The organism is Enterobacter sp. UPMP2060, assembly GCF_053709655.1.
In genome coordinates this window covers 55343-111847 of record NZ_JBSKJQ010000009.1, presented here as the reverse complement: position 1 = coordinate 111847, position 56505 = coordinate 55343, and the positions used below count along the sequence as shown (strand labels likewise).

General features: G+C 57.2%; 53 protein-coding genes, 1 tRNA gene and 1 pseudogene (2 of these 55 only partly in view). 25 read left to right on the top strand and 30 right to left on the bottom strand.

All coding sequences use genetic code 11. The features are described from left to right. Positions 1 to 437: the end of a radical SAM family heme chaperone HemW gene (hemW, locus tag ACWKXN_RS17125; protein ID WP_454544063.1), read on the top strand. It extends 700 nt beyond the left edge of the window; 437 of the gene's 1137 nt are visible here — the last part of the coding sequence; its start codon lies off the left edge, out of view; it ends in the stop codon at positions 435 to 437. 69 nt (positions 438 to 506) lie between these two features. Further along, positions 507 to 869 (top strand): endonuclease domain-containing protein, encoded by a 363-nt coding sequence (locus ACWKXN_RS17120; RefSeq protein WP_075204767.1) that lies wholly within the window; start codon positions 507 to 509, stop codon positions 867 to 869. A 61-nt stretch (positions 870 to 930) separates the two neighbouring features. Here ACWKXN_RS17120 and ACWKXN_RS17115 read toward each other — a convergent pair whose 3' ends face one another. From ACWKXN_RS17115 to trmB, 3 genes are read right to left on the bottom strand one after another with little or no spacing between them, the layout of a single operon-like run. Beyond that, complete coding sequence (locus ACWKXN_RS17115; protein WP_331395012.1) at positions 931 to 1647, bottom strand: YggN family protein; 717 nt, start codon at positions 1645 to 1647, stop codon at positions 931 to 933. A gap of 56 nt (positions 1648 to 1703) precedes the next feature. Beyond that, on the bottom strand, positions 1704 to 2030 hold the full coding sequence (locus ACWKXN_RS17110) for a YggL family protein (RefSeq protein ID WP_014885198.1): 327 nt from the start codon (positions 2028 to 2030) through the stop codon (positions 1704 to 1706). Continuing rightward, positions 2030 to 2749, bottom strand: a complete 720-nt coding sequence (gene trmB, locus ACWKXN_RS17105; RefSeq protein ID WP_033146613.1) for a tRNA (guanosine(46)-N7)-methyltransferase TrmB — start codon at positions 2747 to 2749, stop codon at positions 2030 to 2032. Before trmB ends, ACWKXN_RS17110 begins: the two co-directional genes overlap by 1 nt. A 144-nt stretch (positions 2750 to 2893) precedes the next feature. On the opposite strand from trmB, the gene mutY reads away from it, so the two are divergent. From mutY to ACWKXN_RS17085, 4 genes are all read left to right on the top strand, one after another. After that, complete coding sequence (gene mutY, locus ACWKXN_RS17100) at positions 2894 to 3946, top strand: A/G-specific adenine glycosylase (RefSeq protein ID WP_454544062.1); 1053 nt, start codon at positions 2894 to 2896, stop codon at positions 3944 to 3946. 26 nt (positions 3947 to 3972) lie between these two features. After that, positions 3973 to 4245 (top strand): oxidative damage protection protein, encoded by a 273-nt coding sequence (locus ACWKXN_RS17095; RefSeq protein ID WP_003862425.1) that lies wholly within the window; start codon positions 3973 to 3975, stop codon positions 4243 to 4245. 56 nt (positions 4246 to 4301) lie between these two features. Next, positions 4302 to 5378, top strand: coding sequence for a membrane-bound lytic murein transglycosylase MltC (gene mltC, locus ACWKXN_RS17090; RefSeq protein ID WP_045355622.1), 1077 nt, complete (start codon positions 4302 to 4304; stop codon positions 5376 to 5378). 272 nt (positions 5379 to 5650) lie between these two features. Next, complete coding sequence (locus ACWKXN_RS17085; RefSeq protein WP_029740744.1) at positions 5651 to 6907, top strand: nucleoside permease; 1257 nt, start codon at positions 5651 to 5653, stop codon at positions 6905 to 6907. A 79-nt stretch (positions 6908 to 6986) separates the two neighbouring features. On the opposite strand, the gene citG is transcribed toward ACWKXN_RS17085, so the two are convergent. Genes citG through ACWKXN_RS17045 form a run of 8 tightly spaced genes read right to left on the bottom strand, consistent with a single transcriptional unit; the run spans position 6987 to position 14298 of the window. Continuing rightward, positions 6987 to 7790 carry a triphosphoribosyl-dephospho-CoA synthase CitG gene (gene citG / locus ACWKXN_RS17080; RefSeq protein ID WP_048979378.1) on the bottom strand — a complete coding sequence of 268 codons (804 nt, stop codon included), beginning with the start codon at positions 7788 to 7790 and terminating at the stop codon, positions 6987 to 6989. After that, a complete protein-coding gene (gene citX, locus ACWKXN_RS17075; protein WP_047060414.1) occupies positions 7768 to 8307 on the bottom strand; it encodes a citrate lyase holo-[acyl-carrier protein] synthase in 540 nt (179 codons plus the stop codon). The genes citG and citX overlap by 23 nt, the downstream gene beginning before the upstream one ends. A 2-nt stretch (positions 8308 to 8309) precedes the next feature. Beyond that, positions 8310 to 9827, bottom strand: coding sequence for a citrate lyase subunit alpha (gene citF / locus ACWKXN_RS17070; protein WP_454544061.1), 1518 nt, complete (start codon positions 9825 to 9827; stop codon positions 8310 to 8312). 10 nt (positions 9828 to 9837) lie between these two features. Continuing rightward, a complete protein-coding gene (citE, locus tag ACWKXN_RS17065; protein WP_069303293.1) occupies positions 9838 to 10713 on the bottom strand; it encodes a citrate (pro-3S)-lyase subunit beta in 876 nt (291 codons plus the stop codon). Then, positions 10710 to 11003: a citrate lyase acyl carrier protein gene (gene citD / locus ACWKXN_RS17060; RefSeq protein WP_008499773.1), complete on the bottom strand. Its 294-nt coding sequence runs from the start codon at positions 11001 to 11003 to the stop codon at positions 10710 to 10712. The genes citE and citD overlap by 4 nt, the downstream gene beginning before the upstream one ends. 16 nt (positions 11004 to 11019) lie before the next feature. Then, positions 11020 to 12042, bottom strand: a complete 1023-nt coding sequence (gene citC / locus ACWKXN_RS17055) for a [citrate (pro-3S)-lyase] ligase (RefSeq protein WP_454544060.1) — start codon at positions 12040 to 12042, stop codon at positions 11020 to 11022. A 13-nt stretch (positions 12043 to 12055) separates the two neighbouring features. Beyond that, positions 12056 to 12919, bottom strand: coding sequence for a fumarylacetoacetate hydrolase family protein (locus ACWKXN_RS17050; RefSeq protein ID WP_021242089.1), 864 nt, complete (start codon positions 12917 to 12919; stop codon positions 12056 to 12058). Between the two features lie 17 nt (positions 12920 to 12936). Next, positions 12937 to 14298 (bottom strand): 2-hydroxycarboxylate transporter family protein, encoded by a 1362-nt coding sequence (locus tag ACWKXN_RS17045; protein ID WP_029740738.1) that lies wholly within the window; start codon positions 14296 to 14298, stop codon positions 12937 to 12939. Positions 14299 to 14643: 345 nt separating this feature from the next. On the opposite strand from ACWKXN_RS17045, the gene ACWKXN_RS17040 reads away from it, so the two are divergent. Next, the gene (locus ACWKXN_RS17040; RefSeq protein ID WP_454544059.1) at positions 14644 to 16269 is read left to right on the top strand and encodes an ATP-binding protein; all 1626 of its coding nucleotides are present in this window, start codon (positions 14644 to 14646) and stop codon (positions 16267 to 16269) included. Beyond that, positions 16259 to 16951, top strand: coding sequence for a response regulator (locus tag ACWKXN_RS17035; RefSeq protein ID WP_023309148.1), 693 nt, complete (start codon positions 16259 to 16261; stop codon positions 16949 to 16951). Before ACWKXN_RS17040 ends, ACWKXN_RS17035 begins: the two co-directional genes overlap by 11 nt. Before the next feature lie 108 nt (positions 16952 to 17059). Here the strand turns inward: ACWKXN_RS17035 and ACWKXN_RS17030 are convergent, their stop codons facing one another. Then, a complete protein-coding gene (locus ACWKXN_RS17030; protein WP_048979386.1) occupies positions 17060 to 19195 on the bottom strand; it encodes an ornithine decarboxylase in 2136 nt (711 codons plus the stop codon). Between the two features lie 181 nt (positions 19196 to 19376). On the opposite strand from ACWKXN_RS17030, the gene ACWKXN_RS17025 reads away from it, so the two are divergent. Together ACWKXN_RS17025 and ACWKXN_RS17020 are read left to right on the top strand one after the other, a co-directional pair. Next, entirely contained in the window at positions 19377 to 20093 is a 717-nt protein-coding gene (locus ACWKXN_RS17025) for a DUF554 domain-containing protein (RefSeq protein WP_023309150.1), read from the top strand. 95 nt (positions 20094 to 20188) lie between these two features. Then, positions 20189 to 20264 (top strand) — tRNA-Phe (locus ACWKXN_RS17020). Here ACWKXN_RS17020 and ACWKXN_RS17015 read toward each other — a convergent pair. Next, positions 20265 to 20846, bottom strand: coding sequence for a helix-turn-helix transcriptional regulator (locus tag ACWKXN_RS17015; protein WP_049015725.1), 582 nt, complete (start codon positions 20844 to 20846; stop codon positions 20265 to 20267). A 672-nt stretch (positions 20847 to 21518) separates the two neighbouring features. On the opposite strand from ACWKXN_RS17015, the gene pgaA reads away from it, so the two are divergent. The 4 genes from pgaA to pgaD are packed head-to-tail and all read left to right on the top strand — an operon-like array spanning position 21519 to position 27658. After that, positions 21519 to 23957 carry a poly-beta-1,6 N-acetyl-D-glucosamine export porin PgaA gene (pgaA, locus tag ACWKXN_RS17010; RefSeq protein WP_454544058.1) on the top strand — a complete coding sequence of 813 codons (2439 nt, stop codon included), beginning with the start codon at positions 21519 to 21521 and terminating at the stop codon, positions 23955 to 23957. 8 nt (positions 23958 to 23965) lie between these two features. Continuing rightward, on the top strand, positions 23966 to 25903 hold the full coding sequence (pgaB, locus tag ACWKXN_RS17005) for a poly-beta-1,6-N-acetyl-D-glucosamine N-deacetylase PgaB (protein ID WP_454544057.1): 1938 nt from the start codon (positions 23966 to 23968) through the stop codon (positions 25901 to 25903). Further along, positions 25896 to 27224 (top strand): poly-beta-1,6-N-acetyl-D-glucosamine synthase, encoded by a 1329-nt coding sequence (gene pgaC, locus ACWKXN_RS17000; RefSeq protein ID WP_059347680.1) that lies wholly within the window; start codon positions 25896 to 25898, stop codon positions 27222 to 27224. The genes pgaB and pgaC overlap by 8 nt, the downstream gene beginning before the upstream one ends. Then, positions 27224 to 27658, top strand: a complete 435-nt coding sequence (gene pgaD / locus ACWKXN_RS16995; protein ID WP_454544056.1) for a poly-beta-1,6-N-acetyl-D-glucosamine biosynthesis protein PgaD — start codon at positions 27224 to 27226, stop codon at positions 27656 to 27658. The genes pgaC and pgaD overlap by 1 nt, the downstream gene beginning before the upstream one ends. Positions 27659 to 27835: 177 nt before the next feature. Here the strand turns inward: pgaD and gss are convergent, their stop codons facing one another. From gss to ACWKXN_RS16965, 6 genes are all read right to left on the bottom strand, one after another. Continuing rightward, a complete protein-coding gene (gss, locus tag ACWKXN_RS16990; protein WP_454544055.1) occupies positions 27836 to 29701 on the bottom strand; it encodes a bifunctional glutathionylspermidine amidase/synthase in 1866 nt (621 codons plus the stop codon). Between the two features lie 111 nt (positions 29702 to 29812). Next, positions 29813 to 30790, bottom strand: coding sequence for an ABC transporter ATP-binding protein (locus ACWKXN_RS16985; protein ID WP_224979615.1), 978 nt, complete (start codon positions 30788 to 30790; stop codon positions 29813 to 29815). After that, positions 30787 to 31764 (bottom strand): ABC transporter ATP-binding protein, encoded by a 978-nt coding sequence (locus ACWKXN_RS16980; RefSeq protein WP_039262944.1) that lies wholly within the window; start codon positions 31762 to 31764, stop codon positions 30787 to 30789. Before ACWKXN_RS16980 ends, ACWKXN_RS16985 begins: the two co-directional genes overlap by 4 nt. Further along, positions 31757 to 32602, bottom strand: coding sequence for an ABC transporter permease (locus ACWKXN_RS16975; protein ID WP_033146638.1), 846 nt, complete (start codon positions 32600 to 32602; stop codon positions 31757 to 31759). The genes ACWKXN_RS16980 and ACWKXN_RS16975 overlap by 8 nt, the downstream gene beginning before the upstream one ends. 5 nt (positions 32603 to 32607) lie before the next feature. After that, the gene (locus tag ACWKXN_RS16970) at positions 32608 to 33561 is read right to left on the bottom strand and encodes an ABC transporter permease (RefSeq protein WP_080973628.1); all 954 of its coding nucleotides are present in this window, start codon (positions 33559 to 33561) and stop codon (positions 32608 to 32610) included. Between the two features lie 45 nt (positions 33562 to 33606). Next, a complete protein-coding gene (locus ACWKXN_RS16965; protein WP_182071642.1) occupies positions 33607 to 35196 on the bottom strand; it encodes an ABC transporter substrate-binding protein in 1590 nt (529 codons plus the stop codon). 245 nt (positions 35197 to 35441) lie between these two features. Here ACWKXN_RS16965 and yghU point away from each other — a divergent pair, with 245 nt between their 5' ends. The 4 genes from yghU (at position 35442) to ACWKXN_RS16945 (ending at position 37682) form a co-directional block, all read left to right on the top strand. Then, entirely contained in the window at positions 35442 to 36308 is an 867-nt protein-coding gene (gene yghU, locus ACWKXN_RS16960; RefSeq protein ID WP_023309162.1) for a glutathione-dependent disulfide-bond oxidoreductase, read from the top strand. Between the two features lie 152 nt (positions 36309 to 36460). Continuing rightward, positions 36461 to 36793 carry a hypothetical protein gene (locus tag ACWKXN_RS16955; RefSeq protein WP_029740720.1) on the top strand — a complete coding sequence of 111 codons (333 nt, stop codon included), beginning with the start codon at positions 36461 to 36463 and terminating at the stop codon, positions 36791 to 36793. 193 nt (positions 36794 to 36986) lie between these two features. Beyond that, positions 36987 to 37319: a type II toxin-antitoxin system RelE/ParE family toxin gene (locus ACWKXN_RS16950; RefSeq protein ID WP_302224356.1), complete on the top strand. Its 333-nt coding sequence runs from the start codon at positions 36987 to 36989 to the stop codon at positions 37317 to 37319. A 12-nt stretch (positions 37320 to 37331) separates the two neighbouring features. Continuing rightward, positions 37332 to 37682, top strand: a complete 351-nt coding sequence (locus ACWKXN_RS16945; protein WP_045356040.1) for a helix-turn-helix domain-containing transcriptional regulator — start codon at positions 37332 to 37334, stop codon at positions 37680 to 37682. Positions 37683 to 37779: 97 nt separating this feature from the next. Here the strand turns inward: ACWKXN_RS16945 and ACWKXN_RS16940 are convergent, their stop codons facing one another. The 4 genes from ACWKXN_RS16940 to ACWKXN_RS16925 form a co-directional block, all read right to left on the bottom strand. Further along, on the bottom strand, positions 37780 to 38034 hold the full coding sequence (locus ACWKXN_RS16940) for a hypothetical protein (RefSeq protein WP_196367045.1): 255 nt from the start codon (positions 38032 to 38034) through the stop codon (positions 37780 to 37782). A 127-nt stretch (positions 38035 to 38161) separates the two neighbouring features. Beyond that, positions 38162 to 39709, bottom strand: coding sequence for a methyl-accepting chemotaxis protein (locus ACWKXN_RS16935; protein WP_454544054.1), 1548 nt, complete (start codon positions 39707 to 39709; stop codon positions 38162 to 38164). Between the two features lie 345 nt (positions 39710 to 40054). Next, positions 40055 to 40543 (bottom strand): TIGR00645 family protein, encoded by a 489-nt coding sequence (locus ACWKXN_RS16930; protein WP_023309169.1) that lies wholly within the window; start codon positions 40541 to 40543, stop codon positions 40055 to 40057. Between the two features lie 81 nt (positions 40544 to 40624). Then, positions 40625 to 41128: an ESA_00282 family adhesion-associated protein gene (locus tag ACWKXN_RS16925; RefSeq protein ID WP_023309170.1), complete on the bottom strand. Its 504-nt coding sequence runs from the start codon at positions 41126 to 41128 to the stop codon at positions 40625 to 40627. A 103-nt stretch (positions 41129 to 41231) separates the two neighbouring features. Between ACWKXN_RS16925 and ACWKXN_RS16920 the strand changes: the two are divergent. Both ACWKXN_RS16920 and ACWKXN_RS16915 read left to right on the top strand, forming a co-directional pair. Continuing rightward, positions 41232 to 41635: pseudogene (locus ACWKXN_RS16920) on the top strand (hypothetical protein). Position 41636: 1 nt separating this feature from the next. After that, positions 41637 to 42086: a hypothetical protein gene (locus tag ACWKXN_RS16915; RefSeq protein WP_032659963.1), complete on the top strand. Its 450-nt coding sequence runs from the start codon at positions 41637 to 41639 to the stop codon at positions 42084 to 42086. A 42-nt stretch (positions 42087 to 42128) separates the two neighbouring features. Here the strand turns inward: ACWKXN_RS16915 and exbD are convergent, their stop codons facing one another. Then, positions 42129 to 42554 carry a TonB system transport protein ExbD gene (exbD, locus tag ACWKXN_RS16910; protein ID WP_023309173.1) on the bottom strand — a complete coding sequence of 142 codons (426 nt, stop codon included), beginning with the start codon at positions 42552 to 42554 and terminating at the stop codon, positions 42129 to 42131. Positions 42555 to 42558: 4 nt separating this feature from the next. Continuing rightward, positions 42559 to 43290 carry a tol-pal system-associated acyl-CoA thioesterase gene (exbB, locus tag ACWKXN_RS16905; RefSeq protein ID WP_047060385.1) on the bottom strand — a complete coding sequence of 244 codons (732 nt, stop codon included), beginning with the start codon at positions 43288 to 43290 and terminating at the stop codon, positions 42559 to 42561. A gap of 251 nt (positions 43291 to 43541) precedes the next feature. On the opposite strand from exbB, the gene metC reads away from it, so the two are divergent. Together metC and yghB are read left to right on the top strand one after the other, a co-directional pair. Beyond that, on the top strand, positions 43542 to 44729 hold the full coding sequence (gene metC, locus ACWKXN_RS16900; protein ID WP_447782656.1) for a cystathionine beta-lyase: 1188 nt from the start codon (positions 43542 to 43544) through the stop codon (positions 44727 to 44729). 143 nt (positions 44730 to 44872) lie between these two features. Beyond that, positions 44873 to 45532 carry a DedA family general envelope maintenance protein YghB gene (yghB, locus tag ACWKXN_RS16895; protein ID WP_023309176.1) on the top strand — a complete coding sequence of 220 codons (660 nt, stop codon included), beginning with the start codon at positions 44873 to 44875 and terminating at the stop codon, positions 45530 to 45532. Between the two features lie 44 nt (positions 45533 to 45576). On the opposite strand, the gene ACWKXN_RS16890 is transcribed toward yghB, so the two are convergent. Next, positions 45577 to 46476, bottom strand: a complete 900-nt coding sequence (locus ACWKXN_RS16890; RefSeq protein WP_454544053.1) for an AraC family transcriptional regulator — start codon at positions 46474 to 46476, stop codon at positions 45577 to 45579. A 195-nt stretch (positions 46477 to 46671) separates the two neighbouring features. On the opposite strand from ACWKXN_RS16890, the gene yqhD reads away from it, so the two are divergent. Both yqhD and dkgA read left to right on the top strand, forming a co-directional pair. Further along, complete coding sequence (gene yqhD / locus ACWKXN_RS16885) at positions 46672 to 47835, top strand: alcohol dehydrogenase (protein WP_033146646.1); 1164 nt, start codon at positions 46672 to 46674, stop codon at positions 47833 to 47835. 105 nt (positions 47836 to 47940) lie between these two features. Continuing rightward, on the top strand, positions 47941 to 48768 hold the full coding sequence (gene dkgA / locus ACWKXN_RS16880) for a 2,5-didehydrogluconate reductase DkgA (RefSeq protein ID WP_033146647.1): 828 nt from the start codon (positions 47941 to 47943) through the stop codon (positions 48766 to 48768). Positions 48769 to 48850: 82 nt separating this feature from the next. Here the strand turns inward: dkgA and ACWKXN_RS16875 are convergent, their stop codons facing one another. Further along, positions 48851 to 51022 (bottom strand): YgiQ family radical SAM protein, encoded by a 2172-nt coding sequence (locus ACWKXN_RS16875; protein ID WP_045356051.1) that lies wholly within the window; start codon positions 51020 to 51022, stop codon positions 48851 to 48853. 199 nt (positions 51023 to 51221) lie between these two features. Here ACWKXN_RS16875 and ACWKXN_RS16870 point away from each other — a divergent pair, with 199 nt between their 5' ends. After that, a complete protein-coding gene (locus ACWKXN_RS16870; protein WP_454544052.1) occupies positions 51222 to 52697 on the top strand; it encodes a TrkH family potassium uptake protein in 1476 nt (491 codons plus the stop codon). A 30-nt stretch (positions 52698 to 52727) separates the two neighbouring features. Here the strand turns inward: ACWKXN_RS16870 and ftsP are convergent, their stop codons facing one another. The 3 genes from ftsP to parC form a co-directional block, all read right to left on the bottom strand. After that, on the bottom strand, positions 52728 to 54140 hold the full coding sequence (gene ftsP, locus ACWKXN_RS16865) for a cell division protein FtsP (protein ID WP_023309186.1): 1413 nt from the start codon (positions 54138 to 54140) through the stop codon (positions 52728 to 52730). Between the two features lie 58 nt (positions 54141 to 54198). After that, positions 54199 to 54936 (bottom strand): 1-acylglycerol-3-phosphate O-acyltransferase, encoded by a 738-nt coding sequence (gene plsC / locus ACWKXN_RS16860; RefSeq protein WP_023333413.1) that lies wholly within the window; start codon positions 54934 to 54936, stop codon positions 54199 to 54201. 163 nt (positions 54937 to 55099) lie between these two features. After that, positions 55100 to 56505, bottom strand: partial view of a DNA topoisomerase IV subunit A gene (gene parC, locus ACWKXN_RS16855; RefSeq protein WP_029740706.1) — the 3' portion only. The gene runs 853 nt beyond the window's last position; the window shows 1406 of its 2259 coding nt (coding positions 854-2259); its start codon lies off the right edge, out of view; its stop codon occupies positions 55100 to 55102.

Genomic DNA, 56505 nt, shown 5'->3' with positions numbered 1-56505 from the left:
TGCAGTATGAAACGTCCGCGTATGCGAAGCCGGGCTACCAGTGCCAGCACAACCTGAACTACTGGCGCTTTGGCGACTATCTGGGAATTGGCTGCGGCGCGCACGGCAAGGTGACCTTCCCGGACGGGCGCATCCTGCGCACCGCTAAAACCCGCCACCCGCGCGGATACATGGAAGGCCGCTACCTGGAGCGTCAGCACGACGTCGAGGCGGCGGATAAACCGTTTGAGTTCTTCATGAACCGCTTCCGTCTGCTGGAAGCCGCGCCGCGCGCGGAATTTGCGCGTTACACCGGGCTGGCGGAGTCGGTGATCCGCCCGCAGATTGACGAGGCGCTGGCGCAGGGGTATCTCACGGAATGTGAGGAATACTGGCAGATCACCGAGCACGGCAAGCTGTTCTTAAATTCCCTTCTTGAGCTGTTCCTCGCCGAATAATCCTGAAGGCTGATTCAGGATTTTGCATCCCGTTCTGCTGGCTGAGGGAAAGGCTGGCAGAGTGTGGGGATGAAAATTACTCGTTCTTATGCAAAACAGCTCAGACGTGAGCTGACAAAAGAAGAAAGACGGCTTTGGTATCTACTGCGCAGCCGCCGTTTCGAAAATTATAAATTTCGTCGACAACATCCTGTAGATCACTACATTCTGGATTTCGCCTGCTGCGCGGCTCATCTGGCTGTTGAGCTGGATGGTGGGCAACATGATGAAAAGCAGGAATACGATCGTCAAAGAACGTGCTGGCTTAACGAGAAAGGCTGGCATGTCATTCGATTCTGGAACAACGAACTCTGGAATAACGAAGAGGCGGTGTTAGAAAAGATCCTTGAAATACTGCAAATGCTGCAACCCTCACCCCGGCCCTCTCCCTGAAAGGGAGAGGGAGCAAACCATCCCCTCGCCCCTTTGGGGAGAGGGTTAGGGTGAGGGGAAATTACTTAAGCGTCCCCACCAGCGCCTTCCGGCTATCTTCCAGCGACACCACGCGTTTACACACGTCTTTGCCGAACTGCTGGAAATCATCTTCCTGGTTCTTCCACTCGTTCTGAATGGAGGTCTGCAAGCCGCCCAGGCTGCCCAGCACGCCCTGCAGCGGATTACCGCCGCCCTTCAGCACGGCTTTCGCACCCATCTCGTTGATGCTGTCCTGCAGGATGCCACCCATCGCCTGATTCACCAGCTGCTGCCCGTCAGCACGGACCTGGTCAATCGCCTTGTAGTGGAACGTCAGGCCGTCGGAGCGCGTCTCGATAATGCGGTTCATCTGCTCTTTAAGCTGCTTATCGAGCTTCGTCAGACGGGTGCGCATATTGCTGCTCTCACCCACCTCTTTGGTGATGATCTTATCCAGTGCGACGCGGCTTTTCTCAACGCGGGTCAGCGCGCCGTCGTTAATCCATGGCAGCGCGGTACGCAAATCGGCCTGATAGTCTTTCGCCTGCTCACGCTGTGCGGCAGTCAGGTTGTACTGCTTGCCGTTAAAGGTGACGTTCCCCTGCGGCGTAATCACCAGATTGCCGTTCTCGCCTTTGACCTGCACGGTTTGCGGGCTTAACACCACGTCATCACGCGGGGTGACGCTACATTGATAATCCGCATGGGCGGTGAATCCGGTTGCCATCAAAGCAACAGCCAGCAACGTTTTGCGCATCTTAAACACTCCCTCAGACAAAATGGGCCAGCTAATGCTGGCCCCTTACTGCTTTATTAGTCCCACCAAACGTCGAAAAGTTCGCTGACGCGGACATCTTCGAGCTTGTGGTCTTCAAGCCATTTACGTACCAGGGCCTGATGTTCTTCGGTGCATTTACCCACTTCCTGGGTGCAGATCAGACCTTCCCAGGCCAGGTAGCCGCTACCGTCGAAGGCCAGCTTGTTTGGCTCAATCACGTCATTGATGAACGCATCCACGTCCTGATCGATCTGTTCTACACTGGTGCCTTCCGGGAAACGCCACGCAACGGAGAAGCCCACTTCCTGGAATTCTTCGATGTGCATCTTTTTACGCAGACGACGGCTACGATTCTTTGCCATTATTTCACCCTCTCGAACATTAAGTCCCATACACCGTGACCAAGACGATGGCCACGCTGTTCAAATTTCGTTACCGGACGCGATTCCGGACGCGGTACATAGTCGTTGCTCTCAGACTGGTTTTTATACCCGTCCAGCGACGACATCACTTCCAGCATATGTTCCGCATACGGTTCCCAGTCGGTCGCCATATGGAAGACACCGCCCAGCTTCAGCTTACTTTTCACCAGCTCGGCAAACGGCGCCTGAACGATACGGCGTTTATTATGACGTGCTTTGTGCCACGGGTCAGGGAAAAAGAGCTGAACCATGGTTAAAGAATTGTCAGGAATCATTTTATGCAGCACTTCCACCGCGTCGTGACACATCACGCGCAGGTTCTCAACGCCCTCTTCATGGGCCGTTGCCAGGCATGCACCCACGCCCGGGGAGTGGACTTCGATACCGAGGAAGTTCTGCTCCGGTCGCGCTTTCGCCATGGCCACCAGCGAGGTGCCCATACCAAACCCGATCTCCAGCGTGACGGGTGCTTCGCGGCCGAACAGTTCGGTAAAGTCCAGAGGCTGCTCGCTGAACTCAACGCCCATCACCGGCCAGTAGTTGTCCAGCGCATGTTGCTGCCCTTTTGTCAGGCGGCCCTGACGGCGGACAAAGCTGCGAATACGGCGCAGCGGGCGACCGTTTTCATCAAATTCCGGTGAAATGACGTCGTTTTTCATAAAAGAGTTGTCTGCTTGTGAGAATGTTCGGGAAACGGGCATTATCCAAAGTTAAGGCTTCTATGCAAGCATGGGAAAGATCCGGTTTACAGCAGATTGACGCTGTGCTGCAATCTGCGTCCCTGATTATGCGAATCGATGACCATGCAAGCCTCTCAATTTTCAGCCCAGGTGCTGGACTGGTACGACAAATACGGGCGTAAAACCCTGCCCTGGCAAATTGAAAAAACGCCTTATAAAGTATGGCTCTCCGAGGTGATGTTGCAACAAACGCAGGTCGCCACGGTGATCCCTTACTTCGAGCGTTTTATGGCGCGCTTCCCGACGGTGACAGATCTGGCCAACGCGCCGCTGGACGAGGTCCTGCACCTGTGGACCGGTCTTGGCTATTATGCCCGCGCGCGTAACCTTCACAAGGCCGCACAGCAGGTCGCCACGCGCCATAACGGGACATTCCCGGAAACCTTCGACGAGGTAGCCGATCTTCCAGGCGTCGGACGTTCAACCGCAGGCGCCATTCTCTCCCTGTCTTTAGGCAAGCATTTCCCGATCCTCGACGGCAACGTGAAGCGCGTGCTGGCACGCTGCTATGCCGTCGACGGCTGGCCGGGGAAGAAGGACGTCGAAAAACGCCTTTGGGAAATAAGTGAAGCGGTCACCCCGGCCAACGGCGTCGAGCGTTTCAACCAGGCGATGATGGATCTCGGAGCGTTGGTCTGCACGCGCTCAAAACCGAAATGCGAACTCTGCCCGGTGAATAATCTCTGCGTGGCGTATGCCAACCATTCATGGGCGCAATATCCGGGTAAGAAACCCAAACAGACGCTGCCGGAGCGCACCGGCTATATGCTGCTGATGCAGCACGGCGACGAGGTCTTCCTCGCCCAGCGTCCACCGAGCGGTCTGTGGGGTGGTCTATACTGCTTCCCACAGTTTGAAGATGAAGATTTTCTGCGTGAATGGCTTGAACAGCGCGGGATTGCTGCCGATAACCTGACGCAGCTGACCGCGTTTCGCCATACGTTCAGCCATTTCCACCTGGATATTGTACCCATGTGGCTTCCCGTGTCGTCATTTGCCTCGCGCATGGATGAAGGCACCGCTCTCTGGTATAACTTAGCGCAACCGCCATCAGTCGGACTGGCGGCTCCCGTGGAGCGCCTGTTACAGCAATTACGTGCCGGTGCAATGGTTTAGCATCGACAAGAAAAAGAGGAATGAGTATGGCCAGAACGATTTTTTGTACTTTCCTGCAGCGTGACGCTGAAGGCCAGGATTTCCAGCTTTATCCGGGCGACCTGGGTAAACGCATCTACAATGAAATCTCCAAAGAAGCCTGGGGACAGTGGCAGAAAAAGCAGACCATGCTGATCAACGAGAAAAAACTCAGCATGATGAACCCGGAGCACCGCAAGCTGCTGGAGCAGGAGATGGTGAACTTCCTGTTCGAAGGTAAAGACGTGCACATCGAAGGCTATACGCCACCGGAAAAATAACAGCGTGCGGGGGAACCCCCGCCGTTAAAGCAAACACAACACGCACTCCCGGAATGATGAAAAAACTTTTAGCGCTAGCCCTTGTTGCGCCGTTGCTTGTCTCGTGTTCGTCAAAAAAAGGCGAAGATTACAACGAAGCCTGGATCAAGGACACCAACGGTTTTGACATTTTGATGGGGCAGTTTGCCCACAACATCGAGAACATATGGGGATTTAACGAAGTTCTTATTGCCGGACCTAAGGACTACGTTAAGTACACCGACGCCTATCAGACCCGTAGCCACATCAACTTTGATGAGGGGACGATCACGGTTGAAACCATCGCAGGCACCGACCCTGCGGCACGACTGCGTCAGGCGATCGTCAAAACCCTGCTGATGGGTGACGATCCGGGATCTATCGATCTCTACTCCGATGCCGACGATATTACTATCTCGAAAGAGCCGTTCCTGTACGGTCAGGTTGTCGATCAAACCGGTCAGCCGATCCGCTGGGAAGGTCGCGCCACGAAATTTGCCGACTACCTGCTGCAGACGCGCCTGAAAAGCCGCTCTAACGGTCTGAAGATTATCTACAGCGTCACCATCAACCTCGTCCCGAACCACCTCGACAAGCGTGCGCATAAATACATTGGGATGGTGCGTCAGGCCTCGCGCAAGTACGGCGTGGATGAGTCGCTGATCCTGGCGATTATGCAGACCGAATCCTCGTTCAACCCATACGCGGTGAGCCGTTCCGACGCCCTGGGGCTGATGCAGGTAGTGCAGCACAGCGCCGGTAAAGACGTCTTCCGCGCGCAGGGGAAATCCGGCACGCCGAGCCGCAGCTATCTGTTCGATCCGCAGAGCAACATTGATACCGGCACGGCCTATCTGGCGATGCTGAACAATGTGTACCTGGGCGGAATTGATAACCCTACGTCGCGCCGCTATGCGGTGATCACCGCCTATAACGGCGGCGCGGGCAGCGTGCTGCGCGTCTTCTCGAATGACAAAGTGCAGGCCGCGAACATCATCAACAGCATGGCGCCGGGGGATGTCTACTCTACCCTCACCACCCGCCACCCGTCTGCGGAATCCCGTCGCTATCTTTATAAGGTGAATACGGCGCAGAAGAACTACCGTCGCCGGTGATCGGCACACCTTCTCCCCTGTGGGAGAAGGTGTTCTGTTTCCCCTCTTCCTGTGGGAGAGGGTCAGGGTGAGGGCATCAGGCCGCACCTATCCAACCCCACCCATACGAAAATGTTATTTGCATCACAATCCAAACTGCAAATTAATGTGGATTGCATTTTTTTGCGGGAGGTAACAAAACATATTGTTGCCAACTGATAGAATTGCATCAAATAACAACCCTGAATGTTCCCAAAACAACATATCTCCCGCTCACTTGTGAGGAAAGTAACATGAACCTTAAGCTGCAGCTTAAAATATTGTCGTTTCTGCAGTTCTGCCTGTGGGGTAGCTGGCTGACCACACTCGGCTCCTATATGTTTGTGACGCTCAAGTTCGACGGTGCGTCAATCGGTGCCGTATACAGCTCGCTCGGTATTGCGGCTGTCTTCATGCCAACGCTGCTGGGCATCGTGGCGGATAAATGGTTGAGTGCGAAATGGCTGTACATGCTTTGCCATCTGGTGGGCGCGGGGACGCTGTTTATGGCAGCCCAGGTGACCACGCCGGGGGCGATGTTCATGGTGATCCTGCTTAACTCGCTGGCCTATATGCCAACGCTTGGTTTGATCAACACCATCTCCTACTACCGCCTGAAATCCGCGGATTTGGATATCGTGACCGATTTCCCGCCAATCCGTATCTGGGGTACCATCGGCTTTATCATGGCGATGTGGGGGGTGAGCTTCGCAGGCTTCGAACTGAGCCATATGCAGCTCTATATCGGTGCGGCGCTCTCCGTAGTGCTGGCGATCTTCACCCTGACGCTGCCAACCATTCCGGTTTCTAACCAGCAGAAAAACCAGAGCTGGAGCACCATGCTCGGCCTGGACGCGTTCGCGCTGTTTAAAAACAAACGCATGGCGATCTTCTTTATCTTCTCCATGCTGCTGGGCGCAGAGCTGCAGATCACCAACATGTTCGGCAACACCTTCCTGCACAGCTTCGATAACAACCCGCTGTTCTCCGGCAGCTTTATCGTTGAACATGCGTCGGTGATGATGTCCATCTCTCAGATCTCTGAGACGCTGTTCATCCTGACCATCCCGTTCTTCCTGAGCCGCTACGGCATCAAAAACGTCATGCTGATCAGTATCGCAGCATGGATGTTGCGCTTCGGCCTGTTCGCCTACGGTGACCCGAGCGCGTTTGGTACCGTGCTGCTGGTGCTGTCGATGATTGTTTACGGCTGCGCCTTCGACTTCTTCAACATCTCTGGTTCGGTGTTTGTGGAAAAAGAGGTGAAGCCTGAAATCCGCGCCAGCGCGCAGGGTATGTTCCTGATGATGACCAACGGCTTCGGCTGTATTCTGGGCGGCGTGGTAAGCGGTAAAGTCGTTGAGATGTACACCACCAACGGCATCACCAACTGGCAGCCTGTGTGGCTGATCTTCGCGGCGTACTCGCTGGTGCTGTTCTTCGCGTTCATCGCGCTGTTCAAGTACAAGCACGTGCGCGAGCCGCACGGTGCGCAGCCGATAGCGCATTGATTGTTGTGCCCGGTGGCGCTGCGCTTACCGGGCCTACAAAACCAGACCGTAGGCCGGGTAAGGCGAAGCCGCCACCCGGCTATTTTATTGCAGAGAGCACCCACCCCACTGACAGTAAATCCGCGCTGCCGCCCGGGCTCAGATTGCGTTCAATCAATGCCTTATCCATCTTAAGCAGCGCCTCGCGATCCCAGCCACTCGCCAGTAATTCCCGCGCGTATCCCTGAACGTAGCGTAGCCCTTCAATGCCGCCGCGTGAGACGAGATTACTGTCCTGATTAACCGCCATCAGGCGCAACAGCAGACCGTGAAGCGACAGTCCGCTCCACTGCGCCAGCGCCTTACGCGCCGTCGCAAAGCCGCTTTCCGCCTCTCCGCGCGCGCCGGTTAAGCCGTACAGCTGAAACTGCCGCTCGCCCGCCGTCGCCTGTCCGCTGCGCGCGGCCAGTTCCCGCGACACCAGCCCGCTGCAGATGTTACTCACCTCACAACAGAGGCTATCTGCGGAGATATTTTTCACACGTCCGGCAGCGAAGCACAGTAAACCCAGGGCAAAAATCCCGCCCTTGTGGGTGTTCACTCCGTTCGTCGCGGCGTACATCGCCTGCTCGCAGGCCATCCCCATCGGGCGGATAATGCGAAGCTGTGCGTCAGCGGATTTATCCGCATGTGCGTTACCGAGTTCGGCAAAGCGCGAAAACCACGGCGTTATCGCCGCAATGCTGCGGACGAACAGCGCGTGGTCCATATCGCGATGGGAACCGTTATTGAGCTTGTCCACCAGCCCCGGCTTGGGCGTCAGCTCCAGCTCCTGCCATAGCGCCGCCTCCGCAAGCGCGGGCACGTCAACCGGGCGCGGTTTAGTCGCGAGCAAACCAGTCATCGATCGTCTTCTCCACGCGGGAAACCACCTGCTCAACGGGGTGATTGCGCGAACGGGAACAAGCATGAGCGGGTTCGTCGCAGATCAGGCAGCGTCTGAGATTCGCCCCCAGCGACTGGCGCCCGACGTGGCCGTGCTGAGGACAGATCACGTCCAGATCCCACAGCCTGCCGAGCGGGTGCGTCTGCTCCAGCTCCGCGCAGTGCGCTTTGATTTCCACCGCGGGATGGGCCACGCACCACAGGGCTTCTGGCCCGGTCGGGAGCCACAGCACCTGACGGTCCAGCACCTGCCAGCGGTTTTCCCACAGCAGCTGGTCGCACATTTGCAGCGCCACGCCCATGGTATTGCGATAGCGCAGGCTGTCTTTGATTTCCCCTGGCGTGACCAGCGTGAGGGAAATGACCGGTTGTTGATAGTGCTCAAGCATGTCAGCCTGGCGCGCTGCGCGGCGCTCTTTCGCCGCCAGCAGTTCGTCCAGGCTGACACCCGCCCGCACGGGTGTCGCTATAGTCATAACTACTCCTTTACCTGTCGCACGGTGTCGATCACGCTGCCGTCGCGGTAGCGGATCACCCCGACGATTTTGTCGGTAAATTCAATCGGTTTCGGTACGCCCGTCAGGGAAATCGCCCGCTCGTAAAGCGCGCTGATATCCACAACCTTGAGCCCGGCTTCCAGCAGGCGCTCGCGGATCTCCGGGCGCGCCGGGTTGACCGCAATGCCGTGATCGGTGACCAGCACGTCGATGCTTTCGCCCGGCGTGAGGCGCGTGGTGACGCGCTTCACTACCGTTGGAATGCGGCTGCGCAGCAGCGGCGCGACGACGATGGTCAGGTTTGCCGCGGCGGCCACGTCGCAGTGTCCGCCGGACGCCCCGCGCATCACCCCGTCGGAGCCGGTGATAACGTTGACGTTGAAATCAACGTCGATTTCCAGCGCGCTGAGGATCACCACGTCGAGCTGGTCGCAGCTTGCCGCCTTGCTGCCGGGGTTGGCGTAGACGTTGGTGGAGATTTCCACGTGGTTCGGGTTGCGTGCCAGCGAGGCCGCCGCCTGGCCGTCAAAGCACTGGGTATCGAGCAGCTTTTCGATGAGCCCCTTCTCGTGCAGATCCACCAGGCTGCCGGTGATGCCGCCGAGCGCAAAGCGCGCCTTTACGCCGCTGCGCTCCATCTTCTCTTCCATAAAGCGCGTGCAGGCGGTCGCCGCCGCGCCGGAGCCGGTCTGCATCGAGAAGCCCGGTTTGAAGTAGCCGGAGTGTTCAATCACGTCCGCCGCATAGCGGGCGATCATCAGCTCGCGCGGGTTGCTGGTGACGCGCGCCGCGCCGACGCTGATTTTCGCCGGGTCGCCCACGCTTTCAACCTGCACGATGTAGTCCACCTGGTCCTGAACCAGGCTGGCGGGCATATTCGGAAACGGCACCAGCTCTTCGGTCAGCAGCACCACCTTGCGGGCGAAGTGCGCGTCCACCATTGCATAGCCCAGCGAGCCGCAGCACGATTTGCCGTGCGTGCCGTTGGCGTTGCCAAACTCATCGCTGCACGGCACGCCGAGAAACGCTACGTCGATATTCAGCTCGCCGTCCTGAAGCAGCTTCACGCGCCCGCCGTGGGAATGAATTTGCACCGGCTCGTCCATCAGCCCGTGGGAGATGGCATCCGCCAGCCTGCCGCGCATGCCCGAGGTGTAAATCCGGGTGATGACGCCGCTTTCAATATGCTCGATCAGCGCGTCGTTACAGGTCATCAGCGAGCTGGAGGCCAGCGTCAGGTTTTTGAAGCCCATTCGCGCCAGCAGCGCCACGACGGTGTTGATCACCCGGTCGCCTTCGCGAAACGCGTGGTGGAAGGAGATGGTCATCCCGTCCTGCAGGCCGCAACGCTTAACCGCCTCTTCAACAGAGGCGCAGAGCTTGCGGCTGTGCTTCGCCTCGCTGTCCGACAGCCACGGCGTGGCGCTGTGGTCGTTATCAAACGGTTTTAAGTCCCGCAGATGGGGAAAGTTCACGTGAAGAAGTTCTGTCTGATTCATTATTTTATCCTTACCGACGCACGCCGGAGGCCGCCGCGCGCTCCAGCACCACCTGCGCGTGGTTAATAATCGGTGCATCCACCATTTTGCCGTTGAGCGACACCACGCCCAGGCCGTTACGCTCGCCCTCTTCTGCCGCCTCAATCACCCTTTTGGCGTGATCCACCTCTTCCTGAGTCGGGGCGTAGGCGTTGTGCAGCAGGTCAATCTGGCGCGGGTTAATCAGCGATTTGCCGTTAAAGCCCATCTTGCGGATCAGATCGACCTCGCGCAGGAACCCGGCCTCGTCGTTAACGTCTGACCACACCACGTCGAAGGCGTCGATGCCCGCCGCGCGGGCGGCGTGCAGCACGGCACAGCGGGCGTAGAACAGCTCGGTGCCGTCGCCGCGCTCGGTCTGCATGTCCATCACGTAGTCAAAGGCGGCCAGCGCAATCCCGATGAGGCGCGGAGAGCTGCGGGCAATCGCCACGGCGTTGATGACGCCAATGGCCGATTCAATCGCCGCCATCACGCGGGTGGAGCCAACCTCGCGGCCGCACTCCTGCTCGATACGCTCGAGATGGCTTTCCAGCTCGTAGATATCGTCCGGCGTGTCGGTTTTCGGCAGGCGGATCACGTCCACGCCGGCCCGCACGGCGGCTTCCAGATCCAGCAGGCCAAACGGCGTGCTGAGCGGGTTAATACGCACCACGGTTTCGATATCCTGATACATCGGGTGCTGCAGGGCGTGGAACACCAACATGCGCGCGGTATCCTTCTCGCGCAGGGCGACGGCGTCCTCAAGATCAAACATGATGGAGTCGGGACGGTAGATAAAGGCGGTTGAGAGCATGGCGGCGTTGGCGCCCGGCAGGAACAGCATACTGCGGCGGAGTTTGCTCATTTCAGCGCTCCCCAGTTGATGGCCTGTTCATCGGCGGCACGCATCAGCGCGCTTTGCAGGCGGGCGCGGATCACACAGTCCAGCGCCCCTTTGTCTTCAATAATAATTAATCCCTGGTGCACGTTCATGGCGCGCAATGTGTCGTTGACCACCTGGCGAATTTGCTCGCCAAACTGCTTAATCACTTCACTGTGGATGACTATCTCCAGCTCGCCGTGAGCGGGAGCGATTTTCACCATCAGGTCGCTGGACTCCTGCGTTCCGGCCAGCGCCTCCCTTACAATTTTCATGATAAATTCCTGGTAGTTAAGCGACTTCCGCACTCGCACGGTAATGCGTTTCGAGATGCGCGAAGGTGGAGTCCGGGACAATCTCCCGGATCCGGGAAAACTGCTGTGTCTTCAGTAAGCGGCGCACTTCAGACGCTGATATGGCGTTGCCGGTGGACTTGATGCGCGGCATTTCCACCACCTCGATATGCGAGGCCAGCAGGTCGTGCAGCGTCTGGTTGTACTGGCGGGTGATATCGCAGAACGGCTCCGAGCCGATGAAGCGATGCGTAATGCCCAGCGCCGGGGCGATGAAGTCCCGAAAGATCAGCACGTCGATCTCGCTCCACGCCTGCTGCACTTTGCCGGTCTCCTTCAGGAAGTAGGCCGGGAAGGTGACGCGGGAGATGATGTACTGCGAGCCTTCATGCACTACCACGTTCGGCAGATGCGCTACGCCCGCGCGCACCATCTCGAGGCGCGCGCTGAACGGGAAGAACGAGGCGTCTTCACGCACCACGAACAGGTGCAGGGCATCGCACCGCTGCGCCGCCTGCTCCACCAGATGGCGGTGGCCGAGGGTGAACGGATTGGCGTTCATCACTATCGCGCCAACGTTCTCCCCGCACTTGCGCTTCGCGCGCAGGGAACGGCAGTAGCGTTCGATCCCCTGCGGGGTGTTCTCCATCAGCACCGCGTTGTTTCCGCTCTGGGCAATCGGCCAGAAGCCGCTGCGGGCAAAGCGCTCCCGGTTGCACGGACGGGTGCAGAGGAAGAGGTGAAAATGGCCGCACTCCAGCGCCGCATTTTCCACCTCTGCCAGCAGCCGCGCGCTGAGGTTCTCGCCGCGAAGCTGCTCGTTGACCGCCACGCATTTGATAACGTTGGCAGCAAGCCCTGCGCAACCCACCAGCTGCGAGCCGGACCAGGCTTCGACAAACAGCGTGATGTCATTGTCTAGGCCAAGGCCGCTGTCTGCCAGCAGGTAGCGGATCTGGCTTAAGCGTTCCGGGTTTTTCGCCACGACGGTGTGGCGAAAATCGATGGGTTGCGAGTGCATGCTGCCGCCTTACTTAATGTGCTGCCGCAAGCCCGACGGCTGGCGCTTCCACGATCACGTTGCTCAGATGACCGATATGCTCGATCTCCACCTCAATGCGATCCCCTTCCTTCATAAACAGCGGCGGATTGCGCTTTTTACCCACTCCGCCCGGGGATCCGGTGATGATCACATCGCCCGGGCTGAGGCGGGTGAAGGTGCTGATGTACTCGATCAGCTCCGCCACCTTGTGGATCATGCTGCTGGTGTTGTCTTCCTGCACCATGCGGCCGTTCAGCCAGGTGCGGATCGCAAGCTGGTGCGGATCAGGGATCTCGTCCGCCGTCGCCATCCACGGCCCAAACGCGCCGGTTTTGCGCCAGTTTTTACCGGCGGTGAACCAGGTGTGCTGCCAGTCGCGGGCGGAGCCGTCCATGTAGCAGCTGTAGCCCGCCACGTGGCGCAGGGCGTCATCGCGGCTGATGTTCTCCCCGCCTTTGCCGATGATCACCGCCAGCTCGCCTTCATAGTCGAATTCACTTGAATGGCGCGGCTTCAGCACCGGCTCGTTGTGGCCGGTCTGTGAATCCGGGAAGCGGACAAACAGCGTCGGGGCCGGGTTATGCTGGTCAAACTCCTTGCGCTTGTCGGCATAGTTCATGCCCACGCAGAGGATCTTTTCCGGCTGCTCGATCACCGGTAAGAAGGTGATGGCGCTCATCGGCACGTCCACGGCATCGTTCAGGTAGCGGGTGGCCTGCGCCAGCCCGTTGCCCTGCAGCAGCGCCTTTAGGTCGCTGTAGCGGTCGCCGAGACGGCGGCCTAAATCAATCACGCCGTCGGCCTGGACGATGCCGTAGCTGCGTTTTCCCTGGTATAAAAAGCTTGCGAGTTTCATTGTTCTTTCCTGAAAACTTAAACGAGGAAGTTGCCCAGAATCAGCAGTGAGACAGAGACGTTAATCGCCCCGCCGATACGGGTAGCAATCTGGGCGAACGGCATCAGGCTCATGCGGTTGCCTGCGGTCAGGATCGCCACGTCGCCGGTACCGCCCTGGCCGCTCTGGCAGCAGGAGACGATGGCGACATCAATCGGGTGCATACCAATCTTTTTGCCGACGAAGAAGCCGGTTGCCACCAGTGCGGAAACGGTGCTGACAATCACCAGCAGGTTGCTGACGGTGAACGCCGCCACCAGTTCATGCCACGGGGTGATGGCCACGCCGACGGCGAAGAGGATTGGGTAGGTCACGGAGGTCTGGAAGAATTTGTACACCACCTGAGAGCCTTCCAGCAGGCGCGGAGAGGCGCCGTTGCAGAGCTTCACCAGGACCGCCATAAACAGCATGCCAACTGGTGCAGGCAGGCCAATCAGCTTGTGGCCGAGCATGCCCAGCATGTAGAGCAGCACCGCCAGCAGCGCGCCGGAGGCGATAGTGGTCACGTCCGCTTTGCCGGAAAACGCAGGCTGAGAGACCGTGGCATCGGCATTCGCGCGGTTAGGCATCAGCTGACCTTCACCGGTCAGGTGCGGGAAGCGTTTACCGAGCTGGTTCAGGCAGCCGGAGATGATGATTGCCGTCAGACCGCCGAGCATTACCATTGGCAGCACGCGGCCGAGCGCCACGCCCTGGTCCATGTGCAGCAGGGTGGCATAGCCGATGGAAAGCGGGATCGCCCCTTCCCCGACGCCGCCCGCCATAATCGGCAGAATGATAAAGAAGAAGATCTGGAATGGCTCAAGACCCAGCGCCAGACCCACGCCCATCCCCACCAGCATGCCGACGATTTCACCGCACAGCATCGGGAAGAAGATGCGCAGGAAGCCCTGAATCAGCACCGTGCGGTTCATGCTCATGATGCTGCCGACGATAATGCAGCAGATGTAGAGATAGAGAATGTTGGTGGATTTGTAGAACTTGGTGGTGGACTCGACCACCACGTCCGGCAGCAGGCCATAGTAGACCAGCGCGGAAGGGATAAAGGTGGCGCAAATCGCCGCCGCGCCGAGCTTGCCGACAATCGGCAGGCGTTTGCCAAACTCGCCGCAGGCAAAGCCGAAGAAGGCCAGCGTTGCCACCATGACCACGATATCGCTCGGCAGTTTTCCGCCCAGGCAATCAATCGCAATCAGCGCGCCCGCCAGAACGAACAGCGGCAGAGGAATAATCCCAACTTTCCAGGTATCCATAATATGCCACCAGCGCTCTTTGAGCGAAGGCCGCTGAATTTCAATCGGGTCGTGGGTAACAGAGAAAGAATCGTCAGTTGTGCTCATAATAAGCCCCTTGGTTATTTTGTGCGTTCAGCTTAGAGTCACAAAGGCTTACTTTATGTGAGGAATGGCATATTAAAAGCGAAGTTTTAATGGCAGCTATGGTTTTAATGGTTTCTTTTATTTAATGTGATTTACACCTTATTTATTGCCGTGGTTTTTATGGTTTCTTTTCCGAATTGAACAAACAAATAACATTTGTTCGCGCAGCCCGAAGTACGTTCGCCTTCAGGATAACTCTTTTACAGCGCCCGCTGTGCAAGGGATCACAAGTTTTCGGCAAAGCGGGCGTCAGCGCGAAAAAAGATGATATATTGGCGATCTTTGCTGCTACCTCGCGTGATAGTTATGAAAGTTTCTTTCCAGATTAAGCTGTTTATTTCGCTGGTTGCCTTTTTCTCGGTGCTTTTCGCGCTGCTGGGCGGATATTATTATGCCGACGTCGGAAAACAGCTTTATCAGGAAATGAGTACGCGTGCCAAAATACAGGCTGAAGAGATTGCGCTTATTCCGACATTGCGTAATGAAGTTGAACAAAAGAATATCAATGCCATCCATGATTTTATGCAGAAGATTTCTGCGCACAGTGACGCCAGCTTTATTGTGATTGGTGATAATAAGGGGCAGCATCTTTTTCACTCCGTCTTTGCCGACAGAGTGGGCACAACCCTGGTTGGCGGAGACAATGAAGCCGTATTGCAGGGTAAAAGCACCACCACCATTCGCAAAGGCGGGCTGGGCATTTCGCTGCGCAGTAAAGCCCCCATCTTCAACGCCGCCGGACAGGTGGTCGGCATTGTTTCGGTAGGCTATCTGACCAGCTACCTTGATACCATTACCGTCAGCAAAGTGGTCAATATCCTGATTGCCGCCGTGCTGCTGCTGATCGCTCTCTTTATCTTCTCCTGGTTCTTTACCCGCAGCATCAAGAAGCAGATCTTCTCCCTTGAGCCGCGCGAGATCGGCCTGCTGGTGCGCCAGCAGAAGGCGATGATGGAGTCTATTTATGAAGGCGTGATTGCCATTGACGATCGGCGGCGGATTGAAGTCATCAACCAGGCGGCGCGCAAGCTGCTGGGCCTGAGCCAGCCGGCCCGCGAGCTGCGCGGACAGCTGATAAGCCAGGTGATCGATCCGGTCCCGTTCTTCGACACGCAGACGATGCTGGCGAAAGATACCCATGACGAGATTTGCCGTTTTAACGATCTCACGGTGATTGCCAGCCGGGTGCACATCATGCTTGAGGGGTCGCTGCAGGGCTGGGTGATCACCTTCCGCGATCGCAACGAGATCGACTCGCTAAGCGCCCAGCTCAGCCAGGTAAAACGCTATGTCGATAACCTGCGCATCATGCGCCACGAGCAGTTAAACAGGATGACCACCCTCTCCGGCCTGCTGCATATGGGCCGCTATGAGGAAGCCATTGGCTATATTCAGGCGCAGTCGGAACATGCCCAGGAGCTGCTGGACTTTATCTCTTCGCGCTTCAGTTCCCCGACCCTGTGCGGCCTGCTGCTGGGGAAAGCCGCCCGCGCGCGGGAGAAAGGCGTCGAGCTGTGTTTCGACCCGGGCTGTCGGCTGGACAGACCGTTCCTGCCCCTTGGTGAGCAAGAGCTGATTTCGATTATTGGCAACCTGCTGGATAACGCCATCGAAGCGACACAGCGGTCGCCGCTTCCCCACGCGCCGGTAGAAGTGCTGATAAAGCTCAGCGAAAAGGAGCTGATTATTGAAGTCGCCGACCAGGGCGTTGGCATTACACCGGAGATGCGTGACCGGATCTTTGAACGCGGCATCACCACCAAAACGCGCGGCGATCATGGGATTGGCCTGTATCTGATCGAAAGCTACGTCACACAGGCTGGCGGCGCGATAGAAGTTGCCGATAATACGCCACGCGGCGCCATTTTCTCCTTGTTTATCCCGGCCACGGGAATCGCCCGGCAACTGGAAGACACCGACTATGCAACATGAACTTATCGACGTACTGATTGTTGAAGACGAGAACGAACTGGCGCAACTGCACGCGGAGCTGATAGGCAAACACCCGCGTCTGAGGCTGGTAGGCATTGCCTCGTCGCTGGCTGCGGCCCAGGCAGAGCTTGAAAGCAAACAGCCGCAGCTCATGCTGCTGGATAACTATCTGCCGGACGGCAAAGGCATCTCGCTTATCAATAACCCCATGCTGGCCCGCGCCAACTGCTCGGTGATTTTTATTACCGCCGCCAGCGATATGGACACCTGCAGCCAGGCGATTCGCAACGGCGCGTTCGACTACATCCTCAAACCCGTCTCCTGGAAGCGGCTCAGCCAGTCGCTGGAGCGGTTCGTGCAGTTTGCGGAACAGCAGCGCGTGTGGAAGATTGTCGACCAGCAGAACGTGGATTCGCTGTATCAGCTCCAGGCGAAAAACTACCGCCTGGACAACGGCAGTAAAGGCATTGAGGAAAATACGCTGGCGCGGGTGCAGACGCTGTTCAACGACAAGGCAACGCACTGCTTTACCGTGGATGAGGTGGTGAGCGAAACCGGATTAAGCAAAACCACCACCCGGCGCTATCTGGAGCACTGCGTGGAGGCGGGTTTTCTGACGGTGGAGATGCTGTACGGCAAGATTGGGCATCCGAGGAGGATGTACAAGCGTAGTGCGGTTTGATGAAACGTTCCCCCTCACCCCGGCCCTCTCCCCAAAGGGGCGAGGGTGAAAAGACGGCCCCGTACAATCCCCTCTCCCCTTTGGGGAGAGGGTTAGGGTGAGGGGGGGCTACCTTAATACATACCCATACAGCCGCTTAATCCCGTCGGCATCCTTCTCGCTGTAAACCCCCTGCAGCTCCGGCGAGAAGCCCGGCAGCAGGTTGATGCCCTCCTCCAGCGCGAGGAAGTAACGCTGTACCGCCCCGCCCCAGACCTCACCCGGCACCACGCACAGCACGCCCGGCGGATAGGGCAGCGCCCCTTCGGCAGCAATGCGCCCTGCGGCATCACGTATGCGAACCAGCTCCACGTCACCGCGAATATAGGCCCGGTTCGCATCCTGCGGGTTCATCACTACCTCAGGCAGGCTCTCCTTGCGGAACATCGCCTTCTGCAGATCCTTCACGTCAAAGCTGACGTAGAGATCGTGCATCTCCTGGCACAGCTGGCGAAGGGTGTAATCCCGGTAGCGCACCGGGTATTTCTGGAAGATCGTCGGCAGCACGTCCGCCAGCGGCGTGTCGTCTTCAATATGCTGTTCGAACTGGCCCAGCATCGCCACCAGCTGCGCCAGCTTCTCGCTGCTTTCGGCAGGCGTCAGCAGGAACAGGATCGAATTGAGGTCGCATTTCTCCGGCACGATGCCGTTTTCGCGCAGGTAGTGCGCCAGAATCGTCGCCGGGATCCCGAAATCGGTGTACTCCCCGGTTTCAGCATCGATACCCGGCGTGGTCAGCAGGAGCTTGCACGGGTCGACAAAGTACTGCTCGCGGGCATAGCCCTCAAAGCCGTGCCATTTGGCCCCCGGCTCAAAGCTGAAGAAGCGCAGCTCGCTGGCGATGGCGTGCGTCGGATGATCCTGCCACGGCCGGCCCGCCACCACCGGCGGGATAAACGGTTTGATCATATGGCAATTCGCAATGATCGCCTTGCGCGCTTCAATCCCCAGCTCGACGCACTCCGCCCACAGCCTGCGTCCGCTTTCACCTTCGTGGATCTTGGCATTCACATCCAGCGCTGCGAACAGCGGATAAAACGGGCTAGTGGAGGCATGCAGCATAAACGCGTTGTTCAACCGCTTGTGCGGGCAGAAACGCGCCTGACCGCGAATGTGGTTATCCTTTTTATGGATCTGCGACGTTTGCGAGAACCCGGCCTGTTGTTTATGCACCGACTGGGTCACGAAAATTCCCGGATCGTTCTCGTTCAATTCCAGCAAGAGCGGGGACGTTTCCGCCATCATCGGAATAAACTGCTCGTAACCCACCCAGGCGGAGTCAAAGAGAATGTAGTCGCAGAGATGACCGATCTTGTCGATCACCTGGCGGGCGTTGTAGATCGTCCCGTCGTAAGTACCAAGCTGAATGATCGCCAGGCGGAACGGGCGCGCCTCGTCGGCCTTTTCCGGCGCCGCTTCACGGATAAGATCCCGCAGATAGGCATCGTCAAAGCAGTGGTCGTCAATCCCGCCAATAAAGCCAAACGGATTGCGCGCGGCCTCAAGATAAACCGGCGTGGCGCCCGCCTGGATCAGCGCTCCGTGGTGGTTAGATTTGTGGTTATTGCGGTCAAACAGCACCAGGTCGCCGCGGGTCAGCAGCGCGTTGGTCACCACCTTATTAGCCGCTGAGGTGCCGTTCAGCACGAAGTAGGTTTTGTCCGCGTTGAACACTTTCGCCGCGAACTTTTGCGCGTGCTTGGCGGACCCTTCGTGGATCAGCAGATCGCCCAGCTTCACGTCGGCGTTGCACATGTCGGCGCGAAACACGTTTTCACCGAAGAAATCATAGAACTGTCGCCCTGCCGGGTGTTTTTTGAAAAATGCCCCGTGCTGGTGGCCCGGACAGGCGAAAGTGCTGTTGCCCATCTCCACATACTGGCTCAGGGTGTCGAAAAAAGGCGGCAGCAGGTTCTCTTCGTAGCGGCTGGCAGCGCTCTCCAGTTCCAGAAACTCCTGAGCTTTACCCGAGATGACCGCGGTGGCGCCGTCGGGTACGTCCGTTGGCTCCTGCGAGAAAATAAACACCGGTAAATGAAAGCCCGTGCGTTTCAGCAGAGCAAGAATGCCGCTGCGACTTTCAGCTGTTGTGATGACGACGGCCGCCACATCGGTAAAATCAGTGCTGTCCAGCGTCACCTTTTCGCGGTGCGTAGACACAGTGGAGAGCAGCTCGCGGCTGACGGCAATTTTCATGGTTTTCATAGGCGCAGTTACCCTCACCGGGCGGTGAGACAGGGAGGAGAAAATTCGCGCAATAATGTCACCTTTTATTTTGAGGTGCAAGAAGGAATCAGTATGCACGAAACCAACCAAAGCTAAGGCTCGCGCAGCCCTGCCGTGCCATAATAATGCAATATCAATGATTAAATAACAGGAGTTAACTTTGGTTATCGGGCCATTTATTAACGCAGGCGCCGTATTGCTGGGCGGCGTACTCGGCGCCGTGCTGAGCCAGCGGTTGCCGGAGCGTATTCGCACCTCCATGCCCTCAATATTCGGCCTGGCATCGTTAGGGATCGGTATTCTTCTCGTGATCAAATGCGCCAACCTGCCGGTGATGGTGCTGGCCACCCTGCTCGGCGCGCTGATTGGCGAGTTCTGCTATCTGGAAAAAGGCATTAACAGCGCGGTGAGTAAAGCCAAAAACCTGATTGCCCGACCGGGCGGCAAGGCGAAACACGGTACGCACGAGTCGTTTATTCAAAACTATGTCGCCATCATCATTCTGTTTTGCGCCAGCGGCACCGGGATTTTCGGTTCGATGCAGGAAGGGATGACGGGCGACCCAAGCATATTGATTGCGAAAGCGTTTCTTGATTTCTTTACGGCCACTATTTTTGCCACCACGCTCGGTGTTGCCGTTGCAGCGATTTCCGTGCCGATGCTGCTTATTCAGCTGGCGCTCGCCACCTGCGCCACGTTGATTCTCCCGCTCACCACGCCGGCGATGATGGCAGACTTTACCGCCGTCGGCGGCCTGCTGCTGTTGGCTACCGGGCTGCGCATCTGTGGGATTAAGATGTTTGCCGTGGTGAACATGCTGCCCGCACTGCTGCTCGCCATGCCGCTCTCCGCGCTCTGGACGCACTTTTTTGCTTAAGGATACGGCGAAATGGTGAGAGATTGCGCAGTCTGTAACGAAAACAACATTTTTCGTTGACGCCACGGGGCAGATCGGGTTTAATGCGCCCCGTTGCCCGGATAGCTCAGTCGGTAGAGCAGGGGATTGAAAATCCCCGTGTCCTTGGTTCGATTCCGAGTCCGGGCACCACTATTTAAAGAACCCGCCCTCGTGGCGGGTTTTTGCTTTTGGTTTTTCCCCACCCCAGGGATCGTTCCCACCTGCGTCCAGCAGTTTGTTTTTAAAGATAAACAAACACGCCTCGTTGAAGTTCTCCGCCCCCAGGCGTTCCGAGAGCGCCGTGCGTTTGCGATAGAGGCTTTTCACCGACGTATTCAGCTCATCGGCAATGGCTTCCATCGGCATCCCTGCCCTCAGCAACCGCAGCATGATCGCTTCGTGTGTGCTAAGCCGTAAGTTAAGCAGCCACTTCGTGGTCAGGCGCCTGCCCTTCATATTGAGCACCAGGTTAAATAACGACGCCATATCCGGCGCAGTCAGCGACGTGTTCATAAATAACTTCATACTGAGCAGATTCTCCTCGCGGTGTCGCATATCGAGCATAACGCAGCAGATTGTTTTTTTCGTTCTAGCCGGATGGCGTATCAGGTAATCATATAAACGGAGCGGAGAACGACTATCAATCAATACAGAATATTCATCTGCACCGTTATCAAATATGTTTCTGTCAATCGAGTCGAGCAGGATAATATCCGGGAAAAATATCCGCATCCCCCTGACAAGGTAGCGATCCTGAGTCACTAAAACAATTGAAGTTGCCACTAACCATCCCTTTTAGATTAAAGCAAGCACGATCCCTCGCAAAGAAGGCCGCCTTCGTTTTATAGCGCTGTTATATTAACGATAAATGTATTCTGGCTTTGGACATCACTCAATACAGACATTGATGAGTAAGACTTCCTGTAGACTATCATTCAATGGCTGCCATTAATTATAAATAAAAAACAATCGCAGAAAAGTCACTTCTCTAAACATTAAGAGTTTTTGTCATGAAACTTCCCAAACATGCACCAGAAAGTACTTTAATTGAGGCAGGTAAACCACATTAAAAATATATACAAAGCTGTCACAATATAAATAAAATACAAATATATCAATCATTTACAAATAAACAATCATTTCAATAAAACCGCCAAAAACCACTCGATACAGAATTATCTCAAAACAACACAGCCCCATTTCAACATATTTATCCGGCAACATATCAGGTGTACATTAGCTTTCACCCAGTCCACTGAGATAAGGATCCATAATTACCTTTAGGTAAGTACCCCGTAACATCACTGCATTCAGATTTAATGTTCTCATTTATGGCCTTTAACCCTGAGTTTAAAGGCGGCCGTGTTATGCAATGGATTCATGATAAACAAATGGCAAATAGATATGGAAAGATCGCTTCGCTTCAATACGTTATTCTTTTATCGCGCCCCAACATTATTGTTTCTGTTATTCCTCTTTCCTGTTCTGGCTCAGGCGACTGAATCCGTTTATGAGCAACAGATTCAACAGGCGCGTAACGGTAATTACTCGCCGTTTCTCGATTATCTTCAGCGTTATCAGCAGCAGCATGCCCTGACGCCTGATCAAGTTGCGGACTGGTTACAGGTTGCGTCCTGGGCAGGTCATGATGACGAGGTTATTCAGGTCTGGCAGCGTTACGGTATTTATATGCCGCTGCCCGCCCACGGCGTTGCTGCCGTCGCGCAATCCTGGCGGAATAAAAAAGCCTGGCAGCCAGCCCTGGCGCGCTGGAAAGAGGCGCGTAGCCTTGCGCCGGATAACGACGAGTATCGTATCGGCTACATAAAAACTCTCGCCGATGCCCGCATGGACGCGCTTGCCCTGCAGGAAGCCCAACGGCTGGTAGCGGAAAATCCTTCTCAGGCACATCTTGAGACGCTCTCGTATGTCTGGTTACGCCAGGGAAAAAGCTGGGATCGGCTTCTGGCAGACACGCGCGCGCTGAATATCGCGCCTGAGAATAAAGCGCTCCTCAGCGAGCTAATCGACGCGCTAACGGATAGCCGGGTGAACACCCCCGCGCTGCAGCTTTCACAAAGCGTCACGCTGTCTCCCGCGGAGCGTCGCCGTCTTGAGCGTAATGCCGCCGCCGAACGGGTTCGCCTCGCCGATGTGCCCGGCAGAACAGAAAAGGAGCGCCTGCAGCTTGCGCAATCCACGCTGAATCGTTACGACGATCTGCTTTCCCGCTGGCAAAAAGATCCGCAGGCGGCGGAAGACGTCGTTCTGGCGCGTATAGACAGGCTTGGCGCGCTATACGCCCATGCTGATTACCCACGGGTGATTAGCGAATATCAGGATCTTACGGCAGACCAGCATCCGGTGCCGGGCTGGGCAATCGGCTGGGTCATCTCCGCATATCTTCAGGAGAAAAACGCGGCCGCCGCCTTCGCGCTTCTGCAACGCTATCCGCAATACGCTTCCGACCCGCAGGACGAGGAGCACGCGCTTTTCTACGCCTGGCTGGATACGGGAGATTATCAATCCGCCCGCCGATATGCTGAGCGCCAGACCCGCAACGTCCCGTGGACCCGCTACGATTTCGGCTCCCCAACCCCTCAGCCGAACGATCGATGGCTTACCGGACAGTCGCTCCGCTTTAACTATTTGCTGGCGACGAATGCCCTGCCGGAAGCCGAAACGCTGGCGCACCGTCTGGCGACAACGGCGCCGGGTAATCAGGGATTACAGATTGACTACGCCACCCTGCTTCAGGCGCGGGGCCTGCCGCGTGCGGCCGAGCAAACGCTGAAAAAGGCGGAGGCGCTGGAGCCGTCCAATACAGAGCTAGAGCAACAGCAGGCTTACGTCGCAATGGATCTACAGGAGTGGCGACAGATGGATTTACTGGCCGACGACGTGCTTGCCCGCGCGCCTGCCGACCGCAGCGCCAGGCGTCTCGACAGGCTCAGGACGGTCCACCACATGTCCGAGCTGCGCCTCAACGCGAGCAAGGGTTTGCACTCCGATAGCCCCGTCAGCGGGACGCACGACCTGAGCTGGGACGCCACGCTCTATGGCCCACCCGTAGCGGACAGCTGGCGGCTGTTTGCGGGTACCCGCTACGCGCAGAGTAATTTCGATGAAGGCAAAGGCACCAGCCGTCACCTTTTGGGCGGCGTCGAGTGGCGACCACGCGACCTCCAGCTCGAAGCCGAGCTTTCCAGCAACCGCTATCACGGCGAAAACAAGCCGGGCGCTCGCCTCGCAACAACGTACTTTGTGAACGATAGCTGGCAGGTCAGCGGCAGCCTGGAACGCCTGTCGCGCACTACGCCCCTTCGGGCGTTACGCAACGGCATTAGCGCCAACCGGGGTGAAGGTGGGGTGCGCTGGTATCAAAACGAGCGGCGTGAGTACCAGTTCAGCGCCGCCCTCAGCCGCTTCTCCGACCATAACCGTCGCCAGGAATATACCCTCACGGGCAAGGAGCGTCTCTGGCAGACCCCGTCCCTGACGCTGGATCTCGAGCCGGGGATCGCCGCCAGTAAAAACAGCCTGCGCGACACGCTCTACTACAACCCGGCGCGGGATCTGTCCGTGACGGCGGCCCTGGCCGTTGACCATGAAATGGTCCGCCATTACGACACCCTCTGGAGCCAGCAGTTCGTGGTCGGAGGCGGCAGCTACTGGCAGAAAAATCAGTCCGCTGGCGCCATCGCCCTGCTGGGTTACGGACAGCGCGTTCAGTGGAACAACGTTATTGATACCGGCGTGATGCTGAACTGGGATAAACGCCCTTACGACGGCAAACGCGAGAGCAATCTCTCCGTCACGTTTGACGCGACTTTACGCTTTTAAGGATGAATATGCTGAACACACGTTTTTCCGTGAGCCTGATACTCCTCGGCTGGCTCTGCCTCAGCGCAAATGTCTGCGCGCAGGCGATCTCGTTCATTGCGCCCAAAGAGAGGCCGCAACTGGAGGCGAGTAAACCCTGGCCGAAGAACCAGTTTCTGGTCCTGGCCTACCACGACGTCGAAGACGATGCCGCCGATCAGCGCTACCTCTCCGTTCGCACCAGCGCGTTAAACGAGCAGATAAGCTGGCTGCTGCACAATGGCTACCACGCCATCAGCGTGCAGGACATTCTTGACGCGCATGACGGGAAAAAAACGCTGCCGCCAAAAGCCGTTCTGCTCAGCTTTGACGACGGCTACAGCAGCTTTTACACCCGCGTCTGGCCGCTGCTTCAGGCCTGGAACGTCCCCGCGCTGTGGGCGCCGGTGGGCAGCTGGGTGGATACGCCGGCAAATCAAAAAGTTAACTTCGGCGGCCTGATGACGCCCCGCGATCGCTTCGCGACGTGGGACATGGTGCGCGAGCTCAGCCACTCCCCGCTGATTGAGATCGGATCGCATACCTGGGCCTCGCATTACGGCATTCCGGCCAACCCGCAGGGCAGCCGCGAGCCGGCCATCGCCAACCGCTTTTATGACAAAGCCACGGGTCGCTATGAAACCGACCAGCAGTTCAACCAGCGGATCGGCGATGACGTTCGCAAAGTGACTGAAAAAATTACTCAGGTGACGGGCAAGGCGCCGCGCGCCTGGGTCTGGCCCTACGGCGCCGCCAGCGGTACGTCGCTCGCTATCGCCAGACAGCAGGGTTACCAGCTGGCCTTTACCCTTGAGGACGGGCTGGGGAACGTGCAGGATCTGGGCAACATCCCCCGCCTGCTGATCGCCGGGAATCCCTCGCTCAAGGCGTTTGCCAGCACGGTCAGCCAGGTTCAGGAGCGCGATCCCGTGCGCGTCATGCACGTCGATCTCGATTACGTTTACGATCCCGATCCGGCCCAGCAGACCCAAAACATCAACAGGCTGATCCAGCGGGTTTACGACATGAAGATCAGCCATGTTTTCCTGCAGGCGTTTGCCGACCCGCAGGGCGACGGCAGGATCAAGGCGCTCTATTTCCCCAACCGTCGGCTGCCGGTTCGGGCCGATCTCTTTAATTTTGTCGCCTGGCAGCTGCAAACCCGCGCCGGGGTAAAAGTCTTCGCGTGGATGCCGGTGCTCTCGTTCGATCTCGATCCTTCCCTGCCGCGCGTGCAGCGCCGGGATCGTCAAACCGGCCAGCGGCGCGAAGCCACCGAGCCCTATATCCGGCTCTCCCCGTGGGACCCGCGGGTGCGCCAGCAGGTGACGGATATCTATGAAGACCTGGCTCGCTATGCCAGCTTCAACGGGGTTTTGTTCCATGACGATGCGGCGCTGACGGACGTGGACGATGCCGGTCAGAACACCACGCGTCAGAAAAGCCAGACGCTTATCGGGTTTACCCACGCCCTGAGCCTGGCGGTGAAGCATATCCGTGGCCCGCAGATAAAAACCGCCCGCAATATGTTCGCCTTACCCATTCTGCAGCCCGAAAGCGAAGCGTGGTTCGCGCAGAATCTTGATGATTTTCTGGCGGAGTACGACTGGACGGTGCCGATGGCCATGCCGCTGATGGAGTCCGTTCCGGCAGACGAGAGCGATGCCTGGCTGACGCGTCTGGTTAACGCGGTCGCCGCACGCCCCGGCGCGCTTGATAAAACCATTTTCGAGCTGCAGGCCAGGGACTGGGACCAGAAACCGCAGCGCGCCGTGTCCGACAGCCAGCTTGCGCAGTGGATGCGCGTGCTCCAGCTGAACGGCGTCAAAAACTACGGTTACTACCCCGATGACTTCCTCAACAATCAACCTGATATCTCACGCATCAGGCCTGAATTTTCTTCGTACTGGTACCCTGACAATGACTGATCGCATTATCGCCTTCTCTATTTTATGTCTGGTATTCGGGTTGCCGTTAGGCGTGGCCGCCCTCTTTACCGGCGAACTGATTCTGGATTTCGTGTTCTTCTGGCCGCTGTTCATGTCGGTGCTCTGGATAACCGGCGGCCTCTATTTCTGGTTTCAGCTTGAACGCCACTGGTCGTGGGATAAAGACACGCCCGCCCCGACGCTCGCCGGTGAGCCGCTCATCTCCATTCTTATCCCCTGCTTCAACGAGGGAAGGAATGCCCGGGAGACCATCAGCGCCGCGCTGGATCAGCGGTATGAAAATATAGAAGTTATCGCCATCAACGACGGATCTTCTGACAACACCGCGCAGGTGCTGCAGGAGCTGGCGCAGGAACAGCCGCGCCTGCGGGTGATTAACCTCGCGGAAAACCAGGGAAAAGCGCTGGCGCTCAAGGCCGGGGCGGCGGCGGCGCGGGGCGATCTGCTGGTCTGCATTGACGGCGACGCCCTGCTTGACCGCGATACCGCCGCTTATCTGGTGGCCCCGCTGATTCAGTACCCCCACGTCGGGGCGGTTACCGGCAATCCGCGTATTCGCACGCGCTCCACGCTGATTGGCCGCATTCAGGTGGGCGAGTTCTCTTCCATTATTGGGCTCATCAAGCGGACGCAGCGGATCTATGGCCGGGTCTTTACCGTCTCCGGCGTCATCGCCGCGTTTCGCCGACAGGCGCTGGCGGACGTCGGGTACTGGAGTCCGGACATGATCACCGAAGACATCGACATCAGCTGGAAGCTTCAGCTGCGCCACTGGGATATCTTTTTTGAGCCGCGGGCGCTGTGCTGGATCCTGATGCCGGAGACGCTGAGAGGCCTGTGGAAACAGCGTCTGCGCTGGGCCCAGGGGGGCGCGGAGGTGTTTCTGGTTAACCTTCGCAGGATCGTGCGCTGGGAGCATCACCGCATGTGGCCGCTGTTTCTGGAGTACGCGCTGTCAACGCTGTGGGCCTTCGCGTACGCGATGACGGTGCTGCTGTTCCTCCTCAGCCAGGTTGCGCCTGTTCCCGCCAGGCTGACCGTGGAGAGCCTTTTTCCACCGGAGTTTACCGGGCTGCTGCTGGGCGTGATGTGCCTGCTGCAGTTCCTCGTCAGCTTGTACATCGAGCGGCGCTATGAACGTAAAGTGGCCAGCTCGCTTTTCTGGGTGATCTGGTTCCCGATGGTGTACTGGATGATCGGCCTGTTCACCACCCTCGTCGCATTTCCAAAAGTCATGCTTAAACGCCAGCGCGCCCGCGCGCGCTGGATCAGTCCGGACCGGGGAAAAGGGAGCATTTAATGAACGAAAACACCTTAATTTTGACCGAGCATCGGCTCTTGCCGCGTCTTTTTGATGCCGCGCTAACGCTGGTGGCGTGGGGAGGATTTCTGTTTTTCCTGTATGCCCGTCTGTGGATGCAGCTAACCGATGAGAGCGACCACCGCTGGAGCGTGATTATCGCGTCCTTTAATACGGTGTTGATCTACCTGCTGTTTGCCGCGCTCAACGGCTGGCTGCTGATTTTGTGGTATCAGTACAACCGCCGTCGCGCCCACGTGAGACGGCGCCAGCCGGGCTATTTTCACCAGGAGGAGCTGGCCCGCAGCTTTAACGTCTCACCGCAGATCATCTACGAGATGAGCCAGTACAACCTGCTGACGGTGTACCACGATCAGATTGGCCGCATCATCGATCTGAAGATCAACGAGCAGCAGGAAGAGGAAGAACTGTAGCGAAAAGCCCCCGCAGGAGACGCTGCGGGTTGAGGGATCCACAGTATTTTGTAGCAAGGAACATAACCTGACCTGAGCCGTATGTTCCCCCTCACCCCAGCCCTCTCCCTCAAGGGAGAGGGGGCCGTCCGTGTAGGCATTATTTTGTAGGCAATCCTCAGCCCTGCGGGGGGATTTTTATAGCGAGTCCTTCACCACAATCAGCGGCTCGATATCGCTCTCTTTCTTCACCACCAGCGAGTCATCGCCGCGCAGACAGGTTCCGCCGTAGTTCCCGCCCACGGTGAAGGTGCAGACCTGTATGTACTTGCCGTCGACCTTCGGCAGGCACCACAGCTGCTGGTAGATGTTTTTGCGGTCAACAAACTTGCCGCTGGATTTATCCAGCAGTTCGTCCTGGGCGCTGATGAGATCGATATTGCTGCCGCAGCGTCCGGCAATCGGCTTGACGGCATAGCCGGTCTGCTTCAGCAGATCGTTAACCTCAAAATCGGTGTCGAGCAGATAACGGTGATTCGGGAACAGCTGCCACAGGACCGGGAGAATCGCCTTGTTGCCGGGAATAACGGTCCACAGCGGTTCGAAGACCAGCACCTCCGGGCGCAGCAGGACGTCAATCAGGCGCACCTCGCCCTCGGGATGTCCGGTCCGAATAGGCACGGCGGCGTATTCGGTTTCGCTGACCTCGCGGATCTGCTCTATCGCCGTTTCCCACGCCCAGGTTTTCCACACGCAGTTGACGTGGCGACCTTCGTCGTCAATCAGCTGTCCGGCGGCATCCCAGCTGAGCGCCTCCAGCCCGTGCAGGATTTTGGTCTCGAACCCGGCCTGCATCAGCGAACGCTGAATAAAGAGCGCGTGATAGTCCTCTTCGACATCGTTGTCCTGCATGATGTGGACGAACGGCCGCGCGTGGCTGTGCTTCCACGCCCCGGTCAGCTCTTCCAGCAGCCCTTCCGCCGGGTTATGCCCGTTGCCGCGATAGCCGTTTTTCACCCACTCTTCGAGAATCAGCCCGCCCTCGGTATGGCAGGACGCGGAGTCGGCGTTGTACTCGTAGACCTTAATGCCGCGCTCATCCATGCAGAAATCCATACGACCGGTGATCATATGGTGGCGACGCCACTGCCAGGAGAGGCGCAGGCGCGGCCAGAGGATTTTCGGGATGTCGAAAAGCGCCAGCAGGCTGTCGTCTTTCAGCACCTTGTCCGTCGCGTGCAGGTACATCAGGTGCAGTTCGTTGGTGGCCTTGATCAGCTCCTGCTCGGCGCTTTCGGTAATGGTGAAGTACTGGCAGGGATCTTTGTTGATCACATGGCCGTTGGCGCGGATATACGCCTGCTGCAGCGCGTCATTTTCGTTAAGCCATTTTCCGTCGAACTGACGCTTGTTTTTCAGCCGCGCGCCGCTGATTTTCAACAGTTCGCCGTCGATTTCCGGCTGGGGAATGCTGTATTCCGCGTCGTCGGTCTGGATCATCCAGCCGAGAATCTCCGTGTCGTTGAAGGTGTCATGGATCGTGTAACATCCGTTCTCCACGCTCAGACGCAGCTCGCGCGTCCACTGCTGCCCGAGCGGCAGCGGGGAGTGAATCACGTTCTGCTCCGCAATTCGCACCCTATCGTCGAGAAGCTGGGTGATCACCGCCACGTGGCCGGTCTCGTGAAACTCGCCGCCCTTTTGCCAGATCAGCAGCGCCCCGGCGCGCGGCGCGCGTTTTGAACCGTTGGCAAAGGCCTGAAGGGGCAGAATGTTATCGTTCACCACCTGGCGCAAAAAGCGCAGGGAGAAGATTTCCCACGCCATGCCGACGTCGGTAAACACGAAGCCATAGTTGAGAAACAGGAAACGGCGGGCAAACTCAACGCACTGCCACTTGTGGCCCATGTACTCGTTGCCGATATAGCTGCGAAAATCCGCGTCTTGCGGGTAGCTGCGCGGGTCCAGACTGCCGTAATTTGAAGAGTAAATCGCCACGCCACCGGGCGCATAGCCTAACAATGTCCCGAATGGCGCATCACTGCTTAACTTTCCTTTACGCATGTATCCAACCTAAAACAGGCAGGCGGCAATTTTTTTAAGGGTTGTCGTCGTCTGCACGTTGTAATTAACCTGACAGAGGGACATTTATCATACACCTGCGCGGCGCATTAACTACATGTTAAACAGCCAGCATGCCGCGAAATGCCCAGGCGCAATCTCCTGCATGGCTGGCTCCTGCGTCTGGCAAACCGGCATCGCGTGCGGGCAGCGGCTGCAGAACTTACAGCCCGGCAGCGCGGACGTGGGGCCAGGAATGTCGCCGCGCAGGGTGGCGTCTTCGAGGTTGCGGATGCGCGGATCGGGCTGGGGAACCGCTGCCAGCAGCGCGCGGGTGTAAGGGTGCGCCGGACGTTGATACAGTTCATTCGCCGGGGCCACCTCCACCAGTTTACCGAGATACATCACCCCAATGCGGCTGGAGATATGCCGCACCATGGAGAGATCGTGGGCGATGAACAGATAGGTTAGTCCCAGCTCCTGCTGCAGATCCTGCAGAATATTCACCACCTGCGCCTGCACCGAGACGTCCAGCGCCGAGAGCGGCTCATCGCACAGCACAAATTCAGGATGCACGGACAACGCGCGGGCAATACTGATGCGCTGGCGCTGCCCGCCGCTGAACTCATGCGGGAATCGTTCAAGGTGCTCGTGCTTCAGCCCCACTTTGTAGAGCAACGTTTCAGTGCGTTCCCGCTGTTCTTCGCGGCTGTAGCCGTGGATCTGCATCGGCTCGGCCACCAGCTGTCGCACCGTCATTCCAGGGTTGAGCGAGGAGTAAGGATCCTGAAAAATCGCCTGCATCCGTTTACGCAGCGGCTTAAGCTCTTTTTCACGGGCGTGGGCAATCGCCTGCCCGGCGAAGTGGATCTCGCCCGAGGTGATATCGAAAAGGCGCAGGATGGCGCGCCCGAGGGTGGATTTTCCGCAGCCGGACTCCCCCACCAGGCCAAACGTCTCGCCGGGCTGGATATCAAAGCTCACGCCATCAACCGCCTTCACGGCCACGCCTTTACGCAGCAAACCGCCGTTGAGCGGATAGTGCTTGCGCAGATCGCGCACGCTCACTAATGGCGCCTGTTGTTCATTCATGCCTGAATCTCCTTGTCGGCCCATAGCCAGCAGGCGGCGCGATGGCCCTCTCCGGCGGCGTAAAAGGCGGGCTGTCTTTCACACTGGGGCATACGCTTCGGGCAGCGTTCCGCGAACGGACAGCCCGGCGGCGGATTAAGCAGGCCAGGCGGCGAACCTTCAATGGGCGATAAACGCTGATTGACCTCATCCGGACGCGGCAGCGAGGCCAGCAGCCCCTGGGTGTAAGGATGCGCAGGGCGATAAAAAATGTCCTCCACGCTCCCCTCCTCCATTACCAGCCCGCCGTACATCACCACCACGCGGCTGCAGACCTGCGCCACCACGCCGAGATCGTGAGTGATCAGCAAAATCGCGGTCCGGGTCTGCTGTTGCAGACTTTTCAGCAGGCGCAGGATCTGCGCCTGAATGGTCACGTCCAGCGCGGTGGTCGGTTCATCGGCGATCAGCAGCTTAGGGTTGCAGGAGAGCGCAATGGCGATCATCACCCGCTGGCGCATCCCGCCGCTGAACTCGTGGGGATACTGGTCGTATCGCCGTTCCGCCCCGGCAATGCCTACCTGTTCCAGCATGGCGATGGCCGCCGCTTTGGCCGCTTTTTTGCTGAGTCCTTTGTTGCGCATCAGGATCTCAGCCATCTGCTTGCCGATGGTCAGCACCGGATTCAGGGCGGTCATCGGATCCTGAAAAATCATCGCGATCTCGTTGCCGCGGATGGCGCGCATCTGCGCGGGCGTTTTCTGCGCCAGATCCTCATTCTGGAAGCGGATGCTGCCGCCGGTTATCCGTCCGTTGCTCCCCAGAAGCTGGATAATCGACTTGCAGGTGACGCTTTTCCCGCAGCCCGACTCGCCGACGATGCCGACGAGTTCCCCCGGCTGAACCTGAAAGCTCACGCCGCGCACCGCGTGAACCTCGCCCTCCCGGGTGCGGAACGTGGTTTGCAGGTTCTCAAGCGCTAATAAGTTACTCATCGCGATTCGCTCCCGGCTCAAAGGCGGTACGGAACACATCGCCCAGCACGTTAAAGCTGAACACCGTCAGCAGGATCAGAATGCCGGGGAACATCGCCAGCCACGACGCTTCGCCAATATAAGACTGGGCGTTGTTAAGCATACTTCCCCACGACGCCGCGGGCGCCTGCACGCCCAGCCCTAAGAAGCTGAGCGTTGACTCCATCAGAATGGCCGAGGCGATATTGAGCGTGGCCGCCACGATAATGGTCGGCAGCACGCCGGGAATAATGTGGCGCACGATGATGCGCAGCGGATGCTCTCCCGACGCGCGGGCATAAAGCACGTACTCGCGCTCTTTCACCGACAGGGTTTCAGCACGCACCAGACGCGACATGTTCATCCACGTCAGCAGGCTGATAATCAGAATGATGTTATCCACGCCCGGCTTGAGGTAAGCATTCACCACCAGCAGCAGGAAGAAGGCCGGAATGGCCATCAGGATATCCACGGCGCGCATCATCAGGTTATCCAGCCAGCCGCCAAAATAGCCGCTCACCGTTCCCACCACCGTGCCGATAAGCGTGGAAAAGAGCATCGCCAGAAAACCGACCATCAGGGAGATCTGGCCGCCATACAGCGCGCGGGTGAAGTAGTCGCGGCCGTATTCGTCGGTGCCGAACCAGTGCGCGGCATCCGGCGGCAACGTGCGCGCGCCGAGCGACATCCGATCCGGATCGTACGGGCTTAACCCCGCACAGAGCGCGGCGACGACGAAAATAAAAAGCACAAACAGAGAGAACTGCGCCGGACGGTTGCGGCGCAGCTGGTGACGAACCTGCTGCCAGCGTCTGCTCATCCGGGTTACCTCAGCGTACGAATGCGGGGATCGGCGAAGCGATAAAGCACGTCGGCGATCAGGTTACCGACGATCAGCATCATCGACGAGAGCATGATGATCGCCATAATCAGGGGGTAATCCAGCGAGGCGATCGACTGGATCCCGAGCAGCCCCATCCCCGGCCAGGAGAAGACGCTTTCCGTCACATAGGCCCCCACAATCAGCTCACCGAACGACAGGCCGAACAGGGTAATCACCGGCAGCAGCACGTTTTTCAGAACGTGCCGAAACAGAATACTGGAACGCGTCGCGCCGTAGGCAAGCTGGGTTTGCACGTAGTCGGCCGAGAGCTGCGAGATGGTGTTGGAGCGGATGTAGCGCACGTAGCTGGAGAGGTTGTAGAACGTGAGGGCAATACACGGCAGCACGCCGTGACGCAGCAGATCCAGCCCGTTATCCTCCATGCCGATGGTGCGCATCCCCATGCTGGGGAACCAGTTAAGCTGCACGGCAAAAACGGTGATGAGCAAGATGCCGAACCAGAATATCGGAACAGAAATGCCGATATAGGCGAATATATTGAGCAGATGATCCAGCCAGCGGTGCTTAAATGCCCCGGCCAGCAGGCCCAGCGGGATCGCCAGCACGATCGCCATCAGCAGCGACGCGCCCATCAGCCCCAGCGTGGCCGGTATGCGTTCGCCGATCATCTCCAGCACCGGGCGGTGATAAATCAGCGAATAGCCGAGATCGCCCTGCAGGACGTTTTTCAGCCACAGGACGTACTGCGTGACCAGGGGCTTATCCAGCCCCAGGCTCTGGCGAATACGTTCGATATCCTCCGGGGCCATACGCGGCGTAATGTACGCCGCCACCGGATCGCCGGGCGCGAGCTTGACCAGCAGAAACGCCACCAGTGAAATAAAAAACAGCATCGGCAGCAGCTGCAGCAGCCGACGCGTGAGGAGTGTGTTCACGACGTGCCCTTTCAAAAGCCCCGACCTGACGGCCGGGGCAATCACTTATTTCTGATAGATTTTTGACAGATCCTGGAACAGATAGACCGGTTTCGGCTCCGCTTCCTCGGTGCCGCCAAAACGCTTGTCCACCGCGACGGTCGCATTGGTATAGGCGATCGGGTAGTAGGTCATGTCGTTCGCCACGGTCTGCTGAATTTGCTTATAGATATCGGCACGTTTCGCGGCGTCGGTTTCCACTGCGCCTTTATCCCACAGGGCATCAAACTGCGGATTTTTGTAGTGCGCGTAGTTATAGGCTTCGTTGCTCATGAACAGCGATTTGTAACCGTCCGGCTCGGAGCCCATGATGTAGCCGCCCAGGTTCAGCTCCCACGCGGTATTGTTCATATCGAGGCTGCGCTGAGACATGGCGTTGGAGTCCAGCGGCATCAGCTCCACGTTCACCCCAATGCCCTTCAGCGCCTGCTGAATGTAGAGCGCCATGCTCTCCTGGGTTTTGTTGGTGTTCACATACGCCAGGCGCAGCTTGAGGTTGTCCGGCGCGCCGGACGTCTTCAGCAGCTCTTTGGCTTTTTGTAGATCGAACTTGTACTGTTCGACGTCATCCGTCTTGTAAAGCGTATCTGGCGTCAGGAACGAGGTCGCCGGTTTAGCGTAGTCCAGCGAGGTAAACGCGGTCTGGGTGAGCTCGTCTTTGTTGATGGCATACGCGATGGCCTGGCGCAGCGCTTTGCTCTTCATCACCGGCACGTTCTGGTTGAACGTCATATAGGCCAGACGGCCTTCCGGATAGACCACGAAGTCAAACTTACCGGTATTTTTCAGGCGGTTCACGTCCTGCGGGTCAACCATCTTGAGATTGATTTCCCCGTTTTGCAGCGCAAGGTTGGCGGCGTTGCTGTCTTTGGCGAAACGGTAGGTGACCGAATCAAGCTTCGCTTTGCCGTTCCAGTAATCGTCAAAACGGGTCAGGGCGTAATACTGCCCGGCGCGGTACTCTTTAAATTTGAACGGCCCGGAGCCGACCGGCGCATCGTTTTTGCTGCTCTTTTCCAGGTCGCCTTCACCGGCGAACACGTGCTGCGGAATCGGGTAGATTTGTACCAGGGTGCCGGTAAAGGCCGCGCTGACCTGCGGTAGGGTGAACTTGACGGTGCGCTCATCCACCTTGCTCACCTGTACCGGCTTGTCGCCGTAGGTGAACATGCTGCGGAAGAAGCTGTGCTGTTTGGCATCCAGCAGCTTATTGAAGGTGAAGACCACGTCGTCCGCCGTCAGCGGCTGGCCGTCCTGCCATTTCAGATTGGGTTTTAGCGTCAGGGTATAGCTCAGGTTGTCGGCGGAAGGCGTCAGGCTTTCCGCCAGGCCCCACTCAATGTTGCCGTTATTAAAGCTGTACAGCGGGGCATAGAGCGCCTGCATGATCGTTAACGTCGTACGGTCACTGGCATAGAGCGGATTAACGGCTAACGGGTCGCCGGAGGTAATTCCAATAATTAGCGAACCGCCCTCTTTTGGCGCGTCGTTTTTTGCCGCTGAGGGCGTATTTGTCTCTTTATTTTTCGCATCATCACAGCCCGCCAGGCCTAACGCGAGCGAAACGACCACTGCCGATAACAGAAGCTTGCGCATCTCACTAACTCCTTGCCTTATAAAGTGTTTATTACTGCATCTTTTATTTATGTTGAAGCATCATATTCAGCTTTATCGGTTTACGCATTAATTATGAAAATGCGATTTTCGATTAAGCTTATGCCGGATTTGATATATATAAGCGCCGGAAGGAATAGCGGTTAATTGATTGCGCTCGCAACGTTAAACGGTTCACAAATCTCCTGCTACACTGCCTCAACACATCACTCAAAAGGCAGGCCAACATGTCAGACAACACGTATCAGCCACCAAAAGTGTGGGAATGGAAAAAGAACGGCGGCGGCGCGTTCGCCAACATCAACCGCCCGATTTCCGGCGCGACCCATGAGAAAGATCTGCCCGTGGGCTCCCACCCGCTGCAGCTTTACTCTCTCGGAACACCGAACGGTCAGAAAGTGACGATCATGCTCGAAGAGCTACTGGCGCTGGGCGTGACGGGCGCAGAATACGACGCATGGTTGATCCGCATCGGCGAGGGCGATCAGTTCTCCAGCGGGTTTGTTGAGGTGAACCCGAACTCGAAAATACCGGCGCTGCGTGACCACTCCACGAACCCGCCAACGCGCGTCTTTGAATCCGGCAATATCCTGCTCTATCTGGCAGAGAAATTCGGTCACTTCCTGCCGAAAGATCCGGCGGGACGCACCGAGACCCTGAACTGGCTGTTCTGGCTGCAGGGCGCAGCGCCGTTCCTCGGCGGCGGCTTTGGCCACTTCTACAACTATGCCCCGGTAAAAATTGAGTACGCGATTGACCGCTTCACCATGGAAGCCAAACGCCTGTTCGACGTGCTGGATAAACAGCTGGCGCGGGGTCGCTACGTGGCGGGTGAGGAGTACACCATCGCGGATATCGCCATCTGGCCGTGGTTCGGCTGTGTGGCGCTGGGCAGCGTCTATAACGCCGCCGAGTTCCTCGACGCAGAGAAATACACTAACGTGCAGCGCTGGGCGAAAGACGTGGCGAATCGCCATGCCGTTAAGCGCGGCCGCATCGTTAACCGCACCAGCGGCGAGCTGAACGAGCAGCTCCACGAACGCCACGCGGCGAGCGACTTCGATACCAATACGGAAGATAAGCGTCAGGCGTAATGTTCAGCCGGGCGGGTCCCCGCCCGGCAACTGAGATCCCAGCCCAGGGCATGATTAGCTTAAAGGTTGAGCCGGTATTGCTGGCACTATCTGGACGTTTTTCTCGCGTGAGAAACGACGTCTCAACCGACAGCAGTCACAAAGGATCTGTTATGAAACTTATTAAAACAACGCTGGTTATCAGCGCCCTCATTTTTTCCACCTCGGGAATGGCTATCGACAAAACCGCCGCTGGCGCGGTAGCAGGCGCGGCCATTGGTGCGGCCACGGGCAAAGATCTGAAATCGACCGTTGGCGGCGCCGTCGTGGGCGCAGGCACAGGTGCCATGTTCAAAAACGGCGGCAAAGGTAAAGCCGCGCGTAAGGGCGGCGCGGTAGGTGCTGCCGTAGGCGCAGGTGCCGCGGCGGTTACCGGCAAGAGCGTGCTGAAAGGTGCAGCCGTTGGTGCGGGCACGGGCGCGCTGATTGGTGAAGCGACGCACTGATAAATACAGCCGGGCAGCGCTCTGCAAGCCCGGCCTCGTTGTTATGCAGTCATCCCTCCGCACAAGGTCTCAAATTTTTGCGATCTGCTTTCAGAAATCACATCTTCCCCACTGCCACAACCCTGTGAACAGTTGCCTGTCGTAGCCTGAAGATTACAATGCATTTGCTTATCGTAAACTACAGGCTACAATAATGGCTAAGGTCAAACACTACATCACAGCAGACGGGTACGACCCTTTTGATGCATATCTGAGAAGTGTGAAAGATCCCATAGCTAAAGCCATGATTGCTACACGTGTCGCCAGAATGTCTACGGGTAACTATGGTGATTGCAAGCCATGCAGAGAGAGCGTTTCAGAACTCAGGATTGACCAGGGGCCGGGTTACCGCGTCTATTTCAGCGAAGTCTTCGATCCGGCAGATGGCGCAGTGAGTCTGGTGCTATTGACTGGAACGAAAAAAAAGCAAAATGCAGATATTGTCAGGGCCGTTGAGTATCTCAACGACTACAAGCGCAGGATATAAGAGGAAATCGGAATGGCTAAATCAGTACTTCATGATGACGCAATGGTACAGCTCCTGAAAGATTCTCCGGATTTCGCGCCCGTATATCTTCATCAGGCTTTTATTGAAATTGACGAGCCTGGAGGCTATGAGGCGTTCATGCTGGCTTTACGACATGTGATTGAAGCCTCTGGCGGGATGACCGTCATTGCTAAACGTGCAGGCATTTCTCGCGAATCACTTTATAAATCACTCTCACCAAACGGTAACCCCTCATTTAAGCGTATCGCAGAAGTGGCATCCGCAACGGGATACCCGATTTCCCGAATTGCAGCTGCAGGGTTAAATGCACCAGCGTGGGACGCACGTCAAAATACGCCCTAAGTTCTGGCCGGGCGAAGCATCAATGACGATCGTCATACTGAAACGCTACTGGAAAAGGCGGTAAGAGATATGCCTGCATGCCGCCTTACCTGTTGCATTAATACTTAATGTCCCGCGCTTTTTGTCTTCCGGACTGTTTCATCTGACGCTTGTCCTGACGGCAGTCGTGATTACTCTGGTTATTGTTCGCCACGCAGGTCTGCTTCACCTGCCGCGACGCGTCGCGGGTTTCCTGCCTGACATCACGCGCCACGCGCCGCTCCTGCGCCTGCTGGGTCGCACTGGCAGAAACCGAGAATAGCATCAGAAAAATGAAAGAAAGGACAGGAATGACAGATAACGATCTGTTCACAGCAACACCTCGAAGAAGAGAGCCCAGAACGTCAGGGGGGTTAGCAAAAGAATAGCAGTTTCAGAAGGAGCTGAATGGGGAAGGCGTTAATAATATAAGGCCGCACAAGGCGGCCTTATAGGTTGCGTTATACCGTCAGGCGGAACTTCTGCACCGAGCGCTGAAGCTCTTCGGTCTGGCGCTCCAGCGCCGCCGCTGCCGCAGAAACCTCTTCAACCAGCGAGGCGTTTTGCTGGGTAACGCCATCCATCTGGGTAATGGCAATCCCGACCTGCGAAATACCCTTGCTTTGCTCCTCAGAGGCGGAAGCGATTTGCTTCATGATGGTCGTCACTTCCGTCACGTCGCGCAAAATCGCATCCATGGTGGTGCCGGTGTCGCTCACCAGCTGCGCCCCCTGCTCTACGCGGGAAACGGAATCGGTAATCAGCCCCTCAATCTCTTTAGCCGCGTTGGCGCTGCGGCTTGCCAGGTTACGAACTTCACCTGCCACCACGGCAAAACCACGCCCCTGTTCACCCGCGCGCGCCGCTTCAACCGCCGCATTGAGTGCCAGAATATTGGTCTGGAAGGCAATGCTGTTGATCACGTTGGTGATTTCAGCAATTTTCTTCGAGCTTTCCGAAATACCGCTCATGGTGGTCACCACCTCTTCCACCAGCGAGCCGCCGCGGCTGGCGGTAGTTGAGGCGACATCGGCCAGCTGGCTGGCCTGACGCGCGCTTTCCGCGTTCAGTTTCACCGTGGCGGTCAGCTGTTCCATGCTGGCTGCCGTCTCTTCCAGCGCAGCCGCCTGCTCTTCGGTACGGGAAGAGAGATCGTTGTTACCGCTGGAGATTTCTGTCGCGCCGCGCCAGATATTTTCACTGCCGGAGCGAATCGTGCTGACCGCTTCGCGCAGGCTGTCCTGCATCGCGCTCAGCAGCGGCACCAGCTGCCCCACGCAGTTGCGGCCGAACGGCTCAATGGGCTGGCTGAGATCGCCCTGGGCAATCTGGCGGAACTGCTGGCGAATGCGAGCCAGCGGTTTGACCAGCATCGCCACCAGGTAACGGTCGGTGAAGAGCAGGATCAGCAGGCCGATAATCGTGGCGACGATAATCACCGTGCGGGTCATGCTTGTCAGGCCGTCCACCACCACGCGGGTGCTGTCGAGCGACTTCGCGGCGGCATTGTTGAACGCCTCAGCGGCCGCACCGAACGCGCGGCTCAGCGGTGGCGTGACGTTGTTGGCCTGCTGGCGATACCCCTCCAGAGCCCCCTGCTTCGCCTGCTGCATTTGCGGCGTAACGCCCTGTTCGAGCAGCGCCTGCCAGGAGCCGATCACCCGGGAAGAGACCTGCTCGTCCATCGGGCCTGGGGAGATCGCTTTCATCTCGGCCAGTTTCTTGCCCATGTTATCCAGCGCCTGTTGGGCAGAGGACAGATCCGGCGTGCCGCCTGCGGCTTTGACTTCCATCGCACGGCTCAAACGGGTCACAAAGCGGAAATATTGATCGTTACCCTGGCTGAGTACCGTCATCTGTTTAACCAGCTGGCGATCGACTTCATTGCCATCCGATACGCGAGAAAGGGACCAGGTGCTGTACAACCCAACGCCCGCCCACATTAAACAAAAGATCCCGAGAATCGTCAGCATGACGAAACGGATCGTGAAATTACGGAGCATATTCATAAGTCTTCCTTGCCGTGAGGGTGAGTTCGCCCAGAGGCGAGTACTACTCTCGTTATCGGCAGGAAAGAGGGAAATTATAACGTTTTGTGATCATTTTTAATTAGCGTGGCTTCACTGGTCACACAGCTGCCGTTAATCATTAGGCCCGCGCTTAGTGATGCAATTTGTGATGTGATAAGTGCAGAGTGGGAAAGCGCTTTGAATCTGTGGCAGGCGTCGTCGGATAAATAGTGCGGTCTGATGCCCTCACCCCAGCCCTCTCCCACAGGGAGAGGGAGAAAGGCCGCACCGAGCGGTCCCCTCGCCCCTTTGGGGAGAGGGTTAGGGTGAGGGGTAAGGTGTACTTTATTTCTTACTGATCTTATCCAGATACCCCATCACAAACGCAGACAGCACAAACGTCAGGTGGATGATGACGTACCACATCAGTTTGTTATCCGGCACGTTCTTCGCGTCCATAAACACGCGCAACAGGTGGATAGAGGAGATCGCCACAATCGACGCGGCCACTTTATTCTTCAGCGACGAAGCATCCATTTTGCCCAGCCAGCTGAGCTTCTCTTTACGCTCGTCGATATCGAGCTGGGAGACAAAATTCTCGTAGCCGGAGAACATCACCATCACCAGCAGCCCGCCCACCAGGGTCATGTCCACCAGCGACAGCAGAACCAGAATCAAATCCGCTTCGGCAATAGAAAAAATGTTCGGCAGAACATGCCAGATTTCCTGAAAGAACTTAATCGTCAGTGCGATAAGTGCCAGCGAGAGGCCAAAATAGACGGGAGCCAGTATCCAGCGGGAGGCGTACATGGCATTTTCAAAAAAGCGTTCCATAAAGTCCTGTTTGCAAAAGAAACCAGCGCCCAGTATATCTCAACGGCGCTGGCTGTTTGCAATAACTCAACGGTACGTCACTCAGACGTTGTCTGGGTTAACTTCGGGACGTGCGTACTCCGGCCAGACAAGCGCCACCAGTTCAGGATAGGCTTCCAGACTGAACTCGCGAAAACACTGACGCAAATTTAATACGTCCAGATCGGAATAAGAGACCTTCTCGCCGTTAAGACAGCGCTTTTTAATATTGTCATAATATTTATAGACTGCTGAATTCAGATCGCTACAGCGACGCTGCGCCTCAAACAGTCCAGGCGTGTCATTAATTTCCGACATTTTCATACGCTTAATTGTCGCGTGTAAAAAGTCGATATATTCGTGGTTCACCCGCCAGTACCAGACAGGCGTAACGGAGTTCATCAATACAGAGAAATGGTCTTCCCCTTCCTCTTTTGTCATCAGTTCAGGTTGCGGGGGTTCACTGGTGTCTTTCGACACTTTCGTTTTATTGAACTCCTGCATCAATAAAAGCACACCAGCGGTCAGTAATAGTAATGTGATGACCGTAAAAAAGATGCTGTTCATGGGTAGGCTCCATTTTTTTTGATTTTAAATTTGCCTCATGATATTGTCAACGAATCTCACGCCTTTACCAACCCCACCCTGTTGAAAATAAAGGAAATTAAAAATGCTGCCCGACTATCTCGTCCCGGCTAAGTACCACATTACGCCTGTGGAACAGCAACCGACGGAAGCAGAAAAAGAGGCCAGTTTCACTCAGGGGAAAAGAAAGCTCTCTGATTTCGAGCCCGATATATTAATTGGTGTTTCCCGAACTGGCAAATCCCGAAATATGTTGCTGGAAGAGCACGATCGCCATATAAAAGACCGCTTATTTCGCGCCATAAAAATTGAAGCCTTTGTCCACCTGCTGAATGACCTGCAGGCCGAGGGTGAAATAGATGCCCAGAAACTAAGTCAAATAATGGCCGAGAAAACCGAAGAAATTAATGAAGCGGGCAATGAAATTTGGCTTAATTTAATTACGCGCGAAAAAACAACCCAATCTTTTATAGCCTGGGGGAAGATTAACGTGAAAGAAGTTAAAAACAACGACGTTTATTTGACTTTAGATGATAAAAAAAGTGATGAATTTATCTTAAAGCAAAATCTCGACGCGCTAAGAAACACAAAAAATGACGAGATGACGCGTATTACGCAAGACCTGGTATCGATCCCGGCGACGCTGGTTCGTCTGAAATGGCAGAATCGCCGTGAAATTTATCCGCTACAGGTCAAAGAAGAGATTTACGGTGCCGTGATGAACGCCATTATAGAGCAGCGTCCCGAGCTGAAAGAGAAGCTTCTGGGACGTCTTGAGGCCAATTATCAGTATCTGCTTGCCAGAGAAATCGCCACCCTGCGTCTGACGCGCAAGCTGTCCGACGGTGAGTACCGTACCTCAAACGTCACCTGCGTGGCGCTTGATGAGGACGCGCTGGCAACCCCTTCTACCGCACCGACGGATAATAAAAACGCTTAAGCCGACAGGCATAAAAAAAGCCGGCTTTCGCCAGCTTCTTTATCACTTCGAGGCCGCTTTCTCTTCGCCGACCAGTCCAATCTTCAGGTAACCCGCCTGATGCAGCGTGTCCATTACCTTCATCATGGTTTCATAATCAACGGTTTTATCCGCGCGGAAGAAGACCGTGGTGTCTTTCTTACCGCCCGTAAGCTGCTCCAGCGCCGGGATGACCGAGTCGGCCGTCACCGGGTCGTTCCCGAGGAACATGGATTTATCCGCCTTTACCGACAGGTAGATAGGCTTCTCCGGGCGCGGCTGGGGCTGGCTGGAAGAGGCGGGCAGATTCACCTTCACATCCACCGTCGCCAGCGGCGCGGCCACCATGAAGATAATCAGCAGAACCAGCATGACGTCGATAAACGGCGTCACGTTGATTTCATGCATTTCGCCGTTATCGTCCAGATTTTCGTTTAGACGCATCGCCATACTCTTAACCTGCGCGCAGTTTAGACGCCGCGTGCACCGGCTTAACCGAGCTGGCGTTCAGGTCGAGATCGCGACTTTGCAGCAGCAGAACCTGCGCGGCAACGTCACCCAGCGTGGCTTTGTAGCTGCCAATCATGCGCGCGAAGATGTTGTAGATGACCACCGCCGGAATAGCGGCAACCAGACCGATTGCCGTCGCCAGCAGCGCTTCTGCGATACCCGGCGCAACGACCGCCAGGTTGGTGGTTTGGGTCTGCGCGATACCGATAAAGCTGTTCATGATGCCCCAGACCGTTCCGAAAAGACCGATGAACGGTGAGATCGCGCCGATGGTCGCCAGATAACCATTGCCGCGTCCCATGTGTCGGCCAACGGCCGCAACGCGACGCTCCAGGCGGAAACCGGTACGTTCTTTGATCCCTTCGTTATCTTCACTGCCAGCGGAGAGTTCCAGCTCGTTCTGCGCTTCGTTCACTAACAGGGTGGTCAGGCTTTTCGCGTGGAAGGATGAGGTCATATCTGCAGCCTGATCCAGAGAGCGGGCTTCAGCCAGCTGTAGCTGTTCCCGCTTAAGGCGACGCTTCTGCGAAAGCAGCTCGGCGCTCTTGCTGAAGAAAATAGCCCAGGTGACAACGGACGCCAGAATCAGGCCGATCATCACAATCTTAACCACGATGTCAGCATGCTGATACATGCCCCAAACGGAGAGATCCGTCTGCATCAAATTATTACCCACTCTGTATCTCCAGGACGCAAATCACAAAATCTGAGCGTAATAATATCAAAACGTCGTCGAATTGATAGTAGTTCTCATTAGTATTTGCATGGTGCCGTAATTTTCGTTCACTTTCCTTGCGCTTACGCAGTAAAAATTTCTTATGCAAATTTTTGCTAATATTTTCTGCTTATTCGATAAGCCTCGGGGTGCAGTTTTTTCCAATCGTGGTAGTCTGGACGTCCAGACGTATAAAAACAGGGTTAGCGAACATGACAAAGAAGCATCTTGATACCACGCTGGTACAGGCAGGACGCAGCAAAAAATATACGCAGGGATCGGTCAACAGCGTGATTCAACGAGCCTCCTCGCTGGTGTTTGATACCGTTGAGGAGAAAAAAATTGCCACGCGCAATCGCGCCAAAGGCGGGCTGTTTTATGGCCGTCGCGGCACGCTAACCCATTTCTCTCTTCAGGAGGCGATGTGCGAGCTGGAAGGCGGCGCGGGCTGCGCGCTGTTCCCGTGCGGGGCGGCGGCGGTCGCCAACACCATTCTGGCGTTTGTGGAACAGGGCGACCATATCCTGATGACCAACACCGCCTACGAGCCCAGCCAGGATTTCTGCACCAAAATCCTCAGCAAGCTCGGCGTAACGACCGGCTGGTTCGACCCGCTGGTTGGTGAAGGCATTGCCGAACTTATTCAGCCAAACACGCGCATTGTGTTCCTGGAATCTCCGGGATCGCTCACCATGGAAGTTCACGACGTGCCGGCTATCGTGAAGGCCGTGCGCAGCAAAGCCCCAGAGGCGATCGTTATGATCGATAACACCTGGGCGGCGGGCGTGCTGTTTAAAGCCCTGGAATTCGACATTGATATCTCGATTCAGGCGGCGACGAAATACCTGATAGGCCACTCTGACGGCATGATTGGCACCGCGGTTTCCAACGCGCGCTGCTGGGATCAGCTGCGTGAAAATGCTTACCTGATGGGCCAGATGGTGGATGCAGACACGGCCTACATGACCAGCCGCGGACTCCGCACGCTGGGCGTTCGTCTGCGTCAGCACCATGAAAGCAGCCTGAAGGTGGCCGAATGGCTGGCGCAGCATCCGCAGGTTGAGCGCGTGAATCATCCCGCGTTACCGGGCACTAAAGGCCACGAATTCTGGCAGCGTGACTTTACGGGCAGCAGCGGTCTGTTCTCGTTCGTACTGAAAAAACGGCTGAATAACGACGAGCTGGCGAGCTATCTGGATAATTTTACCCTCTTCAGCATGGCCTACTCCTGGGGCGGTTTTGAATCCCTGATCCTGCCTAACCAGCCGGAACAGGTTGCGGCTCTGCGTCCCGGCGGTGAAGTGGACTTCAGCGGTACCCTGATTCGACTGCATATCGGTTTAGAAAACGTTGACGATCTGATTGCCGATTTAGCAGCAGGGTTCGAGCGTATCGTGTAGAGTGCTGGCTGAAAATGTACTCCCTGGACGCTTTTGTGAACACCGCAAGCAGAAAAGTCTGCTTGAGTTGCGCCCGGGATCAAACCCGACGGGCGAATAAGGGAGTACAATAGCGCTATATCTGCTGTTCCACAGGAAAGTCCATGGCTGTTATTCAAGATATTATCGCGGCGCTCTGGCAACACGACTTTGCCGCGCTGGCGGATCCTCACGTCGTCGGTATCGTTTACCTCGTGATGTTCGCAACTCTGTTTCTGGAAAATGGATTACTGCCAGCCTCTTTTTTACCCGGTGACAGCCTGCTTTTACTTGCCGGGGCGTTAATCGGGAAAGGCGTCATGGACTTCACGCCAACGATGGTTATTCTCACCTCCGCAGCCAGCCTGGGCTGCTGGCTGAGCTATCTGCAGGGCCGCTGGCTCGGGAATACCCGCGTCGTGAAAGGCTGGCTGGCGCAGTTACCGCATAAATATCATCAGCGTGCGACCTGCATGTTCGACAGGCACGGCCTGCTGGCACTGTTGGCGGGGCGTTTCCTCGCGTTTGTTCGCACGCTTCTGCCAACGATGGCGGGCATTTCCGGTCTGTCAAACCGCCGCTTTCAGTTCTTCAACTGGCTCAGCGCCCTGCTGTGGGTGGGTGTGGTCACCACGCTCGGCTACGCGCTGAATATGATCCCCTTTGTGAAACACCATGAAGATCAGGTGATGACCTTCCTGATGGTGCTGCCGATGTTCCTGCTGGTGGCAGGACTGGTGGGAACCATCGCGGTAGTGATTAAGAAGAAGTACTGCAGCGCCTGATCCCCTCACCCTGACCCTCTCCCCATAGGGGAGAGGGGAAAAGCTTAAGCTCCCTGCATGGTTCGGATGCGTGATGCATCCTCTCCCGGCGTGACGCCGAAATAGCGCTTAAACTCCCGACTGAACTGCGACGCACTTTCGTAACCCACCCGCATCGCCGCCGCGCTGGCCTTCATGCCGTCGTGGATCATCAGCATCCGCGCCTTATGCAGCCGGTAGGTTTTAAGGTACTGCAGCGGCGAGGTGCTGGTTACCGACTTGAAGTTATGGTGAAACGCCGAGACGCTCATGTTCGCTTCCGCCGCCAGCTGGTCGACGCTGAGGTTTTCCGTGTACTGGCTTTCGATACGCTTGAGCACGCGGCTTATCAGGCTGAAGTGGGTCTGTCGGCTCACCAGAGCCAGTAACGCCCCGCCGCCCGGACCCAGCAGCACATGGTAGAGAATTTCGCGGACGATCTGTTTGCCCAGAATACGCGCGTCCAGCGGCCTTTCCATCACGTCCAGCAGACGCTCAATGGCGCAGAGGATATCTTCCGACAGCGTCGCCGAGTTAATCCCGCTCGACGCCATAGACGGCTGGAAGAATTCGTCTTCGCCAATATCCATCAGCAGCTCCTGCAGCTGAAGAATATCGACGTTGACGCGAATACCGGCCAGCGGAACGGCCTCTGTCGCGAAGGTTTCACATTCGAAGGGTAAAGGTACCGTCAGGAGCAGATATTCATTGGTGTCGTAGCGGAACACGCGCTCGTTGATATAGCCAATTTTATGGCCCGAGAAGAGAAAAACGATGCCCGGCTGGTACATGACCGGCGTGCGCGTCCCGGGCTGCGTGCCATAAAGCAGGCGAATGTCAGGAAGCAGGCCACTGACGCCATTTTCGTTATCTATCAGTCTCTTAATCTGCGCAGTGAGCTGATGGCAGATCGCTTCACGGTTCATATTACGTTACTCCGGGTACGGTTTCCGACGTTGACAGTGTGCGTCGTTTTCCGCGCTTTCTCCAGCGCTCTGTAGAAATGGGCAAGACATCGGCAGGAATGTGCATTGAGAGGATAGCCCCGGACAGACACAATGTGCAGCATCAGGTCGCCCTCTGCGCCACCACGGTTTTTCACCCACTAAAGGGAACGAGCAATGAACAACTTTAATCTTCACACCCCAACCCGCATTCTGTTTGGTAAAGACGCTATCGCCGATCTGCGCGCGCAGATCCCCGCTGACGCCCGCGTACTGATCACCTACGGTGGCGGCAGCGTGAAAAAAACCGGCGTGCTGGATCAGGTTTACAGCGCCCTGGACGGTCTGGACGTGCGTGAGTTCGGCGGCATCGAGCCAAATCCGTCTTACGAAACGCTAATGAACGCGGTGAAAATTGCCCGCGAAGAAAATATCACCTTCCTGCTGGCCGTCGGCGGCGGCTCCGTGCTGGACGGCACCAAGTTCATCGCGGCGGCAGCGCACTACGCTGACGGCATCGATCCGTGGCACATTCTGGAAACCCGCGGCAGCGACATTAAAAGCGCCATCCCGATGGGCTCCGTGCTGACCCTGCCGGCCACCGGCTCTGAATCCAACAAGGGCGCGGTGATCTCCCGTAAAACGACCGGCGACAAACAGGCCTTTATGAACGAACACGTTCAGCCTGTGTTCGCGATCCTGGATCCGGTTTACACCTACACCCTGCCTGCGCGTCAGGTGGCGAACGGCGTGGTCGATGCCTTTGTTCATACCGTTGAGCAGTACGTCACGTATCCGGTAGATGCCAAAATTCAGGATCGATTCGCGGAAGGCATTCTGCTGACGCTCGTCGAAGAAGGTCCGAAAGCGCTGAAAGAGCCGGAAAACTACGACGTTCGTGCCAACGTCATGTGGGCGGCAACGCAGGCGCTGAACGGCCTGATCGGGGCTGGCGTGCCGCAGGACTGGGCAACCCATATGCTGGGCCACGAGCTGACGGCGATGCACGGTCTGGACCACGCTCAGACGCTGGCCGTTGTGCTGCCTGCGCTGTGGAACGAAAAACGGGATACCAAGCGTGCCAAACTGCTGCAGTACGCCGAGCGCGTGTGGAACATCACCGAGGGTTCTGACGATGCGCGTATTGATGCCGCCATCGAAGCGACCCGAAGCTTCTTTGAAGGTCTGGGCGTGCCAACGCGTCTGTCCGGCTACGGCCTGGACGGCAGCTCCATCCCTGCCCTGCTGGCGAAACTCGAAGAGCACGGCATGACCCACCTGGGCGAGCACGGCGATATTACGCTCGACGTGAGCCGTCGCATCTACGAAGCGGCACGCTAAGCGTTTTTGCCCTCCCGACTTTCGTTTTTTGACATTTCGTCCAGACTTAATGCACAACCCATCGCCGGAGGAACCCTCCGGCGATGCGCACCTGAAGGAGGAAAAATGGCAAACCAAACCGTAATCAAGCTGCAGGACGGCAACGTGATGCCCCAGTTGGGGCTAGGTGTATGGAAAGCCGGTAACGACGAGGTCGTCTCCGCCATTCATAAAGCCCTGGAAGTCGGCTATCGGTCCATTGATACCGCCGCCGCATATAAAAACGAGGACGGCGTGGGTAAGGCACTGGCCAGCGCTGGCGTCCCCCGCGATGAGTTATTCATCACCACGAAACTGTGGAACGACGATCAAAAACGTCCCCGCGAAGCGCTGGAGGAGAGCCTGGAGAAACTCCAGCTCGATTTCGTCGATCTCTGGCTGATGCACTGGCCGGTTCCGGCTATCGATCACTACGTTGATGCCTGGAAAGGGATGATTGAACTGCAGAAAGAGGGGCTGGTGAAAAGCATCGGCGTCTGTAATTTCCAGGTTCATCACCTGCAGCGGCTGATTGACGAAACGGGCGTTGCGCCAGTGATTAACCAGATCGAGCTGCACCCGCTGATGCAGCAGCGCCAGCTACACGCCTGGAACGCTACGCATAAAATCCAGACCGAGTCCTGGAGCCCGCTGGCGCAGGGCGGCGAAGGGGTGTTTGATCAAAAGATTATCCGTGAGCTGGCGGATAAATACGGTAAAACCCCGGCGCAAATCGTCATTCGCTGGCATCTGGACAACGGCCTGGTGGTCATCCCGAAATCGGTCACGCCATCGCGCATCGCCGAGAACTTCGACGTCTGGGATTTCCGTCTGGACAAAGACGAGCTGGGTGAGATTGCGAAGCTGGATAAGGGTAAACGTTTAGGCCCGGACCCGGACCAGTTTGGCGGGTAATCGCGTAAAAAAGCCGGGTGGCGGCTTCGCCTTACCCGGCCTACGTGTCGAAATAAAAACCCCGGCTCGCCGGGGTTTTTATTTACGCTTTGCGCTTCACGGGCTTCTTCACACTCGAATTACCATTCGAACGCTGATGCACAATCGGCGTGTGCTTGGTCAGCGCCGGGCGCGTATTGCGGTTCTGGCGACGCGCTTCGCGCATCTCATCCAGCGTCGGGGCCGGTACCAGGCAGTCGCGGCGCGAGCCGATCAGGTGTTTTTTACCCATCTCTTCCAGAGCCTGACGGATCAGCGGCCAGTTTTTCGGATCGTGGTAGCGCAGCAGCGCTTTATGCAGACGGCGCTGTTTATCCCCTTTCGGCACCACCACCTCTTCACTCTTGTAGCCAATCTTACTCAGCGGGTTCTTGCCGGTGTAATACATGGTCGTCGAGTTGGCGAGCGGTGACGGATAGAAGTTCTGCACCTGATCCAGGCGGAAGCGACGCTGCTTCAGCCACAGCGCCAGGTTCACCATGTCCTCATCGCGCGTGCCCGGGTGGGCGGAGATGAAGTATGGGATCAGATACTGCTCTTTACCCGCCTGCTTTGAATAGGTATCGAACAGCTCTTTAAAGCGATCGTAGCTGCCCATGCCCGGCTTCATCATTTTCGACAGCGGGCCTTCCTCGGTGTGCTCCGGCGCAATCTTCAGATAGCCGCCGACGTGGTGCGTTGCCAGCTCTTTGATGTAGCGCGGATCTTCCACGGCGATGTCGTAACGTACCCCGGACGCGATCAGGATCTTCTTGATGCCCTTCAGGTCGCGCGCGCGGCGGTAGAGGTTGATCGTCGGCTCATGGTTGGTGTCCATATGCTCGCAAATGCTCGGATAGACGCAGGAGAGGCGACGGCAGGTTTGCTCCGCGCGCGGCGACTTGCAGCGCAGCATGTACATGTTCGCGGTTGGGCCGCCAAGGTCGGAAATCACGCCGGTAAAGCCCGGCACCGAGTCGCGAATCGCTTCGATCTCATTGATGATCGAATCTTCAGAGCGGCTCTGGATAATACGCCCTTCGTGTTCGGTAATGGAGCAGAACGAACAGCCGCCGAAGCAGCCGCGCATGATGTTGATCGAGAAGCGGATCATCTCATACGCCGGGATACGGGCGTTACCGTACGCCGGGTGCGGCACGCGCTTGTACGGCAGCGCAAAGACGCTGTCCATCTCTTCGGTGGAGAGCGGGATCGCCGGCGGGTTGATCCAGATAAAGCGCTCGCCGTGCTTCTGCATCAGCGCGCGGGCGCAGCCCGGGTTGGTTTCATGGTGCAGAATACGGGACGCGTGCGCGTAGAGCACCTTGTCGGCTTTCACCTTCTCGTAGGACGGCAGCAGCACGTAGGTCTTTTCCCACGGTTTCGGGCGCGGCGGCTGCACAACGATAGCCTTCGCTTCCGCTTTTTTCGGCTCAACCGGCTTGTTATCGGCACACGGCAGGTCTTCGCCATACGGGTGCGGGATCGGGTCGATTTTGCCCGGCATATCAATGATGCGGGAATCCACCCCGCTCCAGCCCGGCAGCGCCTCTTTCACCATAATGGCGGTATTGCGCACGTCGCGGATGCTGCTCACCGGCTCACCCTGCGACAGACGGTGCGCCACTTCCACCAGCGGACGCTCGCCGTTACCGTAAATCAGCATGTCGGCTTTGGAATCCACCAGCACCGAGCGGCGAACGGTATCTGACCAGTAGTCGTAGTGCGCGGTGCGGCGCAGGCTCGCCTCGATGCCGCCCAGGATCACCGGGACGTCTTTCCAGGCTTCTTTACAGCGCTGGGTATAGACCAGGGTCGCGCGGTCGGGGCGTTTACCCGCCACGTTATCCGGCGTGTAGGCGTCGTCATGGCGCAGCTTGCGGTCGGCGGTATAGCGGTTGATCATCGAGTCCATGTTGCCTGCGGTGACGCCGAAGAACAGGTTCGGTTTACCCAGACGCATAAAGTCGTCTTTGCTGTTCCAGTCAGGCTGGGAGATGATCCCCACGCGGAAGCCCTGCGCCTCAAGCATACGGCCACAGATGGCCATACCGAAGCTCGGATGGTCAACGTAGGCATCGCCCGTGACCAGAATGATGTCGCAGCTGTCCCAGCCCAGTTGGTCCATCTCTTCCCGGGACATCGGCAGGAATGGCGCCGGTCCAAAGCAGGCCGCCCAGTACTGGGGCCAGGAGAAGAGGTCACGATCCGGCTGGATCAGGGAAATTGCGCTCATAATGCTTCCGAAGAAAAAATAGACAAAAGGAGCGGGATTATACGCTGTTCATCCGCCAGATTTGAAGAAAAGGATGCAGGAAGCAGGCAGATATTCGTGGAAGTCGTTAAAATACCGCGCCCTGATAATTTTGAATCATAATATTCACTATATTTTCCGGTGAGTTGCCCCGGAACGTGTTATTGCGCGGAGCTCTGTCGTGAAGCCCAACGATTCGTTACATGTATCCCAGCTGCGGGTTGTCCTTCACCTCTGCGGTTTTCTGGTTCTGCTGTACAGCCTTTCCATGCTGCCGCCGATGGTGATCGCCCTGCTGAATAAAGAGCGGACCTACTTTGCCTTCCTGACCACCTTTTTAACCTTTTTTACTCTCGGAGGGCTAACCTGGCGGGCAACCCGTCACGCCGGCATACAGCTTCGCACCCGCGACGGGTTTGTGATTATCGTGCTGTTCTGGCTGCTGTTTTCATTCATTAGCGCCATGCCGCTCTGGATGGATGACGGGCTACAGCTCTCCTTTGCCGACGCGCTCTTTGAAGGGGTTTCCGGGATCACCACCACCGGGGCAACGGTCATCGGGGACGTCAGCGCCCTGCCTAAGTCGTACCTTTATTACCGCGCTCAGCTGAATTTTATCGGCGGGTTAGGCGTCATCGTGCTGGCCGTCGCGGTCCTGCCGCTGCTGGGCATCGGCGGCATGAAGCTCTATCAGTCAGAGATGCCGGGGCCGTTCAAGGAGGAGCGTCTGACTCCCCGCCTTGCCGATACCGCGCGGACGCTGTGGGTGACCTACTTCGCGCTGGGCGTGGCCTGCACCCTGGCCTACTGGCTGGCGGGAATGTCATTTTTTGACGCCCTCTGTCACGGGCTGTCGACCGTGTCGTTGGGCGGGTTCTCCACCCGCAGCGAGAGCATTGGGTTTTATGACAGCCACGCGATTGAGCTGGTCGCCGGGGCGTTTTCATTGCTCTCCGCGTTCAACTTCACCCTCTGGTACGTCGCCATTGTCAGACGCACCCTGAAACCGATTCGCCGCAGCCCGGAGGTTAAATTCTTTCTGACCGCCGCCGCGGTGATTATTGTCATCACCGCCTGGCAGGTCTGGCATGCCGGGATGTACAACGCCACGGATAGCCTGGTGCACGCCTTCTTCCTTGCCAGTTCGATGATGACCGATAACGGCCTTTCGACAGCCGACTATGCCCAATGGCCCGCACACACCATCTTCCTGCTGTTGAGCGCCAGCTTTTTTGGCGGCTGCGTAGGCTCGACCTGCGGCGGGATCAAAGCCCTGCGTTTTCTCATTATGTTCAAGCAGAGTATTCAGGAGATGAACCAGCTGGCGCATCCGAGAGCGCTGCTGAGCATTAAGGTGGGCAAAAGCGTGGTGAATGAACGCGTCCTGCGCTCGGTATGGAGCTTCTTTTTTCTCTACGTGATGATCACGGGCTTTTTTGTCTGGTCGCTCAACCTGATGGGCTACGACCTGTTTACCGCATTCGCAACGGTTGCCGCCTGCATCAACAACATGGGGCTGGGGTTTGGCGAGACGGCGTCGACGTTCGGCACGTTAACCGAGGGGGCAAAACTGCTGATGTGCGCGGCGATGATCCTAGGGCGTCTGGAAATTTACCCGGTGCTGATTCTGTTCTCGCGCTTTTTCTGGCGGGCATAAACCATTCCCGGCGAACCGGGAATGTTGGGGTTAAGGTGCGGGATTGATCAGCATCTGCCCCACGGAGCCCCTGTCCATCATCTCCAGCGTCTGGCTGTGGAACAGGAACGGGAAGTGCGGCCACGAAGGCTGACCGTAATAGACAAGCAGTTCAACCTGGCCGTCCACCCAGACGGTATCTTTCCAGCCGCGATCTTCCGGGAACGGCATCGCACCGTTGACGTTGCGGATCAGGAATGCCACCCCTTCAATATGGAACGACTGCGGCATATCTGAACGGACCGTCCAGCGCTCCCAGGTGCCCTGCTGCGCGGTAATGTCGATGCGGTTGACGTCCCACAGTGCGCCGTTGATGCCCGGATCGTCGCCCAGGCTGATATCACGGCTACGCACCGGCGAGCCGCTCATGATCTCCTGCGGCAGCAGGCGCATTGGCAGGCTATCGGTCACCAGCGGCAGCAGACCGGTCGGGCGCAGGGTCAGCACCAGGGTCGAGACAAGAATGCTCGACGGTTCAAAGAATCCGCGAATGCGGTCCACAATGCTGGCCGCTTCACCGCAGGTGACAGACACTTCATCCCCATTGGTCATATCAATGAGAACCTCGCGACGTTCGCCCGGCGAGAGCGCCAGCTGTTTGACGGAAACCGGCGCCGGTAAAAAGCCCTGGTCGCCGGAGATCACGTGCAGCGGACGGCCATCGCTCATTTGCAGCTGATAGCGGCGCGAGTTAGACGCGTTGAGCAGACGCAGGCGCACCCAGCCGCGCGAAACTTCCACATACGGGCTTTGCGCGCCGTTGACCAGCAGCGTATCGCCGACAAAGCCACCGCTGCCCGGCTCGCTGTATTCCGGCGTACCGAAATTATCCAGACGTTTGTCCTGGATGATAATCGGGAAATCATCCACGCCGTAGTGGTTCGGGATCGGCAGGGATTTGCTCACCTCATCTTCCACCAGCCACATTCCGGCCAGGCCATTATAAACCTGCTGCGCCGTGCGGTTAGGCGTGTTGGCGTGATACCACAGGGTGGCCGCGCTCTGGCGAATCGGCAACACCGGCGCCCAGTCGGCGCTGGGTGACATCATTCGCGCCGCGCCGCCAATTAACGGGCCAGGCACCTGTAGGCCGCTGATGGTCATGGCGACATTTTCAGGGGTACGGTTACTGTAGATGAGCTTTACGTCATCGCCATTCCACACGCGTATGGTCGGCCCAAGGTAACGTCCGTTAATGCCCCAGACCGGCGCGCGCGTCCCCTGGGTAAAGGACCAGTGGCTACGCTGCAGCGTCAGGAAAAGCGGCTGACCGCGACGGGATTCAATTAATGGCGGAATGGGCAGCGGCTGCTGCTGCCCGGCGGCGCTGGCTGTCAGCGGCATCGCACCCGCACAAAGGGCGATCCCGGAAGCCTGAATAAACTGACGCCGACTGAGTGACATATAAGCTCCATCTGAAACGACTAACAACGCGGGAATTCGTTTTCCCTTCAACGCCGGATTAAATCTTACCGGCGGCTTCTCTCTCTGCGACTTCTTTGTCGAGCTGCGCAATATGCTGAGCCATCAGCTCACGGCAGTGCGCTGCCAGCTCGCGCACCTGGTCTTTACCGTATTTGCTGGTATCGACGGGTGGCAGCATTTCGACAATCACCAGCCCGTTATTCAGGCGGTTAAGATTAATCTTATTCGAAGTATTGGAAACGCACACAGGAATAATTGGAACACCTGCCGCAATTGCGGCATGAAACGCCCCGGTTTTAAACGGCAGCAGGCCGCGGCCGCGGCTGCGCGTTCCTTCCGGGAACATCCAGATTGAGATTCTGCGCTTTTTAAAATGATTGACCACTTCCGCAATGGTGCTGTGCGCTTTCGCACGGTTGTTACGGTCGATAAGCAGGTTACCGGTCAGCCAGTACAGCTGGCCAAAAAACGGGATCCACAGCAGGCTTTTTTTCCCCACCGTCACGGTCGGTGGAAGCACGATATTTGCGGCGGTCACCATATCGTAATTGTTCTGATGGTTGGCGATATAGATGGCGTTACCGAAATTCTCCGCCCCTTCAGGCAGACGTTTTTCAACCTTCAGACCAAACAGCGGCGCAAGGCGACCGAACATATGGCCGAAGGTGGCAACATGCTTAGGATTACGCGGACTGAACAGGCAATAGATGCAGCCGAAAATACAGACCAGAATGCAGTAGATAACGGTAAGAATAAGACGAACAATATATAGCATAGCGACCTCTGAAGCCCCAACAGCTGACAATTATACTTCACCTGTGGCCAGGTAAGGACTTTATTACGAGCGCGTATTGTTAATCGCAACGCACGAATTAACAACGATTTTACGGGAAATTTTATTGAAACTCCCCCTCCGGGCAGAGGGGGATATCACGACATTACTCTTCGCTGTCACCCGCGGTGCTGCGTGCAGGAGAGTCAATCTCCACGCGGTCGATGCGCTGCAGGCCGCGCATCAGCGAGCCGCGGCGACCGCGCTCACCCACCACTTTCTGCAGCTCTTCCGGACGAAGCTTGATCTTACGCTTGCCGACGTGAATGGTCAGCGTGCTCTGCGGCGGCAGGAGGAAGAGGTGCGCCAGGCCATCTTCGCCTTTCGCGGCTTCCGCCGACGGGATGTTGATGATCTTGTTGCCCTTGCCTTTCGACAGCTCCGGCAGATCGCTGACCGGGAACATCAGCATACGTCCGGCGGTGGTGATCGCCAGCAGCATGTCGCTTTCGTTCTCGATCACCAGCGGCGCCATCACGTGGGCGTTGTCCGGCAGGCTAATCAGCGCCTTACCGGCACGGTTACGGGAGACCAGGTCGTTAAAGGTACAGATAAAGCCGTAGCCCGCATCGGAGGCCAGCAGCAGCTTCTGGTCATCGGCTTCCATCAGCATATGGTCAACCGTCGCCCCCGGCGGCAGCGTCAGCTTGCCGGTGAGCGGCTCGCCCTGCCCGCGCGCGGAAGGCAGCGTAATCGGGTCGATGGCGTAGCTGCGGCCGGTGGAGTCGATAAACGCCACCGGCTGGTTGCTCTTGCCTTTCACCGCCGCTTTGAAGCTGTCGCCCGCTTTGTAGCTCAGCCCCGGCGCGTCGATATCGTGGCCTTTGGCGCTACGCACCCAGCCGCTCTGCGACAGAACAATGGTCACCGGCTCGGACGGCTGCATGTCGTGCTCGTTCATGGCCTTCGCTTCTTCGCGCTCGTGCAGCGGAGAACGACGGTCGTCGCCGAAGGCGTCTGCATCGGCCTGCAGCTCTTTCTTCAGCAGGGTGTTCATCTTGCGCTCGGACGCGAGGATCGCCTGCAGCTGATCGCGCTCTTTTTCCAGCTCGTTCTGCTCGCCGCGGATCTTCATCTCTTCCAGTTTGGCGAGATGGCGCAGCTTCAGTTCGAGGATCGCTTCGGCCTGGGTTTCGCTGATGCCAAAGCGCGACATCAGCGCCGGCTTCGGTTCGTCCTCGGTACGGATGATCTCAATCACTTCGTCGATATTGAGGAACGCCACCAGCAAACCTTCGAGGATATGCAGGCGCTTAAGCACTTTCTCCAGACGATGGTTCAGACGACGGCGGACCGTATCGCGGCGGAACGTCAGCCATTCGGTGAGGATCTCCAGCAGGTTTTTCACCGCCGGGCGTCCGTCGAGGCCAATCATGTTCAGGTTGATGCGGTAGCTTTTTTCCAGATCGGTGGTGGCGAACAGGTGGTTCATCACCTGCTCCATGTCCACGCGGTTGGAGCGCGGCACGATCACCAGACGGGTCGGGTTCTCGTGATCCGATTCGTCGCGCA

What these genes read in the sequence shown, in the direction of transcription:
- ACWKXN_RS17120 (WP_075204767.1), top strand. Translation starts at nt 507, where the DNA reads ATGAAAATTACTCGTTCTTATGCAAAACAGCTCAGACGTGAGCTGACA.
- ACWKXN_RS17115 (WP_331395012.1), bottom strand. Translation starts at nt 1,647, where the DNA reads ATGCGCAAAACGTTGCTGGCTGTTGCTTTGATGGCAACCGGATTCACC.
- ACWKXN_RS17110 (WP_014885198.1), bottom strand. Translation starts at nt 2,030, where the DNA reads ATGGCAAAGAATCGTAGCCGTCGTCTGCGTAAAAAGATGCACATCGAA.
- trmB (WP_033146613.1), bottom strand. Translation starts at nt 2,749, where the DNA reads ATGAAAAACGACGTCATTTCACCGGAATTTGATGAAAACGGTCGCCCG.
- mutY (WP_454544062.1), top strand. Translation starts at nt 2,894, where the DNA reads ATGCAAGCCTCTCAATTTTCAGCCCAGGTGCTGGACTGGTACGACAAA.
- ACWKXN_RS17095 (WP_003862425.1), top strand. Translation starts at nt 3,973, where the DNA reads ATGGCCAGAACGATTTTTTGTACTTTCCTGCAGCGTGACGCTGAAGGC.
- mltC (WP_045355622.1), top strand. Translation starts at nt 4,302, where the DNA reads ATGAAAAAACTTTTAGCGCTAGCCCTTGTTGCGCCGTTGCTTGTCTCG.
- ACWKXN_RS17085 (WP_029740744.1), top strand. Translation starts at nt 5,651, where the DNA reads ATGAACCTTAAGCTGCAGCTTAAAATATTGTCGTTTCTGCAGTTCTGC.
- citG (WP_048979378.1), bottom strand. Translation starts at nt 7,790, where the DNA reads ATGACTGGTTTGCTCGCGACTAAACCGCGCCCGGTTGACGTGCCCGCG.
- citX (WP_047060414.1), bottom strand. Translation starts at nt 8,307, where the DNA reads ATGACTATAGCGACACCCGTGCGGGCGGGTGTCAGCCTGGACGAACTG.
- citF (WP_454544061.1), bottom strand. Translation starts at nt 9,827, where the DNA reads ATGAATCAGACAGAACTTCTTCACGTGAACTTTCCCCATCTGCGGGAC.
- citE (WP_069303293.1), bottom strand. Translation starts at nt 10,713, where the DNA reads ATGAGCAAACTCCGCCGCAGTATGCTGTTCCTGCCGGGCGCCAACGCC.
- citD (WP_008499773.1), bottom strand. Translation starts at nt 11,003, where the DNA reads ATGAAAATTGTAAGGGAGGCGCTGGCCGGAACGCAGGAGTCCAGCGAC.
- citC (WP_454544060.1), bottom strand. Translation starts at nt 12,042, where the DNA reads ATGCACTCGCAACCCATCGATTTTCGCCACACCGTCGTGGCGAAAAAC.
- ACWKXN_RS17050 (WP_021242089.1), bottom strand. Translation starts at nt 12,919, where the DNA reads ATGAAACTCGCAAGCTTTTTATACCAGGGAAAACGCAGCTACGGCATC.
- ACWKXN_RS17045 (WP_029740738.1), bottom strand. Translation starts at nt 14,298, where the DNA reads ATGAGCACAACTGACGATTCTTTCTCTGTTACCCACGACCCGATTGAA.
- ACWKXN_RS17040 (WP_454544059.1), top strand. Translation starts at nt 14,644, where the DNA reads ATGAAAGTTTCTTTCCAGATTAAGCTGTTTATTTCGCTGGTTGCCTTT.
- ACWKXN_RS17035 (WP_023309148.1), top strand. Translation starts at nt 16,259, where the DNA reads ATGCAACATGAACTTATCGACGTACTGATTGTTGAAGACGAGAACGAA.
- ACWKXN_RS17030 (WP_048979386.1), bottom strand. Translation starts at nt 19,195, where the DNA reads ATGAAAACCATGAAAATTGCCGTCAGCCGCGAGCTGCTCTCCACTGTG.
- ACWKXN_RS17015 (WP_049015725.1), bottom strand. Translation starts at nt 20,846, where the DNA reads ATGCGGATATTTTTCCCGGATATTATCCTGCTCGACTCGATTGACAGA.
- pgaA (WP_454544058.1), top strand. Translation starts at nt 21,519, where the DNA reads ATGGAAAGATCGCTTCGCTTCAATACGTTATTCTTTTATCGCGCCCCA.
- pgaB (WP_454544057.1), top strand. Translation starts at nt 23,966, where the DNA reads ATGCTGAACACACGTTTTTCCGTGAGCCTGATACTCCTCGGCTGGCTC.
- pgaC (WP_059347680.1), top strand. Translation starts at nt 25,896, where the DNA reads ATGACTGATCGCATTATCGCCTTCTCTATTTTATGTCTGGTATTCGGG.
- pgaD (WP_454544056.1), top strand. Translation starts at nt 27,224, where the DNA reads ATGAACGAAAACACCTTAATTTTGACCGAGCATCGGCTCTTGCCGCGT.
- gss (WP_454544055.1), bottom strand. Translation starts at nt 29,701, where the DNA reads ATGCGTAAAGGAAAGTTAAGCAGTGATGCGCCATTCGGGACATTGTTA.
- ACWKXN_RS16985 (WP_224979615.1), bottom strand. Translation starts at nt 30,790, where the DNA reads ATGAATGAACAACAGGCGCCATTAGTGAGCGTGCGCGATCTGCGCAAG.
- ACWKXN_RS16980 (WP_039262944.1), bottom strand. Translation starts at nt 31,764, where the DNA reads ATGAGTAACTTATTAGCGCTTGAGAACCTGCAAACCACGTTCCGCACC.
- ACWKXN_RS16975 (WP_033146638.1), bottom strand. Translation starts at nt 32,602, where the DNA reads ATGAGCAGACGCTGGCAGCAGGTTCGTCACCAGCTGCGCCGCAACCGT.
- ACWKXN_RS16965 (WP_182071642.1), bottom strand. Translation starts at nt 35,196, where the DNA reads ATGCGCAAGCTTCTGTTATCGGCAGTGGTCGTTTCGCTCGCGTTAGGC.
- yghU (WP_023309162.1), top strand. Translation starts at nt 35,442, where the DNA reads ATGTCAGACAACACGTATCAGCCACCAAAAGTGTGGGAATGGAAAAAG.
- ACWKXN_RS16955 (WP_029740720.1), top strand. Translation starts at nt 36,461, where the DNA reads ATGAAACTTATTAAAACAACGCTGGTTATCAGCGCCCTCATTTTTTCC.
- ACWKXN_RS16950 (WP_302224356.1), top strand. Translation starts at nt 36,987, where the DNA reads ATGGCTAAGGTCAAACACTACATCACAGCAGACGGGTACGACCCTTTT.
- ACWKXN_RS16945 (WP_045356040.1), top strand. Translation starts at nt 37,332, where the DNA reads ATGGCTAAATCAGTACTTCATGATGACGCAATGGTACAGCTCCTGAAA.
- ACWKXN_RS16935 (WP_454544054.1), bottom strand. Translation starts at nt 39,709, where the DNA reads ATGAATATGCTCCGTAATTTCACGATCCGTTTCGTCATGCTGACGATT.
- ACWKXN_RS16930 (WP_023309169.1), bottom strand. Translation starts at nt 40,543, where the DNA reads ATGGAACGCTTTTTTGAAAATGCCATGTACGCCTCCCGCTGGATACTG.
- ACWKXN_RS16925 (WP_023309170.1), bottom strand. Translation starts at nt 41,128, where the DNA reads ATGAACAGCATCTTTTTTACGGTCATCACATTACTATTACTGACCGCT.
- exbD (WP_023309173.1), bottom strand. Translation starts at nt 42,554, where the DNA reads ATGGCGATGCGTCTAAACGAAAATCTGGACGATAACGGCGAAATGCAT.
- metC (WP_447782656.1), top strand. Translation starts at nt 43,542, where the DNA reads ATGACAAAGAAGCATCTTGATACCACGCTGGTACAGGCAGGACGCAGC.
- yghB (WP_023309176.1), top strand. Translation starts at nt 44,873, where the DNA reads ATGGCTGTTATTCAAGATATTATCGCGGCGCTCTGGCAACACGACTTT.
- ACWKXN_RS16890 (WP_454544053.1), bottom strand. Translation starts at nt 46,476, where the DNA reads ATGAACCGTGAAGCGATCTGCCATCAGCTCACTGCGCAGATTAAGAGA.
- yqhD (WP_033146646.1), top strand. Translation starts at nt 46,672, where the DNA reads ATGAACAACTTTAATCTTCACACCCCAACCCGCATTCTGTTTGGTAAA.
- dkgA (WP_033146647.1), top strand. Translation starts at nt 47,941, where the DNA reads ATGGCAAACCAAACCGTAATCAAGCTGCAGGACGGCAACGTGATGCCC.
- ACWKXN_RS16875 (WP_045356051.1), bottom strand. Translation starts at nt 51,022, where the DNA reads ATGAGCGCAATTTCCCTGATCCAGCCGGATCGTGACCTCTTCTCCTGG.
- ftsP (WP_023309186.1), bottom strand. Translation starts at nt 54,140, where the DNA reads ATGTCACTCAGTCGGCGTCAGTTTATTCAGGCTTCCGGGATCGCCCTT.
- plsC (WP_023333413.1), bottom strand. Translation starts at nt 54,936, where the DNA reads ATGCTATATATTGTTCGTCTTATTCTTACCGTTATCTACTGCATTCTG.